Annotated in this window: 55 protein-coding genes (2 of these 55 only partly in view); 17 read left to right on the top strand and 38 right to left on the bottom strand. The window is 37.0% G+C overall.

Annotated elements, in window-relative coordinates; genetic code table 11:
- The 19 genes from prpF to yceD all read right to left on the bottom strand — a co-directional run.
- Positions 1–1,066, bottom strand: partial view of a 2-methylaconitate cis-trans isomerase PrpF gene (gene prpF, locus RM573_RS00745; RefSeq protein ID WP_311575779.1) — the 5' portion only. Its footprint begins 140 nt before the window's first position; only the first 1,066 of its 1,206 coding nucleotides appear in the window; it begins with the start codon at positions 1,064–1,066; its stop codon lies beyond the left edge, outside the window.
- A 168-nt stretch (positions 1,067–1,234) separates the two neighbouring features.
- Positions 1,235–3,865, bottom strand: a complete 2,631-nt coding sequence (gene acnD / locus RM573_RS00750) for a Fe/S-dependent 2-methylisocitrate dehydratase AcnD (protein WP_311575781.1) — start codon at positions 3,863–3,865, stop codon at positions 1,235–1,237.
- A 147-nt stretch (positions 3,866–4,012) separates the two neighbouring features.
- Positions 4,013–5,152, bottom strand: a complete 1,140-nt coding sequence (gene prpC, locus RM573_RS00755; protein WP_311575783.1) for a bifunctional 2-methylcitrate synthase/citrate synthase — start codon at positions 5,150–5,152, stop codon at positions 4,013–4,015.
- Between the two features lie 78 nt (positions 5,153–5,230).
- Complete coding sequence (gene prpB / locus RM573_RS00760; RefSeq protein WP_311575785.1) at positions 5,231–6,121, bottom strand: methylisocitrate lyase; 891 nt, start codon at positions 6,119–6,121, stop codon at positions 5,231–5,233.
- A gap of 16 nt (positions 6,122–6,137) precedes the next feature.
- Positions 6,138–6,830, bottom strand: coding sequence for a GntR family transcriptional regulator (locus RM573_RS00765; RefSeq protein ID WP_311575787.1), 693 nt, complete (start codon positions 6,828–6,830; stop codon positions 6,138–6,140).
- 138 nt (positions 6,831–6,968) lie between these two features.
- Positions 6,969–8,198 carry a nucleoside recognition domain-containing protein gene (locus RM573_RS00770; protein WP_311575789.1) on the bottom strand — a complete coding sequence of 410 codons (1,230 nt, stop codon included), beginning with the start codon at positions 8,196–8,198 and terminating at the stop codon, positions 6,969–6,971.
- A 439-nt stretch (positions 8,199–8,637) separates the two neighbouring features.
- The gene (locus RM573_RS00775) at positions 8,638–9,408 is read right to left on the bottom strand and encodes a TatD family hydrolase (protein ID WP_311575791.1); all 771 of its coding nucleotides are present in this window, start codon (positions 9,406–9,408) and stop codon (positions 8,638–8,640) included.
- 59 nt (positions 9,409–9,467) lie between these two features.
- On the bottom strand, positions 9,468–9,794 hold the full coding sequence (locus RM573_RS00780; protein WP_311575793.1) for a PilZ domain-containing protein: 327 nt from the start codon (positions 9,792–9,794) through the stop codon (positions 9,468–9,470).
- A gap of 1 nt (position 9,795) precedes the next feature.
- On the bottom strand, positions 9,796–10,773 hold the full coding sequence (holB, locus tag RM573_RS00785) for a DNA polymerase III subunit delta' (RefSeq protein ID WP_311575795.1): 978 nt from the start codon (positions 10,771–10,773) through the stop codon (positions 9,796–9,798).
- Entirely contained in the window at positions 10,770–11,414 is a 645-nt protein-coding gene (gene tmk / locus RM573_RS00790; RefSeq protein ID WP_311575797.1) for a dTMP kinase, read from the bottom strand. The genes holB and tmk overlap by 4 nt, the downstream gene beginning before the upstream one ends.
- A gap of 25 nt (positions 11,415–11,439) precedes the next feature.
- Positions 11,440–12,444 (bottom strand): endolytic transglycosylase MltG, encoded by a 1,005-nt coding sequence (gene mltG / locus RM573_RS00795; RefSeq protein ID WP_311575800.1) that lies wholly within the window; start codon positions 12,442–12,444, stop codon positions 11,440–11,442.
- Position 12,445: 1 nt separating this feature from the next.
- On the bottom strand, positions 12,446–13,273 hold the full coding sequence (gene pabC, locus RM573_RS00800; protein ID WP_311575802.1) for an aminodeoxychorismate lyase: 828 nt from the start codon (positions 13,271–13,273) through the stop codon (positions 12,446–12,448).
- Between the two features lie 187 nt (positions 13,274–13,460).
- Positions 13,461–14,699 (bottom strand): beta-ketoacyl-ACP synthase II, encoded by a 1,239-nt coding sequence (fabF, locus tag RM573_RS00805; RefSeq protein ID WP_311575804.1) that lies wholly within the window; start codon positions 14,697–14,699, stop codon positions 13,461–13,463.
- A gap of 136 nt (positions 14,700–14,835) precedes the next feature.
- Positions 14,836–15,069 carry an acyl carrier protein gene (gene acpP / locus RM573_RS00810; RefSeq protein ID WP_303452042.1) on the bottom strand — a complete coding sequence of 78 codons (234 nt, stop codon included), beginning with the start codon at positions 15,067–15,069 and terminating at the stop codon, positions 14,836–14,838.
- Between the two features lie 171 nt (positions 15,070–15,240).
- Positions 15,241–15,975 carry a 3-oxoacyl-ACP reductase FabG gene (gene fabG, locus RM573_RS00815; protein WP_311575807.1) on the bottom strand — a complete coding sequence of 245 codons (735 nt, stop codon included), beginning with the start codon at positions 15,973–15,975 and terminating at the stop codon, positions 15,241–15,243.
- Between the two features lie 8 nt (positions 15,976–15,983).
- A complete protein-coding gene (fabD, locus tag RM573_RS00820) occupies positions 15,984–16,919 on the bottom strand; it encodes an ACP S-malonyltransferase (RefSeq protein ID WP_311575809.1) in 936 nt (311 codons plus the stop codon).
- Positions 16,920–17,079: 160 nt separating this feature from the next.
- A complete protein-coding gene (gene plsX / locus RM573_RS00825) occupies positions 17,080–18,108 on the bottom strand; it encodes a phosphate acyltransferase PlsX (RefSeq protein ID WP_311577387.1) in 1,029 nt (342 codons plus the stop codon).
- A gap of 20 nt (positions 18,109–18,128) precedes the next feature.
- Entirely contained in the window at positions 18,129–18,299 is a 171-nt protein-coding gene (rpmF, locus tag RM573_RS00830) for a 50S ribosomal protein L32 (RefSeq protein WP_116000475.1), read from the bottom strand.
- A gap of 37 nt (positions 18,300–18,336) precedes the next feature.
- On the bottom strand, positions 18,337–18,849 hold the full coding sequence (gene yceD / locus RM573_RS00835) for a 23S rRNA accumulation protein YceD (protein WP_311575815.1): 513 nt from the start codon (positions 18,847–18,849) through the stop codon (positions 18,337–18,339).
- A gap of 123 nt (positions 18,850–18,972) precedes the next feature.
- Here yceD and RM573_RS00840 point away from each other — a divergent pair, with 123 nt between their 5' ends.
- The gene (locus RM573_RS00840) at positions 18,973–19,575 is read left to right on the top strand and encodes a Maf family protein (RefSeq protein ID WP_311575817.1); all 603 of its coding nucleotides are present in this window, start codon (positions 18,973–18,975) and stop codon (positions 19,573–19,575) included.
- A 115-nt stretch (positions 19,576–19,690) separates the two neighbouring features.
- On the opposite strand, the gene pyrF is transcribed toward RM573_RS00840, so the two are convergent.
- The 9 genes from pyrF to gyrA form a co-directional block, all read right to left on the bottom strand.
- Positions 19,691–20,386 carry an orotidine-5'-phosphate decarboxylase gene (gene pyrF, locus RM573_RS00845; protein ID WP_311575820.1) on the bottom strand — a complete coding sequence of 232 codons (696 nt, stop codon included), beginning with the start codon at positions 20,384–20,386 and terminating at the stop codon, positions 19,691–19,693.
- A gap of 153 nt (positions 20,387–20,539) precedes the next feature.
- Positions 20,540–21,709 carry a lipopolysaccharide assembly protein LapB gene (gene lapB, locus RM573_RS00850; protein ID WP_311575822.1) on the bottom strand — a complete coding sequence of 390 codons (1,170 nt, stop codon included), beginning with the start codon at positions 21,707–21,709 and terminating at the stop codon, positions 20,540–20,542.
- 9 nt (positions 21,710–21,718) lie between these two features.
- Positions 21,719–21,955 carry a lipopolysaccharide assembly protein LapA domain-containing protein gene (locus RM573_RS00855; RefSeq protein WP_311575824.1) on the bottom strand — a complete coding sequence of 79 codons (237 nt, stop codon included), beginning with the start codon at positions 21,953–21,955 and terminating at the stop codon, positions 21,719–21,721.
- 77 nt (positions 21,956–22,032) lie between these two features.
- Positions 22,033–22,320: an integration host factor subunit beta gene (gene ihfB / locus RM573_RS00860; protein WP_311575826.1), complete on the bottom strand. Its 288-nt coding sequence runs from the start codon at positions 22,318–22,320 to the stop codon at positions 22,033–22,035.
- A gap of 90 nt (positions 22,321–22,410) precedes the next feature.
- Positions 22,411–24,072, bottom strand: coding sequence for a 30S ribosomal protein S1 (gene rpsA / locus RM573_RS00865; RefSeq protein WP_311575828.1), 1,662 nt, complete (start codon positions 24,070–24,072; stop codon positions 22,411–22,413).
- A 116-nt stretch (positions 24,073–24,188) separates the two neighbouring features.
- A complete protein-coding gene (cmk, locus tag RM573_RS00870; RefSeq protein ID WP_311575830.1) occupies positions 24,189–24,887 on the bottom strand; it encodes a (d)CMP kinase in 699 nt (232 codons plus the stop codon).
- 85 nt (positions 24,888–24,972) lie between these two features.
- Positions 24,973–26,253: a 3-phosphoshikimate 1-carboxyvinyltransferase gene (aroA, locus tag RM573_RS00875; RefSeq protein WP_311575832.1), complete on the bottom strand. Its 1,281-nt coding sequence runs from the start codon at positions 26,251–26,253 to the stop codon at positions 24,973–24,975.
- Between the two features lies 1 nt (position 26,254).
- Positions 26,255–27,340, bottom strand: coding sequence for a 3-phosphoserine/phosphohydroxythreonine transaminase (serC, locus tag RM573_RS00880; RefSeq protein WP_311575835.1), 1,086 nt, complete (start codon positions 27,338–27,340; stop codon positions 26,255–26,257).
- Between the two features lie 102 nt (positions 27,341–27,442).
- Positions 27,443–30,163 carry a DNA topoisomerase (ATP-hydrolyzing) subunit A gene (gene gyrA / locus RM573_RS00885; protein WP_311575837.1) on the bottom strand — a complete coding sequence of 907 codons (2,721 nt, stop codon included), beginning with the start codon at positions 30,161–30,163 and terminating at the stop codon, positions 27,443–27,445.
- Positions 30,164–30,517: 354 nt separating this feature from the next.
- Here gyrA and ubiG point away from each other — a divergent pair, with 354 nt between their 5' ends.
- The 5 genes from ubiG (at position 30,518) to yfaE (ending at position 36,215) form a co-directional block, all read left to right on the top strand.
- The gene (gene ubiG, locus RM573_RS00890) at positions 30,518–31,225 is read left to right on the top strand and encodes a bifunctional 2-polyprenyl-6-hydroxyphenol methylase/3-demethylubiquinol 3-O-methyltransferase UbiG (protein ID WP_311575839.1); all 708 of its coding nucleotides are present in this window, start codon (positions 30,518–30,520) and stop codon (positions 31,223–31,225) included.
- Between the two features lie 2 nt (positions 31,226–31,227).
- A complete protein-coding gene (locus tag RM573_RS00895) occupies positions 31,228–31,908 on the top strand; it encodes an HAD family hydrolase (RefSeq protein WP_311575841.1) in 681 nt (226 codons plus the stop codon).
- Positions 31,909–32,304: 396 nt separating this feature from the next.
- Positions 32,305–34,575 (top strand): class 1a ribonucleoside-diphosphate reductase subunit alpha, encoded by a 2,271-nt coding sequence (nrdA, locus tag RM573_RS00900; protein ID WP_311575843.1) that lies wholly within the window; start codon positions 32,305–32,307, stop codon positions 34,573–34,575.
- A gap of 131 nt (positions 34,576–34,706) precedes the next feature.
- Positions 34,707–35,837, top strand: a complete 1,131-nt coding sequence (gene nrdB, locus RM573_RS00905; protein WP_311575846.1) for a class Ia ribonucleoside-diphosphate reductase subunit beta — start codon at positions 34,707–34,709, stop codon at positions 35,835–35,837.
- Positions 35,838–35,918: 81 nt separating this feature from the next.
- Entirely contained in the window at positions 35,919–36,215 is a 297-nt protein-coding gene (gene yfaE / locus RM573_RS00910) for a class I ribonucleotide reductase maintenance protein YfaE (RefSeq protein WP_432280193.1), read from the top strand.
- Between the two features lie 35 nt (positions 36,216–36,250).
- Here the strand turns inward: yfaE and RM573_RS00915 are convergent, their stop codons facing one another.
- From RM573_RS00915 to RM573_RS00930, 4 genes are all read right to left on the bottom strand, one after another.
- Positions 36,251–37,579, bottom strand: a complete 1,329-nt coding sequence (locus RM573_RS00915; RefSeq protein WP_311575848.1) for a diguanylate cyclase — start codon at positions 37,577–37,579, stop codon at positions 36,251–36,253.
- Positions 37,580–37,635: 56 nt separating this feature from the next.
- On the bottom strand, positions 37,636–38,574 hold the full coding sequence (locus tag RM573_RS00920; protein WP_311575850.1) for a response regulator: 939 nt from the start codon (positions 38,572–38,574) through the stop codon (positions 37,636–37,638).
- A 173-nt stretch (positions 38,575–38,747) separates the two neighbouring features.
- Complete coding sequence (locus RM573_RS00925) at positions 38,748–40,472, bottom strand: SpoIIE family protein phosphatase (protein ID WP_311575852.1); 1,725 nt, start codon at positions 40,470–40,472, stop codon at positions 38,748–38,750.
- 12 nt (positions 40,473–40,484) lie between these two features.
- Positions 40,485–40,793 carry an STAS domain-containing protein gene (locus tag RM573_RS00930; RefSeq protein ID WP_311575854.1) on the bottom strand — a complete coding sequence of 103 codons (309 nt, stop codon included), beginning with the start codon at positions 40,791–40,793 and terminating at the stop codon, positions 40,485–40,487.
- Between the two features lie 328 nt (positions 40,794–41,121).
- Here RM573_RS00930 and RM573_RS00935 point away from each other — a divergent pair, with 328 nt between their 5' ends.
- The 4 genes from RM573_RS00935 (at position 41,122) to RM573_RS00950 (ending at position 43,821) form a co-directional block, all read left to right on the top strand.
- Positions 41,122–42,333: a M24 family metallopeptidase gene (locus RM573_RS00935; protein ID WP_311575856.1), complete on the top strand. Its 1,212-nt coding sequence runs from the start codon at positions 41,122–41,124 to the stop codon at positions 42,331–42,333.
- Positions 42,334–42,529: 196 nt separating this feature from the next.
- Entirely contained in the window at positions 42,530–43,093 is a 564-nt protein-coding gene (locus RM573_RS00940) for a septation protein A (RefSeq protein ID WP_311575858.1), read from the top strand.
- Between the two features lie 12 nt (positions 43,094–43,105).
- Positions 43,106–43,408 (top strand): YciI family protein, encoded by a 303-nt coding sequence (locus tag RM573_RS00945; protein WP_311575860.1) that lies wholly within the window; start codon positions 43,106–43,108, stop codon positions 43,406–43,408.
- Positions 43,408–43,821, top strand: coding sequence for a lysozyme inhibitor LprI family protein (locus RM573_RS00950; protein WP_311575862.1), 414 nt, complete (start codon positions 43,408–43,410; stop codon positions 43,819–43,821). Before RM573_RS00945 ends, RM573_RS00950 begins: the two co-directional genes overlap by 1 nt.
- 55 nt (positions 43,822–43,876) lie before the next feature.
- Here the strand turns inward: RM573_RS00950 and RM573_RS00955 are convergent, their stop codons facing one another.
- Positions 43,877–44,074 (bottom strand): hypothetical protein, encoded by a 198-nt coding sequence (locus tag RM573_RS00955; RefSeq protein WP_311575864.1) that lies wholly within the window; start codon positions 44,072–44,074, stop codon positions 43,877–43,879.
- A gap of 165 nt (positions 44,075–44,239) precedes the next feature.
- Between RM573_RS00955 and RM573_RS00960 the strand changes: the two genes are divergently transcribed.
- Both RM573_RS00960 and RM573_RS00965 read left to right on the top strand, forming a co-directional pair.
- Positions 44,240–44,653: a hypothetical protein gene (locus tag RM573_RS00960; protein ID WP_311575866.1), complete on the top strand. Its 414-nt coding sequence runs from the start codon at positions 44,240–44,242 to the stop codon at positions 44,651–44,653.
- Positions 44,654–44,750: 97 nt separating this feature from the next.
- Entirely contained in the window at positions 44,751–45,272 is a 522-nt protein-coding gene (locus RM573_RS00965; protein WP_311577394.1) for a YchJ family protein, read from the top strand.
- A gap of 34 nt (positions 45,273–45,306) precedes the next feature.
- Here the strand turns inward: RM573_RS00965 and RM573_RS00970 are convergent, their stop codons facing one another.
- Together RM573_RS00970 and ubiU are read right to left on the bottom strand one after the other, a co-directional pair.
- Entirely contained in the window at positions 45,307–46,185 is an 879-nt protein-coding gene (locus RM573_RS00970; protein ID WP_311575868.1) for a U32 family peptidase, read from the bottom strand.
- 24 nt (positions 46,186–46,209) lie between these two features.
- On the bottom strand, positions 46,210–47,205 hold the full coding sequence (gene ubiU, locus RM573_RS00975; protein ID WP_311575871.1) for a ubiquinone anaerobic biosynthesis protein UbiU: 996 nt from the start codon (positions 47,203–47,205) through the stop codon (positions 46,210–46,212).
- A 192-nt stretch (positions 47,206–47,397) separates the two neighbouring features.
- Here ubiU and ubiT point away from each other — a divergent pair, with 192 nt between their 5' ends.
- A complete protein-coding gene (gene ubiT / locus RM573_RS00980) occupies positions 47,398–47,925 on the top strand; it encodes a ubiquinone anaerobic biosynthesis accessory factor UbiT (RefSeq protein ID WP_311575873.1) in 528 nt (175 codons plus the stop codon).
- On the opposite strand, the gene RM573_RS00985 is transcribed toward ubiT, so the two are convergent.
- Positions 47,922–49,463, bottom strand: coding sequence for an HD domain-containing phosphohydrolase (locus tag RM573_RS00985; protein ID WP_311575875.1), 1,542 nt, complete (start codon positions 49,461–49,463; stop codon positions 47,922–47,924). The genes ubiT and RM573_RS00985 overlap by 4 nt on opposite strands.
- 579 nt (positions 49,464–50,042) lie before the next feature.
- Here RM573_RS00985 and RM573_RS00990 point away from each other — a divergent pair.
- Complete coding sequence (locus RM573_RS00990) at positions 50,043–51,767, top strand: acetolactate synthase 3 large subunit (RefSeq protein WP_311575877.1); 1,725 nt, start codon at positions 50,043–50,045, stop codon at positions 51,765–51,767.
- The gene (gene ilvN, locus RM573_RS00995) at positions 51,767–52,264 is read left to right on the top strand and encodes an acetolactate synthase small subunit (RefSeq protein ID WP_303452118.1); all 498 of its coding nucleotides are present in this window, start codon (positions 51,767–51,769) and stop codon (positions 52,262–52,264) included. The genes RM573_RS00990 and ilvN overlap by 1 nt, the downstream gene beginning before the upstream one ends.
- A 166-nt stretch (positions 52,265–52,430) precedes the next feature.
- Here ilvN and RM573_RS01000 read toward each other — a convergent pair whose 3' ends face one another.
- Positions 52,431–52,901: a low molecular weight protein-tyrosine-phosphatase gene (locus RM573_RS01000; RefSeq protein ID WP_311575883.1), complete on the bottom strand. Its 471-nt coding sequence runs from the start codon at positions 52,899–52,901 to the stop codon at positions 52,431–52,433.
- Positions 52,902–53,315: 414 nt separating this feature from the next.
- Between RM573_RS01000 and RM573_RS01005 the strand changes: the two genes are divergently transcribed.
- Entirely contained in the window at positions 53,316–55,898 is a 2,583-nt protein-coding gene (locus RM573_RS01005) for an EAL domain-containing protein (protein WP_311575886.1), read from the top strand.
- A 92-nt stretch (positions 55,899–55,990) separates the two neighbouring features.
- Here RM573_RS01005 and aroG read toward each other — a convergent pair whose 3' ends face one another.
- Positions 55,991–57,046: a 3-deoxy-7-phosphoheptulonate synthase AroG gene (gene aroG / locus RM573_RS01010; protein WP_311575888.1), complete on the bottom strand. Its 1,056-nt coding sequence runs from the start codon at positions 57,044–57,046 to the stop codon at positions 55,991–55,993.
- Positions 57,047–57,252: 206 nt separating this feature from the next.
- Here aroG and add point away from each other — a divergent pair, with 206 nt between their 5' ends.
- On the top strand, positions 57,253–57,671 hold the beginning of the coding sequence (gene add, locus RM573_RS01015; RefSeq protein WP_311575891.1) for an adenosine deaminase. It continues 580 nt past the right edge of the window; only the first 419 of its 999 coding nucleotides appear in the window; its start codon is at positions 57,253–57,255; its stop codon lies beyond the right edge, outside the window.

Genomic DNA, 57,671 nt, shown 5'->3' on the forward strand with positions numbered 1-57,671 from the left:
CGAAAGTGACAGACTCAGCTGCCTTTTGCTTTTCGTCCTTACTTGCAGCAAGCGCAACTATTGTGCCTGGAATTGCGGCTGCAGCGCCAATAGCAACAGCTGCCGTGCCCATCATCGCATGATGAAGTTTCCCCATCGACAGTGCACGTACATTTAAATCTATTTCATCTATTTGAATATTTTTACCACTCGAGGTGGTATATTCCTTTGCCGATGAAACAAACGCGATTTTCGGGGTATGTTGGCGATCAACCGCTTCTGAAATATCCGATATTAACCCCATTTTCATTGCACCATGTGACCGGATCACTTCAAAACGTTCTAATGCAGCTTCGTCATTGTTGATAGCATCTTGTAATTCTGTACCTTGATAACCAATATCTTCGGCGTTGATAAAAATAGTAGGAATGCCAGCACTTATCATCGTCACTTCAAGCTCAATGCTGTCGAATGTACCTGAGGCTGGTACTTGTAGCACATCTTTAACATTCCCTGTTGGAAACATAGCTTCGGATGGATCAACTGGCGAGACAAATTCAACGGGGACTTCTGCAGCAGGAAATGTAACACCATCTAGCTCAAAGTCACCCGTTTCTTGTACTTCGCCATTAACTATGGGTACATTCGCAATAATGGTTTTTGCAATATTTTTTTGCCAGATACGCACTGTACACACGCCATTTTCAGGAATACGTGCACTTTCAACCAACCCAGCATTGATAGCAAAAGAGCCTACGGCAGCGGTAAGATTGCCACAATTTCCTGACCAATCGACAAACGCTTTATCAATGGCCACTTGGCCAAATAAATAATCCACGTCGTGTTCAGGCATTTCACTTTTCGATAAAATTACCGTTTTAGAAGTGCTTGATGTTGCGCCCCCCATCCCGTCAGTTTGTTTTCCGTAAGGATCGGGGGAGCCTATAACGCGAAGAAGCATATTATCGCGTGCACTTCCAGCAACCTGACAACGCTTTGGTAAATCCGTTAAATTAAAAAACACCCCTTTGGATGTACCGCCACGCATATACGTTGCCGGTATTTTTATTTGAGGAACATGAGCCATTGCTCTCACCTTTGTAAATTTATAACAAGGGCACCTTGAGATCATTCAAGGTACCGCTTAAAAAACATTAGTTTATAAAACGCTAATCTTTGCTCTTAGCGTCACGAAAATGATGCGCTTGATTTGTCAAGAAAACACCATTGACATAACGATTCAATTAAAAAGGCGTTATACGTTTGATTGAAGAAAATCACTAGCAAACTTTTGTAAAACCCCACCAGCGGCATGAACAATGACTTCCTCAGCTGTATCTAATCGACATTTAGTGGTTATTTCTATCACTTCACCTGCATGTTCACCTTTTTGACGTGTCATAATCACTGTCATGTTACCGCCTGGCGACGTGTTACCTTTAACGTCAAATGTTTCACTGCCATCAATATTGTAGGTATGACGCGTTTCACCGTGAATAAATTCAAGCGGTAAAACCCCCATCCCAATGAGATTAGTTCTGTGAATACGTTCAAAACCTTCCGCAACAATAACTTCTACGCCGGCTAAACGAACACCTTTAGCCGCCCAATCACGTGAAGAGCCCTGACCATAATCAGCACCAGCGATAATGATCAACGGCTGTTTACGTGCCATATAGGTTTCTATTGCTTCCCACATGCGGCTTTGTGTACCTTCTGGTTCAATACGCGCTAACGAACCTTGAATAATATTGCCTTGTTCATCCTGACACATTTCATTAAATAACTTAGGGTTAGCAAAAGTTGCGCGTTGCGCCGTTAAGTGATCACCTCGATGCGTTGCGTACGAATTAAAATCAGCTTCTGGTAAGCCCATTTTATCTAAATATGCCCCTGCCGCACTATTAAGCTGAATCGCATTCGAAGGAGATAAATGGTCCGTCGTAATGTTGTCGCCTAACACAGCTAAAGGCCGCATACCTGTCATGGTTCTTTCACCAGCAAGCGCACCTTCCCAGTATGGAGGTCTACGAATATATGTGCTTTTCTCATCCCAATGATAAAGCGGACTTTTTGCAGGCTCAAATGCGCCTAAATCAAACATCGGTGTATAAACTTTCTTAAATTGTTCAGGTTTCACACAGGATGTAACAATCGCATCAATGTCTTCATCTGATGGCCAAATATCTTTTAAGGTGACATCATTACCTTGATGATCTTGCCCTAAAACATCTTTTTCAATATCAAAACGCATCGTACCGGCAATTGCATATGCGACAACTAGTGGCGGAGATGCTAAAAATGCTTGTTTTGCGTAGGGATGAATACGACCGTCAAAATTGCGGTTGCCCGATAATACAGCCGTGGCGTATAAATCACGTTCAATAACTTCTTGTTGGATCTTCGGATCTAATGCGCCAGACATACCATTACAAGTAGTACAGGCATAACCAACAATACCAAAACCTAATTTTTCCATTTCCTCTAACAGGCCTGCTTCTTCCAAATATAGTTTGGCCACTTTAGAGCCAGGTGCAAAGGATGTTTTAACCCAAGGTTTTCTCAGTAAGCCCAACTCGTTTGCTTTTTTAGCAATAAGTCCAGCCGCAACGACATTACGTGGATTAGACGTATTAGTACATGAAGTGATAGCCGCGATGATCACTGCGCCGTCAGGCATTTCACCTGCGGCTTCTTGTTGTTTACAACCTGCTAAATTTTTAGCAATTTCCTTTGAGGCTAAATCACTGGTAGCTAAACGTCGGTGAGGGTTTGACGGCCCGGCCATATTACGACCTACCGTTGATAAATCAAATGTTAACACCCGTTTATATTGAGCATCTTTTAAATCATCCGCCCATAGCCCTGTATGTTTAGCGTATGTTTCTACTAAGGCTACTTGCTCTGGCTCTCGTCCAGTCAAAGTTAAGTAATCGATAGTTTGCTGATCAATATAAAACATTCCAGCTGACGCACCGTATTCTGGCGTCATATTTGAAATGGTGGCACGATCACCAATCGTTAAATCAATGGTGCCTTCACCGAAGAATTCTAAATAACTAGAAACCACTTTTTCATTTCGTAAAAACTCGGTGATCGCTAAAACGATATCGGTCGCTGTGATACCCGCTTGTCGTTTACCGATTAATTTTACACCAACAATATCAGGTAAACGCATCATTGATGGCCGACCTAACATAACGGTTTCAGCCTCAAGACCGCCCACACCAATAGCGATAACGCCTAAAGCGTCAACATGTGGCGTATGAGAATCCGTACCAACACAAGTATCAGGGAAAGCCACACCATCTCTGACTTGAATGACAGGTGACATTTTCTCTAAATTTATTTGATGCATGATACCGTTACCCGCGGGGATAACATCAACATTTTTAAACGCGGTTTTTGTCCATTCAATAAAATGGAAGCGATCAGTATTTCGTCGATCTTCAATGGCGCGGTTTTTCGCAAACGCATCGCTGTCAAAACCGCCATGCTCGACAGCTAATGAATGATCAACAATCAATTGGGTTGGCACAACGGGATTCACCTTTGCAGGATCACCACCTTGATCAGCAATAGCATCACGTAATCCGGCTAAATCAACCAATGCTGTTTGACCAAGAATATCATGACATACTACTCGCGCTGGGTACCAAGGAAAATCTAAATCTTGTTTATTATCAATGATTTGTAGTAATGCAGCTTTTAAATCGTTAGGCGCGCATTTGCGAACTAACTGTTCCGCTAATACTCTTGATGTATAAGGCAATCTTTTATAGGAACCCGGCTTAATGTTTTCGATGGCTTCTCGGGTATCAAAAAAATCTATCGTTGCACCATTTGACTTATAACCGGGTAAAGGTTTTCGATAATCGTAATTCATAATGTATCCAATTTTATCTATGGAAAAAGGAGCAATTAATACTCCTTTGAAATTGACTGCTAACAATTAAGAGGCCGTTATTTAATTAACAACCTTTTTAAATAGCGGTTAGTTTACCGTTGAAAATAACGACAAATTCACCTTAAATTATCTTTCAGTAATAGGGATGACTTTACGTGGCTCTGAGCCAGTATAGTCAGCTGACGGTCGAATGATGCGATTATTTGCTCGTTGCTCCATCACATGTGCCGCCCAACCGGTTAATCGTGACATCACAAAAATAGGAGTAAATAACTTGGTTGGAATGCCCATATAGTTATAGGTTGAGGCATGGAAGAAATCAGCATTACAAAATAACTTTTTGGTATCCCACATAAATTCTTCACAGGCCACTGAAATGTCATATAAAGACGTGTCGCCATTTTCAGCAGCTAACTTTTCAGACCATTGTTTGATAATAACGTTACGTGGATCTGACGTACGATAGATAGCATGACCAAACCCCATAATTTTTTCTTTACGTGCCAACATACCAGCCATTTGCTCTTTTGCGTCAGCTGGAGATTTAAATTTTTGAATCATATCCATGGCCGCTTCATTCGCGCCGCCATGAAGTGGACCACGTAGTGAACCAATAGCGCCAGTGACACAAGAAAACATATCAGATAAAGTTGATGCACAAACACGTGCGGTAAACGTAGACGCATTAAATTCATGTTCAGCATATAAAATTAATGACACGTCCATAACACGACGATGTTGCTCAGAAGGCTCTGTTTGATTTAACAAACGTAAAAAGTGCCCTCCTAATGAGTCTTCATCCGTAACACAATCAATTTCAACATTGTCATGACTAAACTTATACCAGTAGCACATAATGGCAGGGAAAGCGGCTAGCAATCGATTAGCGGCTTTATTTTGCTCTGAAAAATCTTTTTCTGGTTCTATATTCCCTAAGAATGAACAACCCGTTCGCATGACATCCATTGGGTGAGCATCTGCTGGTATACGCTGTAACACTTCTTTTAGTGCTTGTGGTAAATCACGCATTGCCGCAAGCTCAGCTTTATAAGTTGCCAATTCTTGAGCATTAGGCAATTCACCATTAAAAAGTAAAAAGGCCACTTCTTCAAAGGTGGCATTGTCAGCTAAATCGGCGACATCATATCCACAATAAGTTAAGCCTGAGCCAGACTTACCAACCGTGCAAAGTTTAGTTTCGCCTGCACTTTGACCACGTAAGCCTGCACCGGTTAATTTTTTAGCATTCGAATTTTCTTTAGACATTGTAACTTCCTCATATTTCTAATTTTTTATGCGTTATCGCTAGCATTTTATTTGGTTACACGTAACCGAGTATTGCTTTTATTTATTTTTCTCTTCGGAAAATAACGCATCTAATTTTTGTTCATAATCGTGATAACCAAGGTAGTCATACAAATCCATACGGGTTTGCATATTGGTAATTTCTGCCTTTTGGTCACCATCAGTTAATAAGGTTTTATAAACAGACTCTGCTGCTTTGTTCATTGCACGAAATGCCGATAATGGATAAAGCACCATAGCGCAGCCCCACTCAGCTAATTGAGTTTTATTCCATAATTCAGTTTGGCCAAATTCTGTAATATTTGCTAAAACAGGAACATTTAAGTTTTCAGTAAACGCGCGATAATGCTCTTCCGTTTTAACGGCTTCAGCAAAAATACCATCAGCACCAGCTTCAACATAAGCTTTAGCACGCTCAAGAGCAGCTTCTAGACCTTCTTGGGCAAAAGCGTCTGTGCGCGCCATAATAAAAAAGTCAGCATCAGTTCGTGCATCAACTGCCGCTTTGATGCGATCAACCATTTCTTCCGATGAAACAATCGCTTTATTAGGACGATGACCACAACGTTTTTGCGCGACTTGATCTTCAATATGTACTGCTGCGGCACCAGCTTTTTCCATATCACGAATAGTTTTTGCAATATTGAATGCTCCACCCCAACCCGTATCGATATCAACTAATAAAGGTAAACTTGAAGCGGAAGTAATACGTTGTACATCAGCAATCACATCATTTAACGAAGTCATGCCTAAATCTGGTAAACCGTATGACGCATTTGCGACCCCCCCACCAGATAGATAAATAGCCTGATGGCCTAATTGTTCCGCCATCATTGCGCAATAAGCATTGATAGTGCCGACCACTTGTAAAGGCTTATTATTAAGAAGTGCTTGTCTAAATTTAGCACCTGGAGATAATTTTACAGACATAAAAACGTCCTCTTGGTTAATGAGTGTTGCTGTTTTTTTCAGCAATTTTATTTTCGATATTTTTCCGTGAAGCTGCGATATGACGCCTCATTAATATCTCAGCAAGTTCGCCATCCCTATCAGCAATCGCCTCAATAATGCGCGAATGTTCCTCAAAAGCTTTACTGGCTCTTGGACTATTCATGCCAAATTGGCAACGATACATTCGAACTAAGTGATAAAGTTGACCGCATAAAATATTGATCAGCTGTTGATTATGACTACCTAGAATAACTTTATAATGAAAATCAAGATCACCCTCTTCTTGATAATAGGCTGTTCCTTCTTTAAGCGCTTGCATACTGGCATGCTGCGTTAATATGTCTTTCATCTCGCTTATTTCACGATCTGTCATATACATAGCAGCTTGTCGACACGCCATGCCTTCCAGTGATTCACGCACCACATAAATTTCAAGTAACCCTTCAATAGAACACTCAACGACTTTTGAGCCTATGTTTGGTTTACGTTCAATTAAATGGCACTTCTCTAATCGATTAAGCGCTTCCCTTAGCGTAGAACGACTGATTTGATATTGCTTCGCCAGCTCTGGCTCGCTTATTTTACTGCCAGCAGGAATATGTCCTTCGACGATCGCATGTAACATGCGTTGAAAAACTTTATCGGCAGTGGTCACTGGAGTTTGTAATGTAGGGTTTTCTAACGCCATTATTGTCGACACTTATAAATATTTACAACGATAATAGTTGAAATATTGCTTTAGTCAAGTACAAACCCACTATATTGTCGACAATTTAAAAAATAAAATCATCTGTCACGTGGTTGAAAGTAAGCAGAGATAGGTTGATTAACCAAAGAACCAATAACAAACAAAAACTGCGGCAGAAATTCCGGCAAGATCAGCAAATAACCCGCAAGTGATAGCATGTCGGCTATAACGAATACCTACAGAGCCGAAATACACAGCAAGTACATAAAACGTCGTTTCAGTAGAGCCTTGAACGATAGACGCTAATCGCCCCGCGAAGGAGTCTGCACCATGAGTATTCATGGTTTCTATCATCATAGCTCTTGCGCCAGAGCCACTTAACGGTTTGATAATTGCAGTCGGTAATGCGTCGACAAACCTACTATCAAAACCTAAAAAGATAATAACTTGCCTAAAAGTGTCGACAATTAACTCAAGCGCGCCACTAGCTCTAAAAACACCGATGGCACATAACATTGCTAATAAGTATGGAATCAGTTTAATACTGGTTTCAAAACCCTCTTTAGCGCCTTCAATGAAGCTATTATAAACATCAACTTTTTTTCGCATAGCGCTAAGGATGAAAATAACCAGCGTGAGAAATATCAATAAATTACCAAATAACGAAGACTGTTGTGCTAAGGCTTGGGCTGTTAAGGTTGAAAAATATACGGCTATTCCGCCAATAACGGCGATACCTGCAGAAAGATAAAGTAACACGACTTTATCATACAGTTTTATTTTTTGAATGGTCGCAACTGCCAGCAAACCGGCAATGGTCGAAGCAAAGGTGGCTAACAAAATTGGGATAAAAACATCGGTAGGGTTTACCGCACCTTGTTGAGCACGATAGACAAACACAGCAACGGGAAATAAAGTCACAGAAGATGTATTAAGCACGAGAAATAAAATTTGTGCATTACTAGCGGTATCTTTTTTTGGATTTAGTTGTTGTAAGTCTTGCATCGCTTTTAAACCTAAGGGCGTTGCAGCATTATCTAATCCTAAGAAATTAGCCGAAAGGTTCATGGTCATAGAACCCATTGCTGGGTGTCCTTTAGGCACCTCGGGCATGAGTTTATTAAATAAGGGGGAAATTGCTCGAGATAATTTTTCGATTAATCCGGCATGCTCTGCTACTTTCATCATCCCAAGCCAAAAACTTAAAATACCAATCAAGCCAATGGCGATATCAACCGTCACTTTTGACATATCAAAAATTGCAGTTACTAATTGCTCAAAAATCAGAATTTGATCTAAGACTAACCATTGATAAAGTGCACTTATAAAGGCAATAAGGAAAAAGCTGATCCAAAGACGGTTTAACACGGTATATTTCAATTATTTAAGGTGAAAACATTATCATTACATAGTTAATTAGAGACTTAAATACATAGTGAGGAATTCCTTCCCTGAAAAGCTGTGAGTAACTTGTGAACTAACCGTACAAAAGCGGTGAACATCATGTGACAGTAATATCGCAAAACTTAATAATCACCTTTATTTACAATAAGTTAAATTTAATTAAAAATAAAATTAGCAATTAGTAAACTTTGCACTACAATTAACTTTACAGATGAATTATTAACCAATAATGCTCGCAAGCTTTCTATTGTTTTAGTAACAAAACCTGTTAATTAGCGCACGGCTCATCTCCTTTTTGAGCCATCCCCTAAGCCCGGAACTAGGTGTAGTTTCGGGCTGTTTTTATCGGCACAATTAAACCGTCTTTTGCCAAAAATAAATAATATTAGAATGTCGAAGTGGCTTACTTTAATTTAAATAGTCGATTGAAATTTTCTGTGGATACTTTAGCAATATGCTCAACTGATTGTCCTCGAATGCTCGCTAAATGTTTCGCGACTTCAACAACATAGGCTGGTTGATTCTGCGTACCTCGATGAGGAACGGGTGCTAAATAAGGTGAATCAGTTTCTATTAAAATTTTATCATCCGGCACTTGCTTGGCCACTTCCCGTAATACACTGGCATTTTTAAACGTAACTATACCGGAAAATGATATATAAAAGCCCATTGCAATGGCCTGCTCTGCCATTTCCCAGGTTTCAGTAAAACAATGAAGGATCCCACCGACATTTTCCGCGTTTTCTTCACGTAAAATATCTAGAGTGTCTTGCTGTGCATCACGAGTGTGAATAATTAATGGCTTATTCAACTGATTAGCAACCCGAACGTGTTTACGAAATGAATCCAGTTGCACCGCTTTTGTTTCAGGGGCATAAAAATAATCTAACCCCGTTTCACCAATGGCCACTACTCTTGGAGATTGTGATAATTTCGCCAAAAGGTTTTGATCAACTTCGTCACCTTGATTTAAAGGATGAGTACCACAAGTTAACAATACATTTTCGTATTTTGCGGTTTGCTCTGCCATTGACGGAAAATCTTCTAAGGTAACACTGACACATAATAGTTGGTTTACCTGTGCCAATTGTGCAGCAGAAATAACATTATCTAAGTTGTTATCAAATGAAGTCAGATCTAGACGATCTAAGTGGCAATGTGAATCTATGTACAACGAAGTACTCCTATTAAATTTAAATTACGTGAGAAAAATAACTAGCCAGTAAGGCAATTTTACATGGTTAAAGTCGCATCTGATGAGTTGAGAAGTCTGCCAATGGCTTTTTCAATTTGACTGCGCATATTATCGGGATCTTTAACAAATGTAATGCCTATACCTGCTGGAGTACCGTTTTGCACGCCTATTGGCGTTAACCAGCAAACTTTTCCAATGATTTGTGAGGGTTCAAGCGAGTCTGGCAATAAAACTTGTAATTCAATGTCTACATCTAATTCAAAGTGTTCGGTTGTTCTAACGAATAAACCACCATTTTTTACAAATGGCATATAAGATTGATATAAATCTCGATCGTTGACAAACTCTAAGTACAAATGTTCCATATTATTCCTCTACTGCATTCATAGTTATCCAAATATCAACTAACAACTTCTCTAAGCGATATTCTATATTTAATTGGACTAAAGTAAGCTGTTGTTTATTAAATTGCTTGATCAATAAATAAACTTGCCATAATTTTTCTTTGTTGTCTGTTAAGTATTCTAATAATTTCTCGTCAGAAAGACCATCAACAGTTAAACGGTTTAACCAGCTAGTTTCAGCCCTCATCAAATTTGTGATAACTCTCTCTAACCAATTGACACTGTTTTCATTGGCGTTCATTTGATTTAATAAAGTCATTCTCTGACTTTTATCAATTAAAAATCGAATGAAACTCTGACTAAATTGAAAATATTGTTGAGCACATTCTTCATCTTTAAGTTCTGATAAATGTGTTAAGTTAATAAAAGGGTCTTGCTCAGCCTGTTGGTTATCTAAATATTTTAATAACTCATTCCCTGTCGGTGGCTTGAGTTGTATATGGCGACAGCGACTAATAATAGTTGGTAATAAACGTTGCTCATCATGTACTAATAAAATAATAAAACTATTGTTCGTTGGCTCTTCCAACGTTTTTAACAATGCATTAGCTGCTGATTCTGTCATCGCTTCTGCATTTTCTATTATGACTACCTGATTGCTGGCTAATTGCGCGGTTTTTTCAAAAAAACGGCTGACATTTCTGATCTGATCGACACCAATACTAGTGCTTGTTAACTCGATATTAATATGATCAGGGTGTGTCTGCTGTAGATATAAATTACAAGACTTACATTGACGACATGGAATGTTTTGTAAATTTTCCAGACTCCCCAAGTGCTCGGTTTGTATCGTTTGGCATAATAATGTATTGGTTAACCAGCGAGCTAATTCTGTTTTACCTGCACCTTGCACACCTGAAAAAATCATCGCATGAGGCAAACTTTGTTGTTTTAACAGCTCAATAAAATGAGTTTTATTGTCAGCTAACCAAGGTTTCATTTATCACTTTCCAAAGTGCTTTTAATAAAACTGGCAACTTGTTGTTGGATATTTTGATGAACCGTTACCATATCCTCTCCAGCATTAATCGTGATGATAGTATTGTCATTTTTTGCCAGTTGACAATATTTATCACGAACCCGATGAAAAAAATCAATCTTTTCTTGCTCTATTCTATCAAGCTCACCTCTAGCCTGTGCGCGAGATAAACCTTGCTCAGGTGAAATATCAAGATATAAGGTTAAGTCTGGTTTGAAACCTTTGAGTGTAACGTTTGCGATCATATCCATGACATTATCATCAAACTGACGCCCGCCCCCTTGATAGGCTCTTGAAGAAAGATCGTGACGATCCCCTATGACCCATTTGCCTTCATTTAAAGCTGGCAATATACGGTTTGCTAATAATTGACTTCGCGCCGCATACATTAATAACAATTCAGTTTCTTGCGTCACCGTTTCATTATGATCAGCAGACTTAACGATTTCACGTAACGACTCGGCTAATAAAGTTCCACCTGGCTCACGAGTGGTAATATACTCTTGCTGATACTCTTCTAAGGTTTTTTTCACCACTTCAATGGCTGAAGACTTTCCTGCGCCTTCAATCCCTTCAATGACGATAAATTTTCCAATACTCATAAAATCTCTTAATTACTCAGTTTGTTTATTTACCCAACTGATACTTGGCTACAGCCTTATTATGTTCAGCTAAAGTCGTTGAAAATATATGTTTTCCTTGACCGTTACTGACAAAATAAAAATAATCAGTTTCTTCGGGATGCATTGCTGCTTCAAGTGCTGATAAGCCAGGCATTGCTATAGGTGTTGGAGGCAATCCATTTATACGATAAGTATTATAGGGAGTCTTTTCTCGTAAATGTTTTCGTTTAATATCTCCCTGATATCGCTCACCTAAGCCATAAATCACGGTTGGGTCTGTTTGTAAGCGCATGTTTTCATTTAATCGGTTAATAAATACAGACGATATCCTTCTATGTTCAGAGAATTGACCACTTTCTTTTTCGATAATAGAAGCCATAATTAATGCTTGATACGCATTTTCATACGGAAGTCCTATCGCTCTAGTATTCCAAGCAATATCTAATTGCTGCTTCATTTTTAAGTAAGCTTTTTTAAGTACTTCTATATCCGTTGTTTTATACGTAAAGGCATAAGTATCAGGAAAAAATAACCCTTCTGGGTTTGCTTGTTTAATGCCTAAAGACTCTAGCATTTGACTAATTGATTCCGGACTTTGTAAGCGCTGTGTTATCTCGCTACGCTCTTTTAATTGAGCTAACCATTGCTTAAATGTAGAACCTTCGACAAACGTAATAAAATATTGATGTTCATCGCCTTGCGCGATCATCGATAAAATTGACCGATAGCTTTGGCCTGGCTTTATTAAATAAGTTCCGGCTTTTATTTGCGCAAACTGGTTATTTAATCGTATATAATTTCTTAGCCAAAACCTTGTTGCCACTACGCCATTATTTTGCAACTTTTTAGTGAAGCGATTAAACGTTGTACCAGGTTCTATGGTAATAAACGTTTCTTTAACGAGTAAATTAGTATCATTAATTTTTAGATAAGTAACGGCCACTAAAGCAATTAAAAACATGCAAACGATAAAAAATCCAGCAATGGTCATTTTTGTTAATCGAGTCAAATTAACGATCCTTTTCACATTCTTTATCAAGAATATAATTGAAGTATTGGTGACGATAGTGAATAACTGAGTCAGTATCTAATTGGTTATTATTGAATTCCTTCACCGGAACAATCCCCATCACACTATTACATATAAACATCGCTGAAATATCGGCTAAGTCAGACATTTTTTCTTTTACTTGTTCGATGCTAGTATCAAACGACAGTATATTTTGACGATAAAGCCCACGAACTCCAGCATCGTCTAAAACAGGAGTGAAAACTTGCTCATCACGCAGCCAGAATATATTAGCGCAACTGGTTTCAACGACAAAGCCATTTAAATCACACACTAATAAATCATCAGCCGGTGAATTATCTAATTCATCTCGAATTAAAACTTGTTCAAGACGGTTGAGATGCTTTAACCCTTTTAATAAAGGATTTAACCCTAACTGAATATGACCATTAACAAGGCTTATCCCTTGTTCCGACCAAGCTTGATAATGTGTAGGCATATCATGAATTGAGACAATAATTTGAGCTCCACTAACACCTTGACGAGAATAACCTCTGCCACCGGATCCTGCGGTGACAATAATTTTTAAAACTGCCGTAGTAAAACCTTTGGCCACATTTACAATTTCATCAACGAATGCTTGGCTTTGAATGAAGTTTATTTTCAAATAATGACAGCCCTCAGCAAGGCGATTAAGGTGTGCTGATAAAAATTGAACTTGGCCATCAACAATTTTTGCTGTTGTGAAAATGCCATCACCGTAAGCAATAGATCTATCACTGATATCAATTGAAGATTTTGGTTGACCATTTACTGAATAATAAAGCATGCATCACTCATGGTTTGATAATTAATTAGCACAATTGTGAATTTTTAAATTTGAAACTTTGTCATTGTATTTACAAATAAGCCTGAATACCACTACAGTATTCAGGCTTATATACTTTTTCATTTCAATTGCTTCGTTTCAAGCGATTTACTGCTAAATCAATCGCTAACATTAATACACGAGCAAATTAATTGACTTTTTTCAATACTAAAGTACCGTTTGTCCCACCAAAACCGAATGAATTACATAACGCATATTCTAATTCAACATCTCGGGCACTACCGCGAATATAATCAAGATCACAGCCTTCATCAGGATTATCCAGGTTAATTGTCGGTGGTACTTGATTATTAAATAACGCTTGCGCGGTAAAGATTGCTTCAACAGAGCCCGCGGCCCCTAATAAATGACCAGTCATCGATTTAGTCGACCCCATCATTGTCGAATAAGCAGCATCTCCAAAGACTGATTTAACGGCATTTGTTTCAGCTTTATCGCCCGCCATCGTTGAAGTCCCGTGCGCATTAATATAACCAACCTGCTCAGCATTAATCTTGGCATCACGTAGAGCATTTTTCATGGCTAACGCACCTCCAGCGCCATCACTTGGCGGTGAAGTCATGTGGTAAGCGTCACCACTCATACCAAAACCAACAATCTCTGCATATATCGTTGCGCCTCGCGACTTAGCATGTTCATATTCTTCAACAACAACAATGCCAGCACCATCACTAAGCACAAAACCATCACGGTCTTTGTCCCACGGTCGACTTGCTGCTTGAGGTTCATCATTGCGTGTAGAAAGAGCTCTTGCAGCACAAAAGCCACCAATACCTAATTCCGTTGATGCCTTCTCAGCACCACCAGCAAGCATTGCATCTGCATCACCATGCATGATCATTCGAGCTGCGTGACCAATATTGTGCACACCTGAAGTACAAGCCGTGACAATCGCAATATTAGGACCGCGAAGCCCTAGTTTTATCGATAAATGACCTGCCGCCATATTTAAAATAGTCGATGGGCAAAAAAATGGTGAAAGCTTTCTTACGCCACCTTTGAGGTATTTGGTATGATTTTCTTCAATTAAAGACAAGCCACCGATACCCGAACCTACCGCAACACCGATACGTTCAGCATTATCTTCTGTGACTTCTAAGCCAGAATGTTCAAAAGCTTGAATACCTGCAGCAAGGCCGTACTGAATGAATAAATCCATTTTTTTAGTATCTTTTCTGGCGATACCAAATTGTTCAGGATCAAAACCTTTTACTAAACCCGCAAATTTTGTTGGAAAATTACTAACGTCAAAATGCTCAATCGCACCAATACCGCTATTTCCCGCTAATAAATTTTGCCATGTAGATTCAGCATTGTTTCCCAATGGGGAAAGCATACCATAACCGGTAATTACAACACGTCGCATAGGAAGAGTTGCCTCCGATAGAATTGAATATTTGAAAGAGTTGGATTTGTCTTTATATACTCAGCTTTTATTGAGATATAAAAACAAAATAGGCGGTAATTATACCGCCTGATTCATCACTATAAACGAGCTAATCTTACTGGTTAGCAGTAACGTAATCGATAGCTGCTTGAACAGTTGTGATCTTTTCAGCTTCTTCGTCAGGAATTTCTGTATCAAATTCTTCTTCTAACGCCATTACTAATTCAACTGTGTCTAAAGAATCTGCACCTAAGTCATCAACGAATGAAGCTTCTGTTTTCACTTCGTCTTCGCTTACACCTAACTGCTCAATAGTAATTTTTTTTACGCGTTCTTCGATAGTACTCATTTTTTTTCCTTTACTAGAAAATACAATTTTTCAAAATTGCGTGTAGTGTATTCGTCTAAAGCGTCCCTTGCAAGCTTCTAATTTTGCTTTTTGCACTGGTCTAACCTTTAGACATAAATTTTATTATAATTTTTTATCGTGATTAATCAATATCTCAATGTTCAATATTGATTAAACCATGTACATGCCACCGTTTACATGTAATGTTTCACCGGTAATATAAGCGGCGTTATCTGAAGCTAAAAAAGCGACAGCATTAGCAATTTCTTCAGGCTTACCTAAACGATTTGCAGGCACTTGAGAGAATATACCCTCTTTTTGCTCATCTGTTAACGTTTGTGTCATGTCTGTGTCGATAAAGCCTGGAGAAACAGTGTTAACGGTAATGCCGCGTGAGGCAACTTCTCGTGCTAATGACTTGGTAAAGCCAATAAGCCCTGCTTTTGCCGTAGCGTAGTTAACTTGACCTGCATTTCCCATTGTTCCAACAACCGAACCAATATTAATGATACGACCATTGCGTTTTTTCATCATAGTACGAATAACCGCTTTACTGATTTTAAAGACAGAAGACAAGTTTGTATCGATAATATCGTGCCATTCATCGTCTTTCATGCGCATAAATAAATTATCACGAGTGATGCCGGCATTATTAATTAAGATATCAACACCGCCAAAGCTATCTTTTATCGATTCAAATAAAGACGCTATTGATTCATCACTAGTCACATTTAATACCATGCCTTGACCAGCACCTAAATAATCACTGATTTTTTCAGCACCATGTTCTGAAGTCGCGGTACCGATAACCGTAGCACCTAAAGTTTGTAGTTGAGTAGCAATGGCTTTACCGATACCTCGGCTTGCGCCTGTTACCAAAGCAACTTTTCCTTCTAATGAAAACATAATTTTTCCTATTTTATTAAATCTTTTGCTTTTGATAATGAAGCATTATCATTCACTGAAACACATGTAATGGTTTTATTAATTCTTTTAACTAATCCTTGTAATACTTTTCCTGGCCCTGCTTCTACAGCAGTATCAATACCCTTTTCAGCTAATAACTCAATGGTTTCTGTCCATCTAACTGGGCTATAAAGCTGTTTGATCAAAGCTTGTTTTATTGCCTCTATATCATTTTCAACAGCGACATCAACATTATTTATCACGGGAATATTGGGTTGGTGAAAAGTAACAGTGTTAAATTCTTGAGCTAATTTATCAGCGGCATCTTTCATTAATGCACAGTGAGACGGAACACTGACGGGAAGTGGAAGCACACGCTTAGCGCCCGCTTCTTTACATAATAAGCCAGCACGCTCTACCGCTTCTTTATTGCCGGCAATAACTACTTGACCAGGTGAATTAAAATTTACCGCAGAAACCACTTGTTGTTCTGCTGCCTGTGCACATGCTTCAATGATTTTATCATCACTTAAGCCAATAACAGCGGCCATGGCCCCGACACCTTCAGGTACAGAAGCTTGCATAAACTCACCACGTTTTTCAACCAGCTTGACACCATCGGCTAACGACAAAACTCCTGCACAAACCAATGCCGAGTATTCGCCTAAACTATGACCAGCAATAACTGACGGTGTAGACTCATTTTCTGAGTGCCATAATCGCCATATTGCAACACTCGCCGTTAATAACGCTGGTTGGGTAAAATTAGTTTGGTTGAGTTTTTCTGCCGGACCTTCACTGATTAACTGCCAAAGGTCATACCCTAAAGATTGCGATGCTTCAGAAAATGTTGATTGCACAACAGGATGTTCAGCAAAGTCACTCAACATTGATACACTTTGAGAACCTTGTCCTGGAAAGATAAAGGCTAGATTATTTTTCATTGTAATACCTAAACGATTTAAACATATAATGTTACTGTCTGCGCATTTATAAAGATGCAATAGCAAATAAACAGTAACAACGAAATTTTTAATGACTGTGAATTAAGACGATCGACTTTTAGTCACGTTATTTATTAACTTCTTATAAATACGCACCGACTTATTTGTCCGTTAACCCCAAAGCGAGTTTATTTTTAATTTTCATTGGCACTTGGCGTTCTACTTCTTTCATGGCTTCAGAAATAGCTGATTCGAATGCTAAAACACTCGCATTACCATGACTCTTGATCACAATACCGCGCAATCCTATCAGACTTGCACCATTATACTGGTCGGGGTTCAAGGGTTTAAACAATTTTTTTAAGGAAGTAGCCAGTAATTTGCCGATAAAACGCGCAAATAAATGCTTTGAAAGCACATGCTTTAGTTTTTCATAAACAAGTTTTGCAACACCTTCACAAGTTTTCAAGGCAACATTGCCGACAAAACCATCACAAACAATGACATCCGCTTTATTAGTGAAAATATCATTACCTTCGATGAAACCAACATAGTTGATCGAGCTGTTTTGTTGAAGCTGGCTTGCTGCCATTTTAATGTGATCACTACCTTTTATGTCTTCTTCCCCCATATTCAATAAGGCGATTCGAGGTTTCTCAACTCCATCAACTTCTTCTGCCATGGCAGATCCCATGACACCGAATTGATATAAAATAGTTGAGTCACAAAAAACATTTGCTCCTAAATCAAGCATAAATACATGTTTATTATCTTCGTGAGTGGGTAATGAAGAGATAAGTGCGGGCCTTTCAACTCCGGGCAGTGTTTTTAACACATAATGAGCTGTCGCAAATAATGCCCCTGTGTTACCGGCACTTACACATGCTTGAGCTTTGCCTTCTTTTACGAGATCTAATGCTTTACGCATCGAAGAGTTTTTTTTGTTGCGAAGAGCTGAACTAGGCTTTTCATCCATAGTAACAACTTCAGAAGTTGGTAATATAGATAACTGAGGGTGGGTTAACACTTTATGCGCAGATAACAACTCTTGAATAATGTTTTCATCACCACAAAGAATAAGATGTAATCTTTGTGATTTTTGAATTGCAAGAATTGCTGCAGGGATCGTTACAAGGGGGCCTTTATCGCCCCCCATAACATCTAACGCTATGGTTAGATCATTCAAAATATTTTCTACCAAGTAAAAGCTTATTTAGCGATTACTTTAACACCTTTGTAGAAGCCATCAGCTGTTACGTGATGACGACGGTGTGTTTCACCAGATACTGGATCAACTGATAAATTCTCTGCTGTTAAAGCATCGTGTGAACGGCGCATGCCACGTCTTGAACGAGACTTCTTGCTCTTTTGAACTGCCATTTCCTAACTCCTAAAATCAATTGTGAACTCAAACGAGTTACTTAAGTTTTTTTAATACGTCAAATGGATTCGGCTTCTCATGCTCAACAGGCAATTGTCCCCAAACACTATCAGATGGTGACTGACAGTCTTTAAGTTCATGCCTAGGAATTAACGGAATAACGAGTAACAACTCTTCTTCCACTAAATCTCGCAAGTTAACTTCACCATTTTCATCTAATTCAATTGCGTCATAATATGACGGCAAATTTTCAGCGGCTTCTTCATCTTTTACTGGACTAAAAACAAAGTCTATTAAAAGTTTATGCTCAAATGCTTCAGTACACCGCTGACATGTTAAAACGACCGTTGCCGACCCCTTTGCTGATATAAATACCAAACCAAGTTCATCCACACCAAACTCTACTTTAACATGCACATGCTCACTACTGCTCTCACAAGCAGCAAGCAATCTGTTCATTCCCGAAGTTTCAAATATCCCTTCACACTCCAGACTTCGCTGTGCGCTTCTATAAGGGTCAATTGTGATCGGAAGCTTAAGATTCTGCATAAGGCGCGCATAATAAAGCCGTTAAGGCCCGCTGTCAAAAGAAAAATAACTAAATTTGTTTAAATTTTCAATATAGCCCTCATATTAGCAGAAACTGATTAATTTTTGTGTGATATTTACGAAATGAATACTAAATCTATTATTTTGGCATCAACCTCGCCTTTTAGAAAAAGTTTATTAGAAAAACTCAATATTAGCTTTACATGTGCCAAACCTGAGACAGATGAAACCCCCAAGCTAAATGAAACTCCACAAGCGCTTGTTGAACGTTTAGCCATTGACAAAGCTGCGGCTGTAGCAAATCAATCCCCCGAAAGCATAGTAATTGGCTCTGATCAAGTGGCTGTTTGTGATAATGAAATTCTAGGTAAACCTCACACCTTTGAGAATGCCGTAAAACAATTAACTCAATTTAGTGGTAAAAAAGTCACCTTTTATACGGGGCTTTGTGTATTGAATGGTCAAAATAATCAGGTGAAATCATTAGTTGAACCGTTTCATGTACATTTTAATACGCTTAGTCAGCAAGAAATAATTGATTATATTAATTCAGAACAACCACTCAATTGTGCAGGAAGTTTTAAAAGTGAAGGATTAGGGATCTGCTTATTTAAAAAACTTGAAGGCGACGACCCAAATACGTTAATAGGATTACCTCTAATTAAGCTTGTTCAATTACTAAAAGAGTTTGATTTTAATGTCTTGGCTAACCAATTAACAAAGTAAACGTGATAAAAAGTTTTATCACGATAATCTAATGCTTTGATTTTTACTAACGGCCAAATAGTTTGCTATTTAGCCGTTAATTTATATACGAAGAACATTTCAACGAAATGAAATATTATTTGATTGATAGATTGATGTCTTGTAATACTTTTTGAGGCTCTGCGGCCTGAGTAATAGGCCGACCTATAACTAAGTAATCAACACCCACATCGATAGCTTGTTCTGGTGTCATAATACGTTTTTGGTCATCGACACTCGCACCTAAAGGACGAATTCCTGGTGTGATCAGTTTAAAGTCTTTACCCAGGTTATTTTTAAGTGTTTCAGCTTCTTGTGCCGAACATACTACACCGTCAAGCCCGGCACGTTTAGTTAGGTTTGCCAAGTGCTGCACTTGTTCTCCAGGTGATTTGGTAATACCTAAACCAATTAAATCATCTTCACTCATACTGGTTAATACAGTCACGGCTATTAATAACGGGGCTTTGTCGCCATATGGCGCTAACGCTTCTTTGGCTTTCTGCATCATGGCAAGCCCACCTGAAGCATGAACATTCACCATCCAAACACCTAATTCAGCTGCTGCCGTAACCGCTTTAGCAACGGTATTCGGAATATCATGAAATTTTAGATCAAGAAAAACATCAAAGCCTCGATCGACTAATGCTTTTACAAAGTCAGGACCAAAATAAGTGAACATTTCTTTGCCGACCTTTAATCGACAGTCACTGGGTTGGATTTTATCAACAAAAGCAAATGCATCAGCTTGATTATCAAAATCTAATGCGACTACTACTTTTGGATCATTCATACTTTTTCCTTAATTATTAACACTAATTATTTATTTTAGTAGGTATTAAGTTTTAAATCAGAGAAAATTAGTTCGAGGAAAAAGCACGGAGCTGACGGTAGTCAGTGAGTACTTTTGACAAAGAAATAGTTTTTCTGATGACAAAGTTAATTTCTACTCGCCTTCTAGGCCACGCACAGGTTTCAATTGTTCCCAATCATGACATGATGGGCACGACCAATAGTGGGTGCTGCTACTAAAACCACAATTACAACAACTGTATCGTTGTTTAACACTTAAATATGACGAAATTAATTCTTTGATCATATCTAAATTTTCATTTTCTTGTGGTGAACTTTGCTCGTTCATCTGCATTTTTATAAAATGTTTAAAGCCCCTGATAGTAGGACGCCTTTTTAAAGCTGATAACATATAGTCTTGTGCTTTTTTTAAACCATGCTTGTTTTCAACAAACGACAAATATTTGATCAGGGCGCTACTGCCACCGGTTTCATCGTATACTTTTTTTATAAATTGATAGAATTCATCTTCGTCATTAAGTTGTTGATAACAACTGTGCATTTGCTCAATAACATCAGGAAAAAAGTCTTTATCTTGCGTATAAATATCTTTGTAACACTGACAAGCTTCATCAAATTGTTGATGGTTTTCATAAATCTTTGCCATGAGCCAATTGGCTCGACAAGAGTTAGGGTCATATTTAAGTGCATTTTCTAATAATTCTAATACTTCAATAAATTCATCTTTTTCTAAAGCTAAAGTCGCAAGTTCGCAATAAAAGTTAGCTAAAGTATGAAGTAGTTTTTTATCGTTTGACTTGGCAATGGCTTTATTTAACTCTAAACCATGTTGCCAATCTTTGGTCGATTGATAAATTTGTAATAAATAACTTAATGATTTCAAATTAAAATCTTTCGATTTTAATAATTTATGAAACATTGTTTCAGCGCGGTCATACAAACCGGCACTAAGAAAGTCTTTGCCGAGCTCAAATGCCGCCTGTTGTTTAGCTTTAGACGGTAAATGCTTTTGCCTAACTAAGTGTTCATGAACTTTCAGTGCTCTGTCTAATTCGCCTCGTTTACGAAACAAATTAGCCATCGCGAAATGCGCTTCAACCGTATCATCTTCAACTTTTAATGTTTCTAACAAAAATTCAATGGCTTTATCTTGTTGATTAGATAAAAGATAATTTAAACCAGTGGAATACTTAATCGATAAATCTTGTTTGGCTGAATGATCATTTTGTTTAACACTGTTTCTTCCCATAAACCAGCCATAGCCCATGGCTACTGGTAATAAAAGGAAAAGTAGTTCTAACATTGGCGTGTTTTAACCTTTATTGCTAATTGGCTTAGGTTTTACCATTCGTACAAATTTCCACAAGAGTGAAAAAAATATACCAAGGAAAAAACCAATAATAGTAAACAAGCTTACTGCTGCTGCGACAGATAATTCTGCTCGAGCAATAATATAATTTAAGGTGATCATTTGGTTATTTTGACTACCAAAGACAAAGGCAATAACAAGTAAGGTAATCACTAAAATTAAGGTCATATATATTTTCAAAGTATTCACCGTTCATTTTGATAATATAAACAAAAAAAAGGCATGCTAAAGCATGCCGTTTTCATATAATTTTTCGATTACGTTAAGGACAGATTTACCCTTTCACGTAATTCTTTGCCGGGTTTAAAGTGTGGAACATATTTTCCAGCAAGTTCAACTGACTCACCAGTTTTAGGGTTCCTACCAACGCGTGGTGCACGATAATGCAAAGAGAAACTACCAAAGCCTCTGATTTCTATGCGCTCACCTTTGGATAAGGTTTGTGCCATCATTTCAAGAATTTCTTTAATTGCTTGTTCTACATCTTTTGCAGATAAATGATTAAGTTTATCCGCTAATCTTTCAATGAGTTCTGATTTGGTCATTCGACCCCCCAGTGTCATATAGCATCACGCCAATGGAAATTAAAATAGAGAAAAGTTTTATTTAAAACTTTTCTCTGTCCCAGCTAAAAATTAATTTTTAGCGTTTTTGAACGCTGCAGCCATAGCACTTAAACCAGTATCTTCTTCTTGGTTTAAGTTATCCATTGCTTCACGCTCATCTGCTTGATCTTTTGCTTTGATTGATAAGCTAATAGTGCGGTTCTTACGATCAACACCCATAAACTTAGTTTCAACACTATCACCAACAGATAATTCAGTGCTTGCATCTTCGATACGATCACGAGAGATGTCTGAAACACGTAAGTAACCTTCAACGCCTTCTACTAATTCAATCTTAGCACCTTTAGCGTCTACTTCAACTACCTTACCTGTAACAATAGCACCTTTTTTGTTATCTGCAAGGTATTGATTAAATGGATCATCTTCAGTTTGCTTAACACCTAACGAGATACGCTCACGTTCTGGGTCAACTTGAAGTACCACAGCAGAAATTTCATCACCTTTCTTGTATTCACGAACAGCTTCTTCACCGCCAGCCCATGAAATGTCAGATAAGTGAACCAAACCATCAATGCCACCGTCAAGACCAATGAAGATACCAAAGTCAGTAATTGACTTGATCTTACCTGATACTTTATCACCTTTGTTGAAATTTTTAGCAAACTCTTCCCAAGGGTTCGGGATACATTGTTTAAGACCAAGAGAAATACGACGACGTTCTTCGTCAATTTCTAATACCATTACTTCAACAGTATCGCCTAAGTTAACAACTTTAGATGGGTGGATGTTTTTGTTTGTCCAATCCATTTCAGAAACGTGAACTAAACCTTCAACGCCTTCTTGGATTTCAACAAAACAACCGTAGTCAGTTAAGTTAGTCACGCGACCAGAAAGTTTAGCACCTTCAGGGTAACGCTTAGCAATTGCTACCCATGGATCTTCACCTAACTGCTTCATACCTAGAGACACACGAGTGCGCTCACGGTCAAATTTCAATACTTTAACTTGTATTTCATCGCCAACATTTACGATTTCACTTGGGTGCTTAACGCGCTTCCAAGCCATATCTGTAATGTGTAATAGGCCGTCAATGCCGCCTAAATCAACAAACGCACCGTAATCAGTTAAGTTCTTAACGATACCTTTAACTTCGATACCTTCAGCTAACGATTCTAATAATGCGTCACGTTCTACGCTGCTTTCTGATTCGATAACTGCGCGACGAGAAACAACAACGTTATTACGCTTTTGATCAAGCTTAATAACTTTGAATTCTAAATCTTTACCTTCAAGGTGAGCTGTGTCACGTACTGGACGTACATCAACTAATGAACCCGGTAAGAAAGCACGAATATTGCTAACTTCAACCGTGAAACCACCTTTAACTTTACCGTTGATAACACCGATAACAGTTTCTTTTTCTTCGTATGCTTTTTCAAGCACTTGCCAAGCTTCGTGACGTTTTGCTTTTTCACGAGAAAGAATTGTCTCACCGAAACCATCATCAGTTGCATCTAATGCAACATCAATTTCGTCACCAACATTAATTTCTACTTCACCAGCAGTGTTTTTAAACTGATCGATAGAGATTACAGATTCAGATTTTAAGCCTGCGTCAACTAAAACGTTGTCTTTGTTGATGGCTACCACAGTTCCTTTAATAATTGAACCGGGACGTGTTTCGATTTCTTTTAAACTTTCTTCAAAAAGTTGTGCAAAATTTTCAGTCATAATGTCTCTAGAGCATTAATTGCTCAATATTTTTTAAATCCAATCAACTTACATGTTTCATGGGGTTGTTAATAAGACCTAATGCATCCTTACGTTAGGTAATTTCACTAATATTTTTATTTAATATTAGTGGTTTGTGTTAATTTTTCATTCGCAAATGAAAGGATTTTCCTGACCACTTCGTCTATAGAAAGTTCAGTAGAATCAACTATTAACGCACCTTCTGCTGGGACCAGCGGAGCAACCTTACGGTTTTCATCTCGCTCATCTCGCTGACGTATGTCATCCAAAAGGCGCCCGATTTTAACATCAAAGCCTTTTGCTTTCAACTGATTAAAACGACGCTCAGCTCGTTCTTCTGCACTTGCCGTTAAAAATACTTTCACCGGAGCATCGATAAACACCACCGTTCCCATATCTCTTCCATCAGCGACAAGCCCTGGAGAAACTTTGAACGCTCTTTGGCGACGTAATAATGCTTCTCTCACTCTTGGGAAGGCTGCCACTTTTGAGGCAATAGCACCTATTTCTTCGGTACGAATACTGTTAGTAACGTCTTCACCTTCAAGGATAACTTTACTTTCACCCTCGTGAGATATTTCAAATTGCACATCTAAATGAGCGGCAATAGGAATTAATGGTTCTTCCTCATCAATAGTTAGATGATGATGTTGTGTTGCTACAGCTAAAACACGGTAAATAGCACCACTATCTAGTAAATGCCAACCTAACTGCTCTGCAACTAGCCGAGCAGCGGTTCCTTTGCCAGCACCACTTGGTCCATCAATAGTGATTACAGGTACATTTTCCTGCATGCATTTTTCTCCTAAAGTCGAAAATCGGCGGCATTATACGGGATTTGAATGGCAAAATCGCGTATAAAATTATTCTGTAACAAAATTAGCAAGAAACTTGCGCCAATTTTTCAAAATAATCAGGAAAAGTTTTTGCTGTACATTTAGGGTCATTAATCGTGACAGGTGTATCACTTAACGCGACTAATGAGAAACACATGGCCACTCGATGATCATTGTAGGTATCAATTTCTGCATGTTGAAGTTTAGTTGGCGGCGTGATCGTAATAAAATCATCACCTTCAATCACTTCAGCACCGACTTTCCGTAATTCTGTCGCCATTGCAGCTAAGCGATCGGTTTCTTTGACCCGCCAATTATAAATATTACTAATAGTGGTAGTACCTTTAGCAAACAGTGCAGTCGTTGCAATCGTCATCGCTGCATCAGGGATATGATTCATATCCATATCAACGCTAACAAGTGGTTTACCTTTTACCGTGATTGACTCATCTTGCCAAGTAACTTCAGCGCCCATTTTCTCAAGAACATCAGCAAAATGTTTATCACCTTGAACACTTAATTTACCGACACCATGTACCGTGACTTCGCCGCCTTTAATCGCTCCAGCAGCTAAAAAATAAGACGCAGAAGATGCATCACCTTCTACCATATATTTTTCAACGGCTTGATAACTTTGATTTCCTTTCACACTGAATGATTGATAATTGTTATTGTGCACTTCTACACCAAAGCGACTCATTATATTGAGTGTGATATCAATATAAGGTTTAGACACTAACTCACCTTCTATATTAATTTGTGTATCTGTAGTCAACAAAGGGGTGATCATTAAGATTGCGGTTAGAAATTGACTAGAGATAGAGCCATCAATACTTACCTGACTCCCCGTTAATGCCTTCCCTTTGATATTTACCGGCGGATAGTCAGGGTTTTCTAGATATTCTATATCAGCTTCAAGTTGTGTTAATGCATTAACTAAGTGACCAATTGGTCTTTCTTTCATTCTTGGCTCGCCTGTTAGAATGAATTCCCCTTGACTGGCAGCTAATGCGGCACACAAAGGACGCATTGCCGTTCCTGCATTGCCTAAATACAATTCAACGGCTGAATCAACATTGAAAAAACCGCCATTACCAACAACCGTACATTCAGTACCGCAATCGCTAAGCGTATAATTGATATTTAATATTTTTAAAGCATCTAACATATGATTAATGTCGTCACTAACCAAAAGGTTGGTGATTTTAGTTTCACCTTTAGCAAGTGCAGCAATTAATAAAGCGCGATTAGATAAACTTTTTGAACCAGGCAGAAAAACTTCACCTTGAATTTTATCGATTGGATTTAGTGTTAACTGTTCCATATTATTTAATCCCCTGTTCAAAGTCTTTCATAAAGGCAACTAGTTTTTCGACACCCGCTAAAGGCATAGCATTATAAATACTAGCGCGCATGCCGCCGACAATACGGTGTCCTTTTAATGCCAATAAGCCTTGCGACTCTGCTTGGCGTAAAAATTCATCGTTTAATGATTCATCTTCTAGCCAAAAAGGCACATTCATGCGACTGCGAAATTCGTTGGCGATACTATTTTTATAGAAAGAACTTTGATCGACATAATCATAGATAAGTTGAGCTTTACGTTGATTAATGCTTTCAATAGCGCTAACACCACCTACACTTTTTAACCATTCAAATACTAAACCTGCTAAGTACCACGCGTAAGTTGGTGGAGTGTTATACATTGAGTCATTATCGGCACTGGTTTTATAATTCATAATACAAGGAGTCTCTTGACGAGCCTTACCTAATAAATCTTCCCGCACGATAACGATGGTTAACCCTGAAGGTCCGATATTTTTTTGCGCGCCTGCGTAAATTACCCCAAACTTACTGACATCGATTTGATGAGATAAAATTGTCGATGACATATCTGCTACAAGAGGAATATCACCAAAATCAGGAATATCGAACACTTCAATGCCGTCAACGGTTTCATTCGGGCAATAATGAACATAAGCAGAATCTTTGGATATGTCCCATTGAGCGGAAGGTTTTACAACTTTTTTACCGTCAATTTCTTCTACAACATTCAGTACATTTATTTCACCAAAATTTTCAGCTTCTTTTGCCGCGGCTTTCGACCAAGAGCCAGAAACAACATAATCAGCTTTACCACCTACAGGTAATAAATTTAAGGGAACGGCTGAAAACTGTCCTCGACCACCGCCGTGACAAAAAAGCACCTTGTAGTTTTGTGGGATGGCCATTAATTCACGTAAATTATTCTCCGCTTCATCAGCCAGTGCCATAAAATCTTTACTTCGATGACTTAACTCCATGACTGAACAGCCCGTATCTTGCCAATTAATAAACTCTTGTTGAGCTTTCTTCATCACTTGGGTGGGTAACATTGCGGGACCAGCACAAAAATTATAGACAACAGACATGAGAAACTAAAACCTTAATAATAAAATATAAAATGAATATGTGTTTTTTACACAAAAAAATAGGCGGTTAACACCGCCTATTTTTCTGGTTTGCAGTGTTAACTATTCGTTTTCACCATCACTGAGATTTTCATCATTCTCAGGATCAGGTGTTTGTTCCGATGACGGTTCTTCAGTTGAAGTTTCAGGTGTTTCACCCTCTGTTACTTCACCTTCAATAATTGAGTCATCTTCTTCAATTTCATCAATGCGTTGTAACGCGACAACATGTTCTTCTTCCGTTGTGCGGATTATACGAACACCTTGCGTATTACGACCAATGATACTTACTTCATTAACGCGGGTACGAACTAAAGTACCGTTATCAGTGATTAACATGATCTCATCAAGATCTTCCACTTGTACAGCACCAACAACAGGACCGTTTCGATCACTGACTTTAATTGACACGACACCTTTGGTTGCACGACTTTTCGCTGGATATTCAGCTAAATCAGTACGTTTGCCGTAACCATTTTGCGTGATAGTCAAAATGGCGCCATCGTTCTTAGGAACAATCAGTGAAACAACTTTCTGTTCGCCTTCAAGCTTGATACCACGAACACCCGTTGCTGTACGTCCCATCGCTCTTAACGCATGAATTTCTTCACCGGTTTCAGGGTCAATTTTCACTTCACCTGTTTCGCTATCTCGAGCTTTTTCATTGAAACGAACCACTTTACCCGCATCTGAGAACAACATAATGTCATTTTCACCATTGGTGATATCAACACCAATTAAAGTGTCATCATCGCGTAAATTCAAGGCAATAATACCGTTAGCACGTTGATTAGAATAAGCTGTTAAAGGCGTTTTCTTAACTGTACCAGAAGCAGTTGCCATGATAATAAACTTATCATCTTCGTATTCACGTACCGGTAAAATAGCCGTGATACGTTCGTTTTCTTCAAGAGGTAATAAATTAACAATTGGACGACCACGTGCCGTTCTACTTGCTAATGGTAATTGGTAAACTTTCAACCAATATAACTTACCGCGATTTGAAAAACATAAAATAGTGTCATGCGTATTGGCAACTAATAAACGTTCGATGAAGTCTTCTTCTTTCATCTTCGTTGCCGCTTTACCTTTACCACCTCGACGTTGCGCTTGGTAATCGGATAATATTTGATATTTTACGTAGCCTTCACTTGAAAGCGTAACGACCACATCTTCTTCACAAATTAAGTCTTCTAAAGATAAATCATGTGACGCATTGGTAATTTCGGTACGACGTTCATCGCCAAACTCATCTCGAATTAATTCTAATTCTTCGCGGATAACTTCCATTAAACGCTCTGGGCTAGCAAGAATATGCATTAATTCACCAATAAGGTCTAATAACGCTTTGTACTCACTTAGAATTTTTTCGTGTTCCATGCCTGACAATTTATACAATTGTAAATCAACAATTGCTTTTGCTTGTTCAGCCGTTAAATAATACAAACCTTCACGAATGCCATATTGTGGCTCTAACCACTCAGGACGTGCAGCGTCAGTACCGGCACTTTCAAGCATGCCACTAACATTTCCAAGTTCCCAACCTTGAGCAATTAATTTTTCTTCGGCTTCTTTACGGTTACTTGATTCTTTAATCAACTTAATTATAGGGTCGATGTTCGCTAACGCTATCGACAAACCTTCTAAGATATGCGCGCGGTCACGTGCTTTACGTAATTCGAAAATCGTACGACGAGTGACGACTTCACGACGATGAAGCACAAACGCTTCAAGCATTTCTTTTAAGTTAAATAATTTAGGTTGGCCATTAGTTAATGCCACCATATTTAAGCCAAAAGACACTTGCATTTGAGTCAGTTTGTATAAGTTATTTAAAACCACTTCACCGACATCACCACGTTTTACTTCAATGACCATACGCATGCCGTCTTTATCAGACTCATCACGTAACGCAGAAATACCTTCTAAACGTTTTTCTTTAACAAGCTCAGCCATTTTTTCAATTAAACGAGCTTTGTTCACCTGATAAGGAAGTTCATGTACTACGATGGTTTCTTTGCCTGAGTTTTCATTGACTTCAATTTCAGCACGGGCACGAATTTTTATTTTACCGCGACCGGTTTTATAAGCTTCTTCTATGCCAGCTCGGCCACTGATAATACCTGACGTAGGGAAATCAGGACCTGGAATATGGGTTAACAACTCATCAATGGTAATATCGCTATTTTCAATTAACGCTAAACAGCCATTAATCACTTCGGTTAAATTGTGTGGCGGAATATTAGTCGCCATACCAACCGCGATACCAGAAGAACCATTCACCAATAAAGCAGGAATGCGTGTAGGCATCACCGCTGGAATATGTTCAGTACCATCATAGTTAGGTACAAAGTCTACCGTTTCTTTATCAAGATCAGCCAAAATTGAATGAGATATTTTGTTCATTCTAATTTCGGTGTAACGCATTGCGGCTGCAGAATCACCGTCAACAGAGCCAAAGTTACCTTGACCGTCAACTAACATGTAACGCATGGAGAAATCTTGTGCCATGCGAACAATAGTATCGTATACAGCAGTATCACCATGTGGGTGATATTTACCGATTACATCACCAACCACACGGGCTGATTTTTTGTAAGGTTTGTTATAGTCATTACCTAAAACATTCATCGCAAAAAGAACTCGGCGATGCACTGGTTTTAAACCATCTCGAACGTCAGGTAACGCTCGTCCTACAATTACGCTCATTGCATAATCTAAATAGGAGCTTTTAAGCTCATCTTCAATATTGACTGGTGCAATATTTTTTGCCAGATCGGTCATATAACGACGGTATCCCTAAATGTGAATTTGGAAATTATTATTGTTAAAATCGCAGCGATATTATCATAAAAAACAATGAGACTATACTGCTTTATAACATCACATTCTGCTTTGGTTAGCGATGTAATTCAAGTGATAATTTTAAACAAAGTGATTTAAGATAAAAACCCTGGGATAAACCGAATACTTACCAATTTAGTTCAATTTATTCATAGAGTTAAATAAATGGTCGATAATTAAACAATCCGGATACAATTACGATTTAAGATTTATTAAACTAACTTTTTCATTTACTAGTCGAATTAATCTCTTTGGTTTAGAATGCATTTCATCTTTATTTGAATGTCTCTGCATATGTCTAATCAACAAAACGTAAATCAAGAAGAAATTGCTAAGTTTGAAAAAGTAGCCAGCCAATGGTGGGAATTAGATGGCGATTTTAAACCCTTACATCAAATCAATCCTTTAAGACGACAGTTTATCATTCAGCATGCCCAAAACATTTATGGTAAAACGATAATAGATGTTGGTTGTGGGGGCGGTATTCTGGCGGAGAGTTTAGCGAAATTAGGTGCTCAGGTAACTGGTATAGATATGGGAGAAGAGCCTTTAAATGTAGCAAAACTTCACGCCCTTGAAGCCAATGTTAAAGTAAACTATGAAAAAATTACTGCTGAAGAGAAAGCAGAACATCATCCAGAATTTTTCGATGTGGTTACCTGTATGGAAATGCTCGAACATGTTCCTGATCCTGCCTCTATTATTCAAGCTTGCAGTAAGATGGTGAAACCAGGCGGTTACGTATTCTTCTCTACATTAAATAAAACCATCAAGTCTTATTTATTAGCGATAGTTGCTGCAGAAAAAGTGTTTAAGTTGGTGCCTGATGGTACGCATGACCATGCACATTTTATTCGCCCCTCACAATTAATAAGTTGGGCCGAAGCAAATGATTTAAAATGTATTGATGCTGCAGGTATTCATTACAATCCGTTAACCGAAAATCATAAATTAATTGAATCATTAGACGTCAACTATATTTTATGTTGTCAAAAGGTTTAACCATGACGATAAAAACACCAAGCGATGTCCTCAACAATACCCAAGCGGTACTCTTTGATCTTGACGGTACTTTATTAGATACCGCCAATGATTTAGGTGAAGCATTAAATTTTGTATTGCGTAAATATCATTTACCCGAGGTCCCACAAGCGATTTATCGACCCGTCGCTTCAGATGGTGCATTAGGCTTATTAACTTTAGGCTTTAATTCACAATTGAAAAACTATGATTATGATGTATTAAGAACACAGTTTTTGAATTTTTATCAAGAAAATATTGCTCGACAGACTTGTTTATATCCTGGTGTGACCGAGTTATTAACCCGTTTAAATACCGACAATATCCCTTGGGGAATAGTAACCAATAAGCCCGAGGGTTTAACAAAACAATTACTGCCCTCTTTCAATGAACTTGAGCAATGTGCAGTTATGGTAGGGGGCGATACTTTACCGCAAAGAAAACCAGATCCTGAACCTTTATTTTATGCATGCGAAACCATAAAAGTTGATCCAAAGCACTGTCTTTATGTTGGCGATGCCATAAGAGATATAGAAGCAGGTAATCGAGCAGGTATGAAAACATTCGTTGCACAATGGGGATATATTAAATCCACAGATAATATTCATGAGTGGCAAGCAGATTACATTCTAAAATCCCCACAAGATTTATTATTGATTAGATAATCGACAACTGACTACTTATAAAGCAATTACTGTAAATGATTGAATTAAAAAGATAATTTAAATCATATTACCAAACGTAATATAGATAGTAAAATTATCACTAAAATAAATATACTGATGTTTTCGTGATAAAAAAAAATGTAAAAAGATATTGCGTTTCGCAAAAATCAAATTGAAAAGACCATACTAAGTTAGTTGTCACTAACATAGATTTAAACGGGTTTATCTAGAGCAAAATATCGCCTTTTTTAGTGCTTGCAATAAAGCTTAAACCTCATTATCTTGTGATCAGTTTTATGTTTACACCCAAGATGTAGTGCATTGCTGAATTTTGCCCATCTTCCGTAAATATCCACCTAAATAATTAAAACAATAAAATTAATAAACAGGTTTTTCATGACTAACAATCTTTTTGTAACCAAGCGTAACGGCGAAAAAGAACCCATCGATTTAGAGAAAATTCACCAAGTTATCGCTTGGGCTGCTGAAGACTTAGATAATGTATCTGTCTCGCAGGTAGAACTGAAATCTCATATTCAATTTTATGACGGTATTAAAACCGAAGATATTCATGAAACCATCATCAAAGCAGCAGCTGATTTAATTTCAGAAGAGACTCCTGACTATCAGTTTTTGTCTGCACGTTTAGCGATATTCCATTTACGGAAAAAAGCTTACGGTCAATTTGAGCCACCTAAATTATATCCTCATGTGGTGAATCTTGTTGAATCAGGAAAATATGATCAACATTTGCTTGCCGATTATACGCAAGAAGAATTCGAACAAATGGAAAGCTTTTTAGATCACCGCCGAGATTTAAATTTTAGCTACGCGGCCGTTAAGCAACTAGAAGGTAAATATCTAGTTCAAAACCGCGTAACTGGTGAAATTTACGAAAGCGCTCAATTTTTGTATATATTGGTCGCCGCTTGTTTATTTGCAAAATACCCTCAAGAGACGCGTTTAAGCTATATCGAAGGTTTTTATAACGCAATCTCAACATTTAAAATTTCATTACCAACGCCAATAATGGCTGGGGTAAGAACACCTACCCGCCAGTTTTCTTCATGTGTTTTAATTGAGTGTGGTGATAGTTTAGATTCGATTAATGCCGCCTCAAGCTCAATTGTTAAATATGTATCTCAACGTGCTGGTATTGGTATTAATGCGGGAAGAATTCGCGCATTAGGTAGCTCTATTCGAAATGGTGAAGCGTTTCACACAGGTTGTATCCCTTTTTATAAACACTTTCAAACAGCGGTTAAAAGCTGTTCTCAAGGCGGTGTACGTGGTGGTGCTGCTACCCTATTTTACCCACTTTGGCATTTAGAAGTTGAAAGTTTACTGGTACTAAAAAATAACCGTGGTGTTGAAGAAAACCGTGTTCGTCACTTAGATTACGGCGTTCAGTTTAATAAAGTCATGTATCAACGATTAATCAAAGGTGAATCCATTACGTTATTTAGTCCAAGTGATGTACCTGGTTTATATGATGCCTTTTTCGAAGATCAAGATGAATTTGAACGTTTATATTTACAATATGAAGCGGATGACTCTATTCGTAAAAAGTGCATTAAAGCAATTGAATTATTTACGTTATTTGCTCAAGAGCGTGCAAGTACAGGTCGTATTTATTTACAAAATGTTGATCACTGTAATACTCATAGCCCATTTAATCCAGAAGTTGCGCCAATTAGACAAAGTAACCTTTGTTTAGAGATTGCCTTACCAACGAAACCATTAAATGACATTAATGATCCCGAAGGTGAAATAGCCCTTTGTACGTTATCAGCGTTCAATTTAGGTGCGATTGAAAGCTTAGATGAATTAGAAGGTTTAGCCGATTTAGCTGTGCGAGCATTAGATAATTTATTAGATTATCAAGATTACCCAATGCCAGCCGCTGAAAATGCAACTTTTGGCCGAAGAACCTTAGGTATAGGTGTGATAAATTACGCTTATTACTTAGCAAAAAATGGTGTTTTTTACTCAAACGGGAGTGCGAATAACTTAACGCACAGAACATTTGAAGCCATTCAGTTCTATTTATTACAAGCATCAAATAAGTTAGCCATCGAACAAGGCGCTTGTCCTAAGTTCAATGAAACTCGTCTGTCGCAAGGTATTTTACCTATCGATACTTATAAAAAAGAAATCGATAATATCACTGGCGAGCCTTTACATTTAGATTGGGAAGGATTACGAGAAAACATTAAAAAACATGGTGTAAGAAATTCAACAGTTTCCGCTTTGATGCCGTCAGAAACATCATCGCAAATATCAAATGCCACCAACGGTATCGAGCCTCCTCGTGGTTTGATCAGCGTAAAAGCAAGTAAAGATGGTATTTTAAAACAAGTTGTTCCTGAGTATGAAAAGCTAAAAGATAACTATGAATTATTATGGAATATTCCAAATAATGAAGGTTACTTACAACTTGTTGGTATTATGCAAAAATTTGTTGATCAAACGATTTCTGCCAACACCAATTACGATCCTTCTAAATTTGAAGGGGGTAAAGTACCGGTCAAACAAATTCTAAAAGACCTACTTACCGCTTATAAACTTGGTGTGAAAACGATGTATTATCACAATACCCGAGATGGTGCTGATGATCAGGTTGAAGTTGAAAGTGACGACTGTGCCGGCGGCGCTTGTAAAATATAAATGCTATTTAAACGCTTAATTATCAATAATTAAGCGTTATTCTTTCAATGAATAAAACACTAAAATAATAACAATTTATCCTTTAGATATGTTGAAACAATGCAAAAGATTATTGTTTCTAGGAGCACTACATGACCTACAGTACATTTAACCAAACTCCCAACAATGCTTTATTAGAGCCGATGTTTTTGGGAAATAGTGTAAATGTCTCGCGCTACGATCAGCAACGTTATGTTGCTTTTGAAAAGCTGATTGAAAAGCAATTATCATTTTTTTGGCGCCCTGAAGAAATTGATGTATCAAAAGACAGAGCGGATTGGCAAGGATTAACCAGTTCTGAAAAACATATCTTTATTTCAAATTTAAAGTACCAAACCTTATTAGATAGTATGGCAGCACGCTCTGTTAACGCCGTTCTATTGCCATTAGTATCCCTACCTGAAGTTGAAACTTGGGTAGAAACATGGGCGTTTAGTGAGACCATTCATTCACGTTCTTATACCCACATATTACGTAATTTATTTACCGACCCAAGTGAAGTATTTGACGATATTGTTGTCAATCCAGCTATTTTAAAACGCGCGAGCAGTATCGCTAAATACTTTGATGATGTGATCATCACAACACAACTTCTGCAATCACAAGGCGAAGGCGTTTATGACGTAAATGGGGAAAGTATTGAAGTAACTCAACGTAAATTAAAAGAACGGTTGTTTTTGGCGATTTGCTCAGTAAATGCTTTAGAAGCAATCCGCTTTTATGTTAGCTTTGCCTGTTCTTTTGCTTTTGCTGAACGTGAATTACTCGAAGGTAACGCGAAAATAATTAAATTGATTGCCCGTGATGAAGCTTTGCACTTAACAGGTACTCAGCATATTTTAAATAACTGGATTTCGGGCAAAGACGATCCCGAAATGAAAGAAATAGCTGAAACTCTAAAAGATGAAGGCTTACAAATTTTTATCGATGTGGTTGATCAAGAAAAAGAATGGGCACAATATCTTTTCAAAGATGGCTCTATGATTGGCTTAAACGCTGAAATTTTAAATCAGTACATCGAATATATCAGTAATCAACGATTAGCCGCCATCGGCTTTGACGCTCCTTTTGCAATTAAGAGTAATCCATTACCTTGGATGAACGCCTATTTGGTCAGTGATAATGTACAAGTAGCACCACAAGAAACTGAAATTTCAAGCTACCTTGTAGGTCAAGTTGACTCTTCAGTATCTAGTAACGATTTTGATGATTTTGATCTTTAAAAATGTCCTCTGCTATTTACTTTAGCATTTTGTATTATGTTACCTCTTTCATGACAAATTACCTTATGTCGAGAAAGTTTAATGACTGATGCTAAAGTACCTAGCGACGATGCTATGAACAATACGTTTATCATCACGGTGGAAGAACAAAACATTAACTTTGATCCTAACGACAAGACATTATTAAATAATTTAGAAAAAAATAATGTCGAAGTTCATTATCACTGCCGTGATGGATTTTGCGGTGCATGTCGAGTGACCTTAGCCGAGGGAAAGATCCATTACCCTAATGGGGAGCCGCTGGCTTTTGTCGGCGAGAATGAAATATTACCTTGCTGTTGTATCCCCGCTTCAAACATTCGTTTGATCATCGAATAAGCATTAACACCGTCGTTTAGTCAACGCTCAACGTCTTATACTTTTTCTGATAAATGCAGCTTTATACCAGATGTTACTTTGATTAACTCGTCTTTTAATGGCGCAAAAAGTGTTTGGTATTGCTCAGTTTTATTCTCATTAACGGCAAGATCCAACGCTTTGCACATATCATATAAATTCATGGCCCCTATCGAGCATGACACGCCTTTAATGGTATGAACTAAATGTTTTAATTTTCGTTGGTCTTGCTGTTCAATGGCTTGATGTATATTAGTATGATCATCGCCATGATCTTGGTAAAACATGACTAAAATATCTTCAAATAAACCTTCATCACCTAAAACATTATTTAAGCCAACTTGATAATTAATTCCTGCATATTTTTCATCCATATTATTCATCTCTTGATTCGCCTGTCTTTCTACTTCAAATTCCGTTTCACCCATATCAAAACTCCCTTCTATCACGGTTTGGTTCCTGCCATTTTTTTTCGCTTTATATAATCCATGATCGGCTAATCGCATTAATTCTTCAAAATCTATTAAATGCCCTTCGGCAGATGTAACACCAACACTGACCGTTAACGATAGCTCTCTCTTTTTACCTTCATAGTCAAAATATAGTACATGAGCCTCTAATGATGTTCGACAACGCTCACACGCATTATATACTTCCTCAATATGCGTATTAGGTAAACAAACAGCAAATTCTTCACCACCAATTCGACCAATAATGTCGTAATCACGAAAGGTATCTTTTAATATTTGAGCAAAACTGATCAGTGCTTTATCACCAATTTCATGACCATAGTTATCATTCACTTGTTTAAAGTAATCTAAATCAAACATTGCTATTGAGACAATATATTTATCTCGCTTTGCTTGACTGATCACTTTTTTCACTAAAGTTTGAAAACTACCGCGATTATTCACTTTCGTTAAAAAATCCGTTAAAGCTAAAGATTCAAGTTGACGTGTTTTTTCCATTAAGCGTAAAGAATTTCTAATTCTGGCTAACAAAACATTAGGGATATAAGGTTTAGTAACATAATCGTCTGCGCCAAACTCTAACGAAGCAACGATTTGTTCCTCATCGCCAGAAGCCGAAAGCATGATCACCGGAATTCTCGCTAAATCTAATTGCGCTTTCATGGCTTGCAGGGTAACTAAACCTGAGATCCCCGGCATATGTAAGTCCAGTAAAACTAAACTAACGTGATTTTCTTGTAAGATTGACAGCGCTTCATCACCAGATTCACAAGTGATCACTTGATATCCCGCTTCTAGTAAATCGTGCTCAAGTAACAGTAGACTATCTTTAGCATCATCAACGGCTAATATGGTATATTTTTTAATTTTCTTCATTCAAGTCTCTTAAATTACATTAACCTTGTTCGATTATTTATAACTCTATGATGTCATTAATCATCGATAAAACATTGTAACGCTTTCATTAACAAATCAAATTCTTTTGATAATGTCTTTATATATAAACTTAGCTGTTGTTTTTCATTACATCGAGGATTATTTTCAATCTTTTGACAAATTTGGCCTAATTTAAATGCACCTAAATCTCTAGCGCTACCTTTAAGTTTATGGACATATGATACGATTTCATCAGTTTTACCATCAGCCATGGAATCAATCAATTGACTTAATAACACTGGGGCATCATCAATAAATAATACAACAAGTTTTTTAGCTAACTGAATATCATTACGTGCTCTTTTTATAAATTCATCTTGACGCCAAAATTCAGAATAAATGTTACTTTTTTGAGTGTCCGTCGAACTATCAAGGGTATTGTTTATTGCTGTCACAGTACTTTCAACCCGTGAGAGACTCTCTTCGTTCACCTCTAGCCAATGATATATAATTTTTTCTAATCGTTTAATTTTGATAGGTTTACTAACAAAATCGTTCATGCCAAAGGCTAAACATTTTTCTTTATCGCTTTGCTTTACATTTGCAGTTATCGCGATAATAGGAATTGCTTGATAATGCTGTCCCACTTCTCCTTGACGAATCAATTTCGTAGTTTGAAAACCATCTAATTTAGGTAAGAAGCAATCCATCAAGATAAGTTGATAGCGCGCTTGGCTTTCCTTTAAACGTTGGAGTGCAGCTAAGCCATCTTCTACTATATCCGCAGTTAAATAAAGACTGCCTAGAACACCTAATATAATCGATTGATTTATTCGATTATCTTCAACAAGCAATATTCTTCTATTGAGTAAGGTATTTTTTTCAAGCGCCACTTTATCGCCCGACGATTCATCTATTGATGCACTTTGTTCGGTTTTTACTTTTTCTTTAGCTGTCAGCCTTCCTTTCGAAGATAGCTTTCTAATCGATGTCATGGTTTCATCAATAAAAATAAATGACTTGTTGCTTAAATTAACTATGCCTTTTCTTTTTCTTATAAGCAATCTCAGTAGATTAAATATTAGTTATATTATTTAAAACAAACATCAATGATTTTACACAATAATGAATGGTGAATTGACCTCACGCTTTGGTGTGTTAACCGGGTTTACACATGCCAAAGGTAAGTGACTTCCGCAAATGTACCATTTTCTTGATATATAAGGCTTTCAGATAATTGCTCAACCAGTTGAATACCTCGACCACTAAGTTGATTGTTTATATCTTTTGACGTCAGAAATTGTGCTCTGACTTTATCAACATCAAAACCATTACCGCTGTCTTTGATGACAATATTTAATCGACCGCCACTTTGTAAAGGGAAATAAGAAAGCAACAAAGATAAATATCCTTCATTTAACGTTTTCAATCGGTGATCTCTTTCTACAAAATACTGGGAAAAACCATCTGGAGAATTTTTTAGTTGTGAGTTTAATTTCAACACACCATGATCTAAAGCATTAATATAAAGCTCGGTTAAAATAGTAAAAACATTTTGCCAATGTTGTGCATGCCCTTCCATTGCTTGAATTTGATTCATCGCCATTGGAATAGGGTTAACTTGTGACAATCGTTCTCCGGTTAATGTTAATTCCCATTGCCAAGCTGCGGTGACTTTAGAGGGAGGTGACACAGACGTTGAAAAAATGTCTACTTTACTTTCTTGCTCATTCAAAGCAAACGTCTGTTGCCCGAAATCGCAAGGAATTTCAATTAACGAGATATCATCTTCTTGGGGCATTTCTTGACAAAAGTCATTGATAGTGACTAACACTTCATCACAAATATTTGACTGGATAATTCCTTGTTTAGCCGCGTTTTCAAAACGACAAGTACCAAACATTTCACCTGTTACATTTCTCGCTTCTATAATGCCATCACTGATAAGTACCAGAGTATCGCTTAAAGAAACTCTAACAATGGTTGATACATGATCATCTAATAACCGAGGTAAAACCCCCATAGGTGGATGACTAGATGGAATTTGATGCTTAATAACGCCTTGCTCATCAAATAAATAGGTATCCGGTAAGCCGGCATTAAAAATACAGGCTGTTTGGTCATGGTTAGAAATAGAAACAAAACTTGCCGCTAAAAATAAATCACGAGGTAATAAATGATATAGTTGCTGATTAATCTGACTAATAATCTCTGCTAACGAAAAGCCCTTTTTAGTCATAGAACTAAATGTCTCTGCTAATGGAATAGCACCAATTGAGGCGCGTAAACCATGGCCGGTAAAATCGCCTAACATTACATGCACATCCCCATTAGGGCTTAATGATGATAAATGAATATCGCCACTGAACAGGTCCGCAGGTTTTTTAATCATGCCTATTTTATCTAAACCGAAATTACGTGACTCTAATACGTCAGCCATCAGTTGTTCTGCCAGTTCAGCGTCCTTTTGTTGAATTAACTGTAGCTGTTTAATCTGACCATATAAGTCATTAATCCGTTGAATTGATTTAATTTTCGCCTTAAATACATCAGGAGAAAATGGCCGTACAAGAATACCGTCACCACCGGCATCAATACTGTCGATAAAAGCTTGTTCAGTATCTAAACTGGTAATAAAAATTAGGGGACATAAACTATTTTTCTGAGAAAGACTTTTGATCTTTCGGGCGGCCTCATAACCATTCATAATAGGCATATTAATGTCCATCAACACGAGATCGGGTTGATAATTAATATACGCAGAAACGCCTCGTGCACCATCGTTCGCAGTGAAGACTTTATACCCTTCTTCTTGTAATAACTTGCTAAGAATTTCACATTGTACAGGAGAGTCATCAACGACCAAGGCGAGTTTTACTTTAGGCTCAGCCATCAAGAGTAACCTTTATGGCTCAATATTCATTAAACGATGAAATTGGGCAATTTCTAATATTTTTAAAACCGTTGCATTAGGTTTAAAAATAATAAGCTTCCCTGTTAACGCTTCAACATGATCTTTTAGCAATAAAAGCATCCCTAACGCTGAGCTATCCATATAAGTGGTTTTAGATAGATCGACAACAACCTTGCCGCCAACAATATTATATTCACTATACGCATTTCTAAACTGTTGATGCGAAGAAAAGTCGAAACTATCCTCAATAGTTATAATTAATTGGCGATTATCATTTGAAATTACTTTATTTATCGACATTCTTTATCCCTGAATAACAATGTTAAATGCAAAAAACAATCATTAGATTACTTTATCATTTATGACGTTAGCTGAATAATATCTTTCCTCAACAGGTTTCTTATTAAATAATACCCGAGCAGTATTGTCTATTATTTATCCTAATACGCTAATGAATAAAGCTAATTAATGTTTAACCGAAATTTAACGTTTATTCATCTTAACTATTTATGAATAAAGAGCATTTAATGTGTAATTGTTTTGGTATATTGTATAAAATACTTTAATTTGCTTGTGATAACATGGCATAATCGCCTCCATAAAAATTCTCTAAGTAAAAGGAGCTAAAATGACAGTAGGCGTAGGCGGTTCAACCGCAGAGATAGAGTTAGCAAAACTGACAGATATGACAGCAAATGTTACAGCAATTACTGAGTCAGAATATCGACAAAGAATACAAAAAGCTCAGCAGATAATGAAAGCGCATAATATTGCGGCAACTTATGTGAATGCGGGTACCAATCTTTATTATTTTACCGGCACAAAATGGTATGCGAGCGAAAGAATGGTGGGCGCTATTATACCTTCAGAAGGTGAAATTCACTATATTGCTCCGTATTTTGAAGTGAATACATTACGTCAATACATGACAATTACAGGTACGATTCATGGTTGGCAGGAACATGAGTCACCTTATCAATTATTTAATGATGTTTTAGTAAAACTAGACATTAGCGAAGGTCATATTGCTTTTGACGAGTCAACAGCATTTTTTATTGTTGACGGCGTAGCAACACTGAATAAACAACTAACGATTTCTGATGCTAAAATTGTCACCGCTGGTTGTCGTACACAAAAGTCCGATCATGAAATTGCATTATTGCAACAAGCAAAAAATATGACGATGGCCGTACAGAAATCTGTCGCTCGTATTTTAACACCAGGCATTTCTACTCAAGAAGTTGAAGCCTTTATAAATGCCGCTCATAAAAAAGTTGGAGCAACGGCTGGTTCTTATTTTTGTATTGTTTTATTTGGCGAAGATTCCTCTTATCCCCATGGGGTGAAAACCCCTAAAACACTTGAACAACACGATATCGTATTAATTGATACCGGTTGCCAAGTGGAAGGGTATAAATCAGATATAACACGCACATATGTGTATGGTGAAGCCAATCAAAAGCAGCGTGATATGTGGAATATTGAAAAGCAAGCACAACTTGCCGCTTTTAATGCCGCACAAATAGGTGTCGCTTGTGGAGACGTTGATGTTGCCGCAAGAGAGTATCTTGCTAGCCAAAACTTGGGGCCTGATTATCAAACCCCTGGTTGCCCTCATAGAACAGGACACGGTGTTGGCTTAGACATACATGAATGGCCCTATTTAGTACGTAATGATCGCACACCTTTAGCAAAGGGGATGTGTTTTTCAAATGAACCTATGCTGGTAATTCCGTTTGAATTTGGGGTACGCTTAGAAGATCACTTTTATATGACAGAATCAGGACCAAAGTGGTTTACAGAGCCATCACATTCGATCGATAACCCTTTTGGTTATTAACAATTTTAATCACTAAAGCTGATAGCAATATCACATTGATGTTTGATTTAAACGTATCCATTCAGAGTGAGCTTCAATATTTAGCCCCCTCACTTTGAATGATTCACCTTACTTTGATAAAAAATGACGATAAAGTGTTGGAGAAACATCTGCTATTCGTTAGAATAATTCCACTATTTTATGAGAAAAGTCATTCATGCACGCTATTTTTGAATACCTGCCCTTAATAATCTTTTTTGTTTTCTACAAATTCGGCGATTTGTATTGGGCAACAGGCTCACTGATCGTCACCTCAGCCCTACAAATATTATATTACGTGATAACAAAACAACCGATCCCGAAGCGAAATTGGATATTTTTTGCATTAATTGCGGTATTCGGTGGTCTTACGATATTTTTTCAAGACGATGCTTTTATTAAATGGAAAGTCACTATCATCAATGCATTATTTGCCATAGTGTTAGTAGTGAGTCAAAGCTTTTTTAATAAAAACTTAATTAAAGAGCTAATGGGCGAGTCATTACCTTTACCTGAGAATATTTGGACTAAGCTTAACTTAGCTTGGGCAATTTTCTTTATGGTTTGTGCTATTTTAAATATTTATATCGCTTATAATTTTCCCATAGAAACTTGGGTAAACTTTAAAGTATTTGGTTTGATGGGCTTAACCTTTACCTTTGCTATTTTAACCGTTTTTTCTGTTTATAAATATCTTCCTCAAGACAGTGACGAAAGCAAAACTAACGAAGAAAATAACTAAAATCGGATTATCATGTATTATTTAATTTATAGTGAAGATGTAGAAGACAGTTTACCCTTACGCATGAAAGTGCGTGAAAAACATATCGCTAGACTAACAGACCTTCAACAAGAAGGTCGATTATTAGTGGCAGGACCATGCCCTGCAATTGATGCCGAAAATCCAGGGGATGCGGGCTTCACCGGCTCACTAATTATTGCAAAATTCGCCAATTTGAACGATGCTCAATCATGGGCAGATCAAGACCCATATATTGATGCTGGTGTATATAAAAATGTCACCGTTAAACCTTATAAAAAAGTATTACCGATATAATGAATAAATTGATATATAAACTTTTATGTATTGGTCTGCTTTGCGTATCTAGCCATTCAAATGCATATCAAGCGAAAAAATTAACCGATTGTGATAAACAATTTAGTAATAACACTGAGTTATCTAGGTGTTTAGATATAGTAAAAGATTCGATTGATAGAGAATTACAAACATGGATCAATAGCCAAGTTTTTATTTTAGAAGAATTCGCCCTTGAAACAGGCCGACGTTCGGCACTGGAAATGTTTAAACGTTCCCAACGAAACTTTATTACTTATCGTGAAAATAATTGTCGTTGGCAATATCTACATATTTCGCCTGATACGCGTGCGGCAGCAGCTTTTAAAAAATGTTATATCACAACAACTAGAAATAGAATTAACGAATTAAGCCAACTCGAAAAAAATAACTAAGAGTTTAAAATAGTTCGTTTTAGTCTTTAATTGATGACGTGATCTTTGTAACGAATTAAGGCATTTTTCTTAATTGACTTACCTGCATCACGGTAGTCAACATATCAACTTCTTCATTAATATCTTTTAGCGCTCGACTTAGTCTTAATAAAGAGTCGTCTGAATAATTTTCATCAATTAATACTTCCTGTAAATGATCTAAGGAATCTTTTACTTGCCTGACATTATGTCCAATTGGAGTAATCCGCTCCATCTTCATACCTTAATAATTAAAAAATAGTTGGCGAAGTATTGACTATAGACCAGCTTTATTATTTTTCCACAAAGATTAAAAAATAGACTTGATCTACTGTACAAAACAATATACTGTTTATCTATACAGTATATTGTTTTGCATTAATCTAAAAAGGTAAACGCTATGAACATCAATCATTTAACCATCAATAACCCAATTGACTTAAACAAAGCTAGCCGCTGGCTTGATGTCAGAGGCATAGACAATTCACATCAATTATCAGATCAGTATGAAGATATTTGTAGAAAACATGAAATCAATAAAAAATGGATTTTAATGATCAACCCAGAGAATCAATCTTTAGCAACATTATCAAAATCTACAAATGTCGATACGAGTAAAATATTAAAAGTGAACACCAATAAAACTAAAATTGACATCAAGAATATTGAATTTGCTTTAGGTAATGGTAATTGTGCCGCTGTAATTTTATGTAACCCTTCACTAAAAGATGAAGAGCTAGCGCAACTTAATTATTTTGCTGAGAAAGGTCAAACCGCCTGTATTGTATTAAAAAATAAACAACAATTGCACTAATACCAAGAATTGGATGTACCAAAATGAGGAATTAGTAATATTAATCAATAATATACTTAAGATGAATAAAAGCTTGATATAATCAAAAGCAAATTCAATACACGACTATTATCGAAATATGAATTGTTATTGTGGCAGCCAACAAACGTACAAACAATGCTGTGAGTTAATCATCAAAGGGATAAATATTGCAGAAACACCAGAACAGTTAATGCGATCTAGATACAGTGCTTATGCGGCTATGATCCCGCAATATATTTATGCGACCTATGCCGAGTCGACAAGAAAATCACAATCACTTAATGAAATCACTCTATGGGCACAACAAACCAGCTGGTTAAAATTAACCGTATTATCCAGTGAACACATAACAATCAAGCAATTTACTTCGCAAACAAAGCCAGTTTTGCCATATGTACATTTTCAAGCTTTATATTTTGATTCTCAGCATTTTTGTTTAATGGAAGAAAAATCACGTTTTCTCATAGAAAATGATCAATGGCGTTATCTTGATGGGGATATCATTGAACACAGTAACTTGCCTACACCAAAACGTAACGCACCTTGTCTGTGTTTAAGTGGCAAAAAATTTAAGCACTGCTGTGCTTTATTTGTTTAATAAATCCGCCTAATCACGGTTTAATCCGAGATTTTTAAACATTAGCCATCCCAGCAATTTTGTGCCAATAACCATTACATTCATTGTTTTTATCTAATGGAATATATTGCGGGTTGACCAATTGCCGCTTAAATTGGCTTAGTTTATTGAAGGCCTGTTCACTATCGGCACTTATTCGGACAATATCAACACCAATCGCTTGCATATTATTAACTTCGTTAACTAAGTTATATTGATCGCCGGACATGGTTTGAATGCCATTTAAAGTAAAAACTTGTTCACCTTCCTGACTCTTCATTTTTCTCCCTTGGGGATAATGAATGCAACAATATTGACAGTCATCTTTAGCTCGATTTTCTGATCGGGCTGTAAAACATCGGGCAGAATAAGCTAAAGGGAGGTAACCCCAAGAAAACACCTCACATTCAAATTGATTGCGAATCGAAGATTGCTCCGCTTTTTCTAATAAAGAACTGAGCCAGTCACTCGATAATTCAACAGGCATAACCCAGCGGAACATCCCTTGCCTAAGCAATACTTTTAACGTTGAAAGGTTGTAACAATTCATGGCTGGCCCTGCAACAAACGGTAGTTTATTTTCATGCAATATTTGTACGGCACTAAGATCATTGGCTTCAATTAAAAAATCACCATTCGTACAATATTTTTTTAGTGTTTGAATTTCAGCCGCGGATTCCAATAAAGTCATTGTTGATATAACCACTTGCTTTCCTGACTTTGCTACTTGTTTAGCTAATTCAAACCAGTCGTTTACGCGCAACTCTCGTCGTTTAGAACAAACGGTTTCACCTAAATAAATAATATCAGCCTCACTATTTATTGCTTGCTGATAGAATGTTTCAACTTGATCTTTAGGCCAAAAGAACAAACTGGCTCCGAGGGAAAACTTCATTATTAACTCTCTTTGTTTAATCGATTATTGCCATTGACGGTGATAAGCACCTAACGTGGTTTGTTTCCCTTCTGATAACTTTGCTAAAGAATCCATCCAACGACTTTCTACCTCAAATTTATCGGGAGATCGTTGATAACTATCTAATGCACTACGCCATGTTTTTGCTATCTGTTCAACATAAGCAGGGCTACGTTGTCGGCCCTCTATTTTGACCGAAACTACGCCCATTTTTGCTAGTTGAGGGATCAAGGCAAGGGTATTTAAACTGGTTGGCTCTTCTAGTGCATGATATACGTTTTCATTTACAGCAAATTTACCTTTACATAACGTAGGATATCCAGCCTTTTCATCCGGTTGATAACGGTCGATCAATACACCATTTAGCCGGCTTTCCAAACCTTTATCAGTTTCTTGCCAACGCACATATTTAGCTGGTGAACAAGCTCCAACGGTATTAGGAGATTCTCCTGTCATATAAGAAGATAAATAACACCGCCCTTCCGACATAATACATAAACTACCAAAAGCGAATACTTCTAACGGTACTGGAGTTTTAAGGGCTAATTGTCTGACTTGTTGCACAGATAATACTCGAGGTAACACCACACGACTTACTTCAAAGTTTTCATGATAAAATCGGATAGCTTCTATATTCGTTGTAGATGCTTGCACAGAAACGTGTCGCTCGATATCAGGGTATTTATTTGCTGCATAATCTAACACGCCTAAATCCGCAATGATTAAAGCATCGCACCCAATGGCAACGGCATCATCAACAGCTTTTCGCCAACGCATTTCACCTGCGGGATGTGCAAAAGTATTGATGGCTACGTGTAACTTTTTCTCTCGCTGATGAACATAGTCAACAGCTTTTAATAATTTACTTTCTGTGAAGTTTAATCCGGCAAAGTGTCTGGCATTAGTATCACCTTTCATACCAATATAAACCGCATCTGCGCCGTTATTTATTGCTGTTTTTAAGGCAGGAAAATTTCCCGCCGGACATAATAATTCCATACACGTCTTTTTTCAGTAGAATAACCAGCGGCAATTTAACGATTTTTCAATGATGAGGGTTTGACTTAAAACAAACTTTTCGGTTTTTATTTGTAGAACTTTTTCACTAAAAGTTGATCTGTAACAGATAACAATTGAACGCTATTGCTACCATAGCACCTACCAAAACTTTTATTTAAACAAGGGTCCGTTGTGAGGAATCTCATTCCATGTAGTCATTTCACAGCAAATTATGGCGCCAAATTATTAAACAATTTGCCCAGTATTTTAACACCGGTATTAACACGAATTCCTGACTCTGTTCATAAAGCATGTTTATTACCGATTTTACATTCTATTTTTTCTGACGCTATTAACGAGGGTGATTTTGACTTTTTACAAGGGAGCTGGTTAAACATTAACATCAATGATTTGGGGATTTCTTGGCTGTTAAGTTTTCAAAATGATCGCTTGATCATGGCACCAAAAAATAGCAAAAAAGCAGATGTCTGCTTTTTTGCAAATGGCGATGATTTATTATTGATAGCAGGTAGAAAAGAAGATCCTGATACCTTGTTTTTTCAACGACGTTTAAAAATCGAAGGCAACACAGAGTTAGGATTAGCAGTTAAAAACGTTATCGATGCACTAGATTTAGACCAACTACCCAGTATAGCCCATAACGTAGTAAGCCATTGTGCAAATATCATTGCCAAGCATCGAGTACAGAGTATTGATTAATCAGGAAAACGATTTCTTATTGACCAAAACTCATCGAAATTATTAATCATAATATCGACGAGTGCTGGCTGAAACTTTTTCCCTTTTTGTTCAATAATATAAGCTTTAATTTCTGACGCTGACCAAGGTTTATCATAGCTACGTTCTGATCCTAAAGCATCAAACACATCACCAATAGCGACAATACGTGCTTCAATAGGAATTGCTTCTCCCTGTAAACCTTCTGGGTAACCCGTTCCATCCCAATTTTCATGATGATAACGCGCTAATTTCGCCCCTACCATCGCGATACTGGCTTTTGATTTTGTCAATAATTGAGCGCCAGATTCACTATGGGTTTTCATAATATCCCATTCGTTTTCATCGAGCTTCCCTGCTTTATGCAAGATTTGCTCTGGGATGGTGATTTTACCTAGGTCATGTAATGGTGCGGCTAACTTAATAGCTTCAACGAGTTTTTCATCTAAACCAAACTTTTTAGCAATTAATTCACAAATTGATGAGACGCGCTGAACATGTAAACCGGTATCTTTACTTCTTGATTCGATAGCTTCGCCAACAATACAGAGTAATTCTTTTTGTGCTCGTTCAATTTCATGCTGCTTAGTCAAGCTTTCTAAAATATGTGCAACATTTGTCGCAAAAAGTTCAGCAAGATTAGATCTAAAATGCTCGGCATCATCTTCAAATTCTATATATAAAACAGATGATGCTTCTGCGGAGGTTTCATAATACCCCACAAAATAATCACTACTTGAAAAATGACATTTTTCATCAAAAGCTTTGCGAATTAATGCCCTAACCTCTTCGCTGATTTTAGAATCGTCGAGACTATCTGACTCACAAACATACTTACCTGTACAAGCAATAATTAGATTAATACTTTCTTCATCAAACTCACGCTGACTTCTAGCAATATATAAAGCGGAGCTATCAACATCCATTAAGGTTAATAGGTGATTTAAGGCCGCAGAGCCAAAGGGACGAAACTGGCTTATTTTCAATAGATCGTGCGTTGATTTTATCAACTGTTTAAAAGCATCAAGCGAACGCTGAATCGTCATGATATCGCGATATGCCCGAATACTCGCATAAACAGTTGTTGTCATTTTACCGGAAGTGAAATCTGTTTTTTCTTTATAATCATTAATGTCAAACTCTTTAATCACCGTAGCTTCAGGAGCATTCCCCGCTTGTCCAGTTCGTAACACTAAACGAATTGCTTGATTACGTTGTTCTTTGCGGATCCATTCAACCAATTCTAATCCTGCATGGTCTGTTTCCATAACAACATCAACAAAAGCCATACAAAAGCTTGAATCATCTTTAAGAATTTCTTTAGCTTCAATGGAGGAATATACCGAAACTATATCCAAACGCCTATTTTCAATTACCGCATCGGCTAAAACCAAGCGAGTAATTTGATGAACAGATTCATCATCATCAACCACCAAAATTCGCCAAACTTTTTGACTATTTACTTTTTTTGGTGCAATAAAGTCGTCTGTCGACTCTTCCTTAAATATGAACTTAGACATTGATTAGATTAAATTTTTATTTGCCATACTGTTGAGTGTAGAACAATTTTCATAAAATTCATAAAGTTTAATTTATCTGTAAAATGGTCAGTTTTTACATACCGTTGATTGATAAATTTAAATAGCACTTTCACATCGAAGCAATCTCTGTAATGCCTAGGATATTTTTTGATGTTGCTAGTTATAATCAGATGAAATTTTTAATAAAAATAAAATATAACCGTTTTAAGTCATAATGTAATAAATGGTTGACAGATCCCACTTTTGGCCTTAAAAATAGAGTCATAAACTTTTATTGGTATTTACTGGAACTATTTACCAAGAAAACAAATAGAATATTTAAATTTTATGCACTTATCATATGTACTCAACGTTGTCCTCAAAGTCGTGGTGGTTTTAAAACCAAAACGCGAGGTTTGTTGTGCATAGAAAAATCAAATAACAACAATTTTATAAAACCCTCGCTCTAAATAAGACCGAGGGTTTTTTTATCATTAAATATTTAGAACAACTTAAAAAATTTGAAGTTTTAACAAAGGAAACCTATTGAATAATAGGTTAATAATAAAGGTAATAGTTATGAGTACACCATTATTTACTGGTGCAGAAATGGTTGTAAAAGCCTTATCCGCATTAGATGTTAAATATATCTTTGGTTACCCTGGTGGAAGCGTATTGGATATTTATGACGCCATTTTTCAACAAGATGATTTTGAGCATATTCTCGTACGTCATGAACAAGCCGCAACGCATATGGCAGACGGTTACTCACGAGCGACTGGCGAAGTTGGTGTAGTGTTAGCTACCTCTGGACCAGGAGCAACCAATTGTGTAACAGGTATTGCCACCGCCTACATGGATTCGATTCCAATGGTGGTTTTATCAGGACAAGTTGCAACGAGTTTAATTGGTGATGATGCTTTCCAAGAAACCGATATCGTTGGTTGTTCTCGCCCTATTGTTAAACACAGTTTTAATTGTCGTAAGGTTGCAGATATCCCAAATGTTATTGCTAAAGCTTTTTATATTGCTAAATCTGGTCGACCGGGACCTGTTGTGGTTGAATTACCGAAAGATATTCTGATCCCAGAAAATAAAGCAGAATTTCATATTCAAACCAATGTTAAAATGCGTTCTTACAATCCAACGAAAAAAGGTCACCCAAAACAAATTAGAAAAGCAGTTCAAGCGATCACAGAAGCAAAAAGGTTAGTTGTTTATTCAGGTGGAGGGATCGTCTTAGCCAATGCATCTGAATTACTCACGCAACTAGTAGAAACATTAAATGCCCCTTGTACTAACACCTTAATGGGTTTAGGGGGGTTATCAGGCACGCATAAAAACTTTATTGGCATGTTAGGAATGCATGGTAGTTTGGAAGCGAATAAAGCGATGGCCAATGCTGACGTTATTTTAGCCCTAGGCGCACGCTTTGATGATCGAGTGACCAACAATGTTAAAAAGTTTTGTCCAAATGCGACAATTGTACATGTAGATATTGACCCTACTTCAATTTCTAAAACCATTAATGCTCATATACCGGTAGTAGGTTTAGTCGATATTGTTCTTCAACAAATGATTGATGAACTTTCAGAGACTAACTTTACGCCTAATCAAGCAGTACTCGATGATTGGTGGCAACAAATAGAACAATGGCGTTCCGTTAAAAGTGTAAGTTATCAACAAGATAATGATAAAATCAAACCGCAACGTGTAGTTGAAGCTATGTATGAGATTACCAAAGGTGAAGCATACGTTTGTTCAGACGTTGGTCAACATCAAATGTTCGCAGCGCAGTATTATCCCTTTGCTAAACCTAGACAATGGATAAATTCTGGCGGGCTAGGCACTATGGGGTTTGGCTTACCGGCAGCAATGGGCGTTAAATTAGCGTTTCCAGATAGCCACGTCATTTGTATTACCGGTGATGGTTCTATTCAAATGAACATTCAAGAATTGTCAACGTGTTTACAATACAATTTACCTGTAGTGATCATTACGTTAAATAACCGTTCTTTAGGTATGGTGAGACAATGGCAAGACATGATTTATGGCGGTCGTCATTCATCTTCTTATATGGAGTCGATTCCTGATTTTGTTAAGTTAGCAGAAGCTTATGGTCATGTGGGAATTCAAATTGATACCTTAGATGAACTAGACACTAAACTCACTGAAGCTTTCTCAATTAAAAATCGCTTAGTATTTGTTGATATTTGCGTAGATGAAAATGAACATGTTTATCCTATGCAAATTAAACATGGTGCTGTTGATGATATGTGGGTTACAAAAGGAGTAAAAGCATAATGCGTCGTATCTTAGCTATTTTATTAGAAAACGAACCCGGTTCGCTATCACGTATCGTCGGCTTATTTTCTCAGCGTGCTTTTAATATTGAAAGTTTAACCGTTGCCCCAACAGAAGATGAAAGCTTATCTCGTATCACTATTGCGACAAAAGGCGATGACAAAGTTCTTGAACAAATTGTCAAACAAGTAAATAAATTAATTGATGTCATCAAAATTACAGATTTAACTGAACGCAGTCATGTAGAACGAGAATTACTCTTGATTAAAGTGTTGGCGATGAATGATAAATCGCGCACAGAAGTCAAACGCGTTACGGATATTTTTAGAGGCTCTATTATCGATATTGGCAAGCAAGTTTACACCATACAATTAACCGGTGATGCCGACAAATTAAATGCCTTTGTAAAAACCTTGGCGCACGAAACTGAAATAATTGAATCAGTTCGCTCTGGATGTGTAGGCATTGCAAGAGGTGAAAAAGCACTGCGAGTTTAAGAATAAATAAACATTGAAAATTAATTGATTACGAACGTTTTCTATTCCTTTCATCCCCAAGAATGCGAGGTATATTGTTTACTTTATTTCGATAAACCTTAGCCCAAAACAACAAAGCCAAGCGTAGTGCTTGGCTTTTTCGTTAACTCTTCAATCAACATCCCATTTAAACGAGCTCTTTAATTAAACCGTCGCTAGCATCTTCTACAAGATCTAATACGAATTGAAAACCTTTGGCCCCACCATAGTATGGATCGGGTACTTCGTTTTCTTCAAAGTTGTCGGAAAAGTCTAAAAATAATTTTATTTTGCCGGTTAAATGCGGCGGAGCAACTTTATGCAATTCTTTAACATTATGTTCATCCATCGCTAAAATAAGATCAAATTTTTCAAAGTCATCAACGGTTACTTTACGCGCTTTGATATTATCAAAAGAATAACCTCTAGCGAGTCCAGCTTTCTGAGCACGATGGTCCGGTTTTTCTCGGGCATGTGAACCTATGGTTCCCGCAGAATCAATGTGTAAGCTTAATCCATATTCTTGTGCTTTATGTCTAAATACAGCTTCAGCACTTGGAGAACGGCATATATTGCCCATACAAACAAAAAGTATGCTATTTATTTCCTTTAAACTCATATATTTAACCTTTATCTCCGTTTGATTTTATTATGCAATATCTATAATTTTTCCCTAAATGATATCAATGTTTTCAGGGATATATAACCACTATTTTGTCGACTTACCTTGTGTTCGTAAAGTTTTATTCAATTTTATTTTTACGTTAATCTCTTAAGCTTTCTTACTAGAAAATATAATGTGTGCTAGAAAAAATTAACAAGCTGAGTGAACCGTTTTCAATAAACTCGTTGAAGATAAACACCCATGATCTCAAACGAATGTTCAGTCTTCTGTCAAAGTTATTTAATATTTCTCACTTCAACGCCATGGTTACTTTAGCTGAAAACGGATAAAATGATAAATTCCCAAAATAATGATAATTTTGCTACAGTTAAAGCAACTTATTAACTATCTCAGAGTAAGAGCAATCGCGTGTTTTTAAAAACAATATTAAGAATGATACAGAATGTAGCGATAGTGATCATTTTACTCTTAATTACATTCATCTTAGTTAATGTCACTTCACGACTCATTGCTATCGACGATAAGCAAATAAGCAATCAAGCATTTTCGGTAACATCAAGCTATTTTATTGATCAATCGAATAACATCAAGCTTGCTGATATAAACAATCAGCAGCAATTATTTACGCCCGTTGCACTGAATGAAATTCCCTTTGAATTAGCAAAGCATACTTATTGGATAAAAATACAAGTTGCGAATAAAACCAACCAATCACTGCCTCTCGTGTTGTATGCCGACAATAGTATGTTGGATGTTTTTGATATTTATCAGCCAAATAAAACTTACGGCATTAAACAAGCACTCATTCATACCGATTTATTAGCAAGTGAAAAAGGCAAATACAGTTTACACAAAGTTTACCCACACTTAGCCTTTGATTTAAGGTCAAAACAAAGCAAAGAATTTTTGTTAAAAATCGAAACACAAGGCCCACCCAACGTACCTTTGATGGTACTAAATAATGATGATTTTTCACAAAGAATGTTATATGCACAGATATTTTATGGGGCATTTATTGGCTTAGCGATTTTAATGGCAATGTATAATTTAGTGCTATTTTTTGCGATAAAAGACAAAGTTTATCTGGTTTATATTGGTTACTTATTATCTGCCTTTTTTGTGTTATCTAGCTTAACGGGGTTTGGTTACTTCATTTTTAGCGCATCAGTTCAAGCATTTATCAATCAATATTTATTGTTTCTCGATTATTATCTGGTGATATTTTTACTGGTATTTACCTTACTATTTCTGCGTTATGATCAACAAAATAACAAAACCTATAAAATAGGTTTAGTGTTAACCGCTTTACTAGGTCTATGCTCATTTTATTCATTAACACTTGATACCATCGCTCAAACAAAACTGTTTTTCTCTATTCAGCCTTTATTTTACTCTTTTGCTTTGTTTATGTTGCTAAGACGACTTCATCAAGATTTTTCTTGGGCAAAATATTATCTCTTATCTTGGGTTCCTTTATTTATTGGGGCTGCAATACAGCCACTAGTTTTACTTAATTATTTAGAATATTCATTTATCACTCGAAATGCTTTTCTCTTCGCTATTTTAATTGAATTAACTTTAATGGCATTTGCCCTTGCAGAACGAATGAAGCGCAATGAAAAAGATAGATTGAACGATATTACTTATCACATCAGTAGTGGTTTACCGAGGAAATCAAATATTGAAAGTTTTATTAATCAATTAATTAAACAAAAAAATCAAGATTTCAAAGTATTAGCAATAAAGCCTGAGCATATAGAAAAAGTCAGCTTATACATAGATGATGCAATATTGACCGAGTTATACCAAAAGCTATTTTATAAACTTTCTTCTCTGTTTCAATTTAACGATAAGGTATACGCGCTAACGGAAAAAGGCGAAAAAATTTGTTTAATCAACAACAATGCTTTAATGATCATCATAGATAAAAAGCAAAAACAACAATCTATCGATGAGCTTATTGATGCAATTCAACACACGGTGGCAGACAATTATTATATTAAGTCCATTAAACTTCCCCTTTCCGCGGTTGTTGGTATTTCGGTATTTTCAGAACAAACCAAGAAAAGCCATCAACTCATTAATCAAGCTCTTCTTGCCGCGAATAATGCAGAATCGCTCCAACAAAAATGGAGCTATTTCGAAGATAATTCGACAAAGGAAAACACCTACTTTTTACAATTAACCAGCGAATTACAATCTGCAATTGAAAACAATCAATTGGAAGTTTTTCATCAAGCTCAAATCGATTTAAGCACTTTAAGAGTGTGTAGCAGTGAGTGTTTGATCCGTTGGAATCACCCAACACAAGGGTATATTCCTCCCACAGTGTTTATTCCTATTGCTGAAGATATGGGATTGATTAATCAATTAACGTTATGGGTCATTAAAACAGCACTACAACAACAGTACGTTATCTCTCATGATTGTGGTTTTAACCATATGATATCAATAAATATTAGTGGTAAAGACATTGCTTCACAACACTTTTTTACGCAGGTAATTGATATTATTGAAGACTCTACAATATCTGCTGATAAATTAATTTTTGAATTAACCGAATCAGCTTCTTTCGCTTATAACGAACAATCACTTTCATTACTTGAGAAGCTTGTCGATTTAGGTATTACTATCAGTATTGATGATTTTGGTACAGGGTATTCATCAATGTCACAAGTAAGTAATTTACCATTTCAAGAATTGAAAGTGGACCGACAATTTGTAGAGAATGTTAATGATGACCGCAAACGCAAAATCATCGCCGAAGCGACAGTAAAAATGGCGAAAGGTTTAGGATTAGAAGTTGTTGCCGAAGGTATCAATAGTCAAGCTGATGAAGATACTTTAAGGAGCTTTGGCTGTGATATTGGCCAAGGGTATTACTACGCAAAACCACTTGCCATTGATGATTATATAAGTTGGTTAGAAAATTTAGATAATGGGCGAATCAAACAAGCCGTTCAAGGTGAGTTTATCCCTGCAGAGAAGTAATAATACAGGCTAACAGTTAATTTTAATCTCACAATGGTATAAAAAACGCATCCAAAGGATGCGTTTTGACTAAATCATTGATATTGAGTTCGTTACACGTTTCGTCTTTGCTCAACCGCTTCATTTAATTGCGCTAATAACTTTTCAGTATCACTCCATCCAATACAGGCATCAGTGATAGATTGTCCGTACGTCTTAATTTCACCATTGACCATGTCTTGACGGCCTTCAACTAAATGACTTTCAACCATGACCCCAAAAATATTGTCATCCCCCGAGGCTATTTGTGCGCTGACGTCGTCACAAACCTTCATTTGATTTTCAAACTTTTTACTGGAATTACCATGACTAAAATCTATCATAATTTTGGAATTTAATTTTGAGGTGGTTAATTGATCCGTCACTTGCTTAACACTTTGTGCATCATAATTTGGCGTTTTCCCACCACGTAAAATAATATGACAATCTTTATTACCCGTAGTTTGCACGATTGCTGAGTGGCCAAATTTTGTAACCGATAGAAAATGATGCGATGCACTTGCTGAACCAATGGCATCTATAGCTATTTTAATCGTACCATCGGTACCATTTTTAAAACCAACAGGACAAGACAAGCCAGACGCGAGTTCACGATGAACCTGACTTTCAGTCGTTCGTGCTCCTATTGCGCCCCAACACATTAAATCACCAATATATTGAGGGGTGATCATATCTAAAAACTCACCAGCGGTCGGTAAGCCCATATCATTTAAATCGGTTAATAGCTTACGTCCAATGCGTAGCCCATCGTTTAAATGAAAACTGTTATCCATGTAAGGGTCATTGATCAACCCTTTCCAACCTACGGTAGTTCGTGGTTTTTCAAAATAAACACGCATGACAATTTCTAAATTTTCTTTATATTTTTCACGCAGTTGTACTAACTTTTCGCCGTACTCTATCGCGGCTTTTGTATCATGAATAGAACAAGGACCAATAACGACAAGCACTCGATCATCTTGATGATTAAATATTTTGCTGATCGCATTTCTAGCAGAAAAAATCGTTTTAGACGCTTTTTCTGATGCAGGAAATCGTTCCAATAAAGCAACTGGTGGTAATAATTCTTTGATTTTTGCGATACGAACATCGTCATTTTGGTAGGACATAGTCATTTCTCTTCTTGCTTACAGCTTGCTTTTTTAATTCATTTAATCTTATGTTTACGTCTAGACGCCTAGATGATTAACCCACCATTAATTTAGCAGTGTTATAGTACTAATACCAACATAAAATAGTGAAAAGACGATATAATAAAGAATATCTTGTCCCAATACGGTTCTGGGATTAGATAAAACTAAAAAGGAAGATAATAATGATAAATCCTAGATTACCATTAATCGATTTACATCGTCACTTAGATGGTAATATTCGAGCAAAAACCATCTGGGAACTTGCTCATAAACACGAAATTGTATTACCTGTTGAGCAGTTTGACGACTTTATTCCCTATGTACAGATCATTGACAGCGAATCAAATTTGTTAGCTTTCTTGCAAAAATTAGATTGGGGAGTTGCTGTATTAAAAACTTTAGACGATTGTAAACGCATTGCCTATGAAAATGTCGAAGATGCCTTTAACGCAGGAATTAATTACGCTGAGCTAAGGTTCTCCCCCTATTACATGGCAAAAAGTCATCAATTAAACACGGCTGATGTCGTTGCTGCAGTGATTGATGGCGTTCGATTAGGCATGAAAGATTTTGATGTCAAAATTAATTTAATTGGTATTTT

Origin of the sequence: Thalassotalea castellviae (assembly GCF_031846185.1) — a bacterium.
In the GTDB taxonomy this organism is placed as follows: domain Bacteria; phylum Pseudomonadota; class Gammaproteobacteria; order Enterobacterales; family Alteromonadaceae; genus Thalassotalea_H; species Thalassotalea_H castellviae.

What these genes read in the sequence shown, in the direction of transcription:
- acnD (WP_311575781.1), bottom strand. Translation starts at nt 3,865, where the DNA reads ATGAATTACGATTATCGAAAACCTTTACCCGGTTATAAGTCAAATGGT.
- prpC (WP_311575783.1), bottom strand. Translation starts at nt 5,152, where the DNA reads ATGTCTAAAGAAAATTCGAATGCTAAAAAATTAACCGGTGCAGGCTTA.
- prpB (WP_311575785.1), bottom strand. Translation starts at nt 6,121, where the DNA reads ATGTCTGTAAAATTATCTCCAGGTGCTAAATTTAGACAAGCACTTCTT.
- RM573_RS00765 (WP_311575787.1), bottom strand. Translation starts at nt 6,830, where the DNA reads ATGGCGTTAGAAAACCCTACATTACAAACTCCAGTGACCACTGCCGAT.
- RM573_RS00780 (WP_311575793.1), bottom strand. Translation starts at nt 9,794, where the DNA reads ATGGAACATTTGTACTTAGAGTTTGTCAACGATCGAGATTTATATCAA.
- holB (WP_311575795.1), bottom strand. Translation starts at nt 10,773, where the DNA reads ATGAAACCTTGGTTAGCTGACAATAAAACTCATTTTATTGAGCTGTTA.
- tmk (WP_311575797.1), bottom strand. Translation starts at nt 11,414, where the DNA reads ATGAGTATTGGAAAATTTATCGTCATTGAAGGGATTGAAGGCGCAGGA.
- pabC (WP_311575802.1), bottom strand. Translation starts at nt 13,273, where the DNA reads ATGCTTTATTATTCAGTAAATGGTCAACCAAAATCTTCAATTGATATC.
- fabF (WP_311575804.1), bottom strand. Translation starts at nt 14,699, where the DNA reads ATGCGACGTGTTGTAATTACCGGTTATGGTATGCTTTCCCCATTGGGA.
- acpP (WP_303452042.1), bottom strand. Translation starts at nt 15,069, where the DNA reads ATGAGTACTATCGAAGAACGCGTAAAAAAAATTACTATTGAGCAGTTA.
- fabG (WP_311575807.1), bottom strand. Translation starts at nt 15,975, where the DNA reads ATGTTTTCATTAGAAGGAAAAGTTGCTTTGGTAACAGGCGCAAGCCGA.
- fabD (WP_311575809.1), bottom strand. Translation starts at nt 16,919, where the DNA reads ATGAAAAATAATCTAGCCTTTATCTTTCCAGGACAAGGTTCTCAAAGT.
- rpmF (WP_116000475.1), bottom strand. Translation starts at nt 18,299, where the DNA reads ATGGCAGTTCAAAAGAGCAAGAAGTCTCGTTCAAGACGTGGCATGCGC.
- yceD (WP_311575815.1), bottom strand. Translation starts at nt 18,849, where the DNA reads ATGCAGAATCTTAAGCTTCCGATCACAATTGACCCTTATAGAAGCGCA.
- RM573_RS00840 (WP_311575817.1), top strand. Translation starts at nt 18,973, where the DNA reads ATGAATACTAAATCTATTATTTTGGCATCAACCTCGCCTTTTAGAAAA.
- pyrF (WP_311575820.1), bottom strand. Translation starts at nt 20,386, where the DNA reads ATGAATGATCCAAAAGTAGTAGTCGCATTAGATTTTGATAATCAAGCT.
- lapB (WP_311575822.1), bottom strand. Translation starts at nt 21,709, where the DNA reads ATGTTAGAACTACTTTTCCTTTTATTACCAGTAGCCATGGGCTATGGC.
- ihfB (WP_311575826.1), bottom strand. Translation starts at nt 22,320, where the DNA reads ATGACCAAATCAGAACTCATTGAAAGATTAGCGGATAAACTTAATCAT.
- rpsA (WP_311575828.1), bottom strand. Translation starts at nt 24,072, where the DNA reads ATGACTGAAAATTTTGCACAACTTTTTGAAGAAAGTTTAAAAGAAATC.
- cmk (WP_311575830.1), bottom strand. Translation starts at nt 24,887, where the DNA reads ATGCAGGAAAATGTACCTGTAATCACTATTGATGGACCAAGTGGTGCT.
- aroA (WP_311575832.1), bottom strand. Translation starts at nt 26,253, where the DNA reads ATGGAACAGTTAACACTAAATCCAATCGATAAAATTCAAGGTGAAGTT.
- serC (WP_311575835.1), bottom strand. Translation starts at nt 27,340, where the DNA reads ATGTCTGTTGTCTATAATTTTTGTGCTGGTCCCGCAATGTTACCCACC.
- gyrA (WP_311575837.1), bottom strand. Translation starts at nt 30,163, where the DNA reads ATGACCGATCTGGCAAAAAATATTGCACCAGTCAATATTGAAGATGAG.
- ubiG (WP_311575839.1), top strand. Translation starts at nt 30,518, where the DNA reads ATGTCTAATCAACAAAACGTAAATCAAGAAGAAATTGCTAAGTTTGAA.
- RM573_RS00895 (WP_311575841.1), top strand. Translation starts at nt 31,228, where the DNA reads ATGACGATAAAAACACCAAGCGATGTCCTCAACAATACCCAAGCGGTA.
- nrdA (WP_311575843.1), top strand. Translation starts at nt 32,305, where the DNA reads ATGACTAACAATCTTTTTGTAACCAAGCGTAACGGCGAAAAAGAACCC.
- nrdB (WP_311575846.1), top strand. Translation starts at nt 34,707, where the DNA reads ATGACCTACAGTACATTTAACCAAACTCCCAACAATGCTTTATTAGAG.
- yfaE (WP_432280193.1), top strand. Translation starts at nt 35,919, where the DNA reads ATGACTGATGCTAAAGTACCTAGCGACGATGCTATGAACAATACGTTT.
- RM573_RS00915 (WP_311575848.1), bottom strand. Translation starts at nt 37,579, where the DNA reads ATGAAGAAAATTAAAAAATATACCATATTAGCCGTTGATGATGCTAAA.
- RM573_RS00920 (WP_311575850.1), bottom strand. Translation starts at nt 38,574, where the DNA reads ATGACATCGATTAGAAAGCTATCTTCGAAAGGAAGGCTGACAGCTAAA.
- RM573_RS00925 (WP_311575852.1), bottom strand. Translation starts at nt 40,472, where the DNA reads ATGGCTGAGCCTAAAGTAAAACTCGCCTTGGTCGTTGATGACTCTCCT.
- RM573_RS00930 (WP_311575854.1), bottom strand. Translation starts at nt 40,793, where the DNA reads ATGTCGATAAATAAAGTAATTTCAAATGATAATCGCCAATTAATTATA.
- RM573_RS00935 (WP_311575856.1), top strand. Translation starts at nt 41,122, where the DNA reads ATGACAGTAGGCGTAGGCGGTTCAACCGCAGAGATAGAGTTAGCAAAA.
- RM573_RS00940 (WP_311575858.1), top strand. Translation starts at nt 42,530, where the DNA reads ATGCACGCTATTTTTGAATACCTGCCCTTAATAATCTTTTTTGTTTTC.
- RM573_RS00945 (WP_311575860.1), top strand. Translation starts at nt 43,106, where the DNA reads ATGTATTATTTAATTTATAGTGAAGATGTAGAAGACAGTTTACCCTTA.
- RM573_RS00950 (WP_311575862.1), top strand. Translation starts at nt 43,408, where the DNA reads ATGAATAAATTGATATATAAACTTTTATGTATTGGTCTGCTTTGCGTA.
- RM573_RS00955 (WP_311575864.1), bottom strand. Translation starts at nt 44,074, where the DNA reads ATGGAGCGGATTACTCCAATTGGACATAATGTCAGGCAAGTAAAAGAT.
- RM573_RS00960 (WP_311575866.1), top strand. Translation starts at nt 44,240, where the DNA reads ATGAACATCAATCATTTAACCATCAATAACCCAATTGACTTAAACAAA.
- RM573_RS00970 (WP_311575868.1), bottom strand. Translation starts at nt 46,185, where the DNA reads ATGAAGTTTTCCCTCGGAGCCAGTTTGTTCTTTTGGCCTAAAGATCAA.
- ubiU (WP_311575871.1), bottom strand. Translation starts at nt 47,205, where the DNA reads ATGGAATTATTATGTCCGGCGGGAAATTTTCCTGCCTTAAAAACAGCA.
- RM573_RS00985 (WP_311575875.1), bottom strand. Translation starts at nt 49,463, where the DNA reads ATGTCTAAGTTCATATTTAAGGAAGAGTCGACAGACGACTTTATTGCA.
- RM573_RS00990 (WP_311575877.1), top strand. Translation starts at nt 50,043, where the DNA reads ATGAGTACACCATTATTTACTGGTGCAGAAATGGTTGTAAAAGCCTTA.
- ilvN (WP_303452118.1), top strand. Translation starts at nt 51,767, where the DNA reads ATGCGTCGTATCTTAGCTATTTTATTAGAAAACGAACCCGGTTCGCTA.
- RM573_RS01000 (WP_311575883.1), bottom strand. Translation starts at nt 52,901, where the DNA reads ATGAGTTTAAAGGAAATAAATAGCATACTTTTTGTTTGTATGGGCAAT.
- aroG (WP_311575888.1), bottom strand. Translation starts at nt 57,046, where the DNA reads ATGTCCTACCAAAATGACGATGTTCGTATCGCAAAAATCAAAGAATTA.